Source organism: Kingella sp. SNUBH-2017, from assembly GCF_028680565.1.
GTDB classification, from domain to species: domain Bacteria; phylum Pseudomonadota; class Gammaproteobacteria; order Burkholderiales; family Neisseriaceae; genus Kingella_D; species Kingella_D pumchi.
Genome location: NZ_JAPHVK010000011.1, coordinates 1 through 54,540, shown reverse-complemented (window position 1 = coordinate 54,540; position 54,540 = coordinate 1). Strand labels below are relative to the sequence as shown.

Annotated in this window: 62 protein-coding genes and 5 tRNA genes (1 of these 67 only partly in view); 57 read left to right on the top strand and 10 right to left on the bottom strand. The window is 53.6% G+C overall.

The genetic code is table 11. The features are described 5' to 3' along the window. The 5 genes from leuS to OP500_RS09030 form a co-directional block, all read left to right on the top strand. Positions 1-1,293 carry the final stretch of a leucine--tRNA ligase gene (gene leuS / locus OP500_RS09050; protein WP_274070745.1) on the top strand. 1,338 nt of this gene lie to the left of the window's left edge, so only the last 1,293 of its 2,631 coding nucleotides appear in the window; the start codon falls outside the window, past its left edge; its stop codon occupies positions 1,291-1,293. A 328-nt stretch (positions 1,294-1,621) separates the two neighbouring features. Next, positions 1,622-3,439 carry a protein-disulfide reductase DsbD gene (gene dsbD, locus OP500_RS09045; RefSeq protein ID WP_238746441.1) on the top strand — a complete coding sequence of 606 codons (1,818 nt, stop codon included), beginning with the start codon at positions 1,622-1,624 and terminating at the stop codon, positions 3,437-3,439. A 430-nt stretch (positions 3,440-3,869) separates the two neighbouring features. Then, positions 3,870-4,949, top strand: coding sequence for a porin (locus OP500_RS09040; RefSeq protein WP_238746439.1), 1,080 nt, complete (start codon positions 3,870-3,872; stop codon positions 4,947-4,949). Between the two features lie 179 nt (positions 4,950-5,128). Continuing rightward, positions 5,129-6,355 carry a DNA-processing protein DprA gene (dprA, locus tag OP500_RS09035; RefSeq protein ID WP_238746495.1) on the top strand — a complete coding sequence of 409 codons (1,227 nt, stop codon included), beginning with the start codon at positions 5,129-5,131 and terminating at the stop codon, positions 6,353-6,355. 155 nt (positions 6,356-6,510) lie between these two features. Continuing rightward, positions 6,511-7,197, top strand: coding sequence for a Bax inhibitor-1 family protein (locus OP500_RS09030; protein ID WP_238746437.1), 687 nt, complete (start codon positions 6,511-6,513; stop codon positions 7,195-7,197). Between the two features lie 121 nt (positions 7,198-7,318). Here OP500_RS09030 and serS read toward each other — a convergent pair whose 3' ends face one another. Beyond that, the gene (gene serS / locus OP500_RS09025; protein ID WP_238746436.1) at positions 7,319-8,611 is read right to left on the bottom strand and encodes a serine--tRNA ligase; all 1,293 of its coding nucleotides are present in this window, start codon (positions 8,609-8,611) and stop codon (positions 7,319-7,321) included. A gap of 210 nt (positions 8,612-8,821) precedes the next feature. On the opposite strand from serS, the gene OP500_RS09020 reads away from it, so the two are divergent. The 3 genes from OP500_RS09020 to OP500_RS09010 all read left to right on the top strand — a co-directional run bounded on the left by OP500_RS09020 (position 8,822) and on the right by OP500_RS09010 (position 9,087). Next, positions 8,822-8,899: transfer RNA gene (locus tag OP500_RS09020), tRNA-Pro, on the top strand. A gap of 23 nt (positions 8,900-8,922) precedes the next feature. Next, a tRNA-Arg gene (locus tag OP500_RS09015) sits at positions 8,923-8,999 on the top strand. A gap of 12 nt (positions 9,000-9,011) precedes the next feature. Continuing rightward, positions 9,012-9,087: transfer RNA gene (locus tag OP500_RS09010), tRNA-His, on the top strand. A gap of 84 nt (positions 9,088-9,171) precedes the next feature. Here OP500_RS09010 and OP500_RS09005 read toward each other — a convergent pair. The 3 genes from OP500_RS09005 to OP500_RS08995 are packed head-to-tail and all read right to left on the bottom strand — an operon-like array spanning position 9,172 to position 10,555. Further along, positions 9,172-9,756, bottom strand: a complete 585-nt coding sequence (locus tag OP500_RS09005; protein ID WP_238746435.1) for a 5-formyltetrahydrofolate cyclo-ligase — start codon at positions 9,754-9,756, stop codon at positions 9,172-9,174. Positions 9,757-9,761: 5 nt separating this feature from the next. Beyond that, the gene (gene dut, locus OP500_RS09000) at positions 9,762-10,217 is read right to left on the bottom strand and encodes a dUTP diphosphatase (RefSeq protein WP_238746434.1); all 456 of its coding nucleotides are present in this window, start codon (positions 10,215-10,217) and stop codon (positions 9,762-9,764) included. Positions 10,218-10,243: 26 nt separating this feature from the next. After that, positions 10,244-10,555 (bottom strand): hypothetical protein, encoded by a 312-nt coding sequence (locus OP500_RS08995; protein WP_238746433.1) that lies wholly within the window; start codon positions 10,553-10,555, stop codon positions 10,244-10,246. A 209-nt stretch (positions 10,556-10,764) separates the two neighbouring features. Between OP500_RS08995 and tpiA the strand changes: the two genes are divergently transcribed. The 3 genes from tpiA (at position 10,765) to OP500_RS08980 (ending at position 11,986) form a co-directional block, all read left to right on the top strand. Further along, entirely contained in the window at positions 10,765-11,532 is a 768-nt protein-coding gene (gene tpiA, locus OP500_RS08990; RefSeq protein ID WP_238746432.1) for a triose-phosphate isomerase, read from the top strand. A gap of 7 nt (positions 11,533-11,539) precedes the next feature. Further along, complete coding sequence (gene secG / locus OP500_RS08985) at positions 11,540-11,887, top strand: preprotein translocase subunit SecG (RefSeq protein WP_238746431.1); 348 nt, start codon at positions 11,540-11,542, stop codon at positions 11,885-11,887. A 13-nt stretch (positions 11,888-11,900) separates the two neighbouring features. Then, a tRNA-Leu gene (locus OP500_RS08980) sits at positions 11,901-11,986 on the top strand. A gap of 107 nt (positions 11,987-12,093) precedes the next feature. Here the strand turns inward: OP500_RS08980 and OP500_RS08975 are convergent. After that, positions 12,094-12,178: transfer RNA gene (locus tag OP500_RS08975), tRNA-Leu, on the bottom strand. A gap of 269 nt (positions 12,179-12,447) precedes the next feature. Here OP500_RS08975 and rimP point away from each other — a divergent pair. From rimP to infB, 3 genes are read left to right on the top strand one after another with little or no spacing between them, the layout of a single operon-like run. Beyond that, a complete protein-coding gene (gene rimP / locus OP500_RS08970; RefSeq protein WP_238746429.1) occupies positions 12,448-12,879 on the top strand; it encodes a ribosome maturation factor RimP in 432 nt (143 codons plus the stop codon). 27 nt (positions 12,880-12,906) lie between these two features. After that, positions 12,907-14,439: a transcription termination factor NusA gene (gene nusA, locus OP500_RS08965; RefSeq protein ID WP_274070744.1), complete on the top strand. Its 1,533-nt coding sequence runs from the start codon at positions 12,907-12,909 to the stop codon at positions 14,437-14,439. Positions 14,440-14,454: 15 nt separating this feature from the next. Further along, complete coding sequence (gene infB / locus OP500_RS08960) at positions 14,455-17,349, top strand: translation initiation factor IF-2 (RefSeq protein ID WP_274070743.1); 2,895 nt, start codon at positions 14,455-14,457, stop codon at positions 17,347-17,349. Positions 17,350-17,620: 271 nt separating this feature from the next. On the opposite strand, the gene OP500_RS08955 is transcribed toward infB, so the two are convergent. After that, the gene (locus OP500_RS08955; RefSeq protein WP_238746423.1) at positions 17,621-18,037 is read right to left on the bottom strand and encodes a hypothetical protein; all 417 of its coding nucleotides are present in this window, start codon (positions 18,035-18,037) and stop codon (positions 17,621-17,623) included. 161 nt (positions 18,038-18,198) lie between these two features. Between OP500_RS08955 and guaB the strand changes: the two genes are divergently transcribed. The 3 genes from guaB to grpE all read left to right on the top strand — a co-directional run bounded on the left by guaB (position 18,199) and on the right by grpE (position 21,460). Continuing rightward, positions 18,199-19,665, top strand: coding sequence for an IMP dehydrogenase (guaB, locus tag OP500_RS08950; RefSeq protein ID WP_238746421.1), 1,467 nt, complete (start codon positions 18,199-18,201; stop codon positions 19,663-19,665). Positions 19,666-19,923: 258 nt separating this feature from the next. Then, on the top strand, positions 19,924-20,784 hold the full coding sequence (locus tag OP500_RS08945; RefSeq protein WP_274070742.1) for a cysteine ABC transporter substrate-binding protein: 861 nt from the start codon (positions 19,924-19,926) through the stop codon (positions 20,782-20,784). Positions 20,785-20,926: 142 nt separating this feature from the next. After that, a complete protein-coding gene (gene grpE, locus OP500_RS08940) occupies positions 20,927-21,460 on the top strand; it encodes a nucleotide exchange factor GrpE (protein WP_238746493.1) in 534 nt (177 codons plus the stop codon). A 119-nt stretch (positions 21,461-21,579) separates the two neighbouring features. Here the strand turns inward: grpE and secB are convergent, their stop codons facing one another. Together secB and OP500_RS08930 are read right to left on the bottom strand one after the other, a co-directional pair. Next, a complete protein-coding gene (gene secB / locus OP500_RS08935; RefSeq protein WP_274070741.1) occupies positions 21,580-22,029 on the bottom strand; it encodes a protein-export chaperone SecB in 450 nt (149 codons plus the stop codon). 196 nt (positions 22,030-22,225) lie between these two features. Beyond that, complete coding sequence (locus tag OP500_RS08930; protein ID WP_238746417.1) at positions 22,226-22,900, bottom strand: OmpA family protein; 675 nt, start codon at positions 22,898-22,900, stop codon at positions 22,226-22,228. A gap of 360 nt (positions 22,901-23,260) precedes the next feature. Here OP500_RS08930 and OP500_RS08925 point away from each other — a divergent pair, with 360 nt between their 5' ends. From OP500_RS08925 to OP500_RS08905, 5 genes are all read left to right on the top strand, one after another. Beyond that, on the top strand, positions 23,261-24,205 hold the full coding sequence (locus OP500_RS08925; protein ID WP_238746416.1) for a LysR substrate-binding domain-containing protein: 945 nt from the start codon (positions 23,261-23,263) through the stop codon (positions 24,203-24,205). Further along, a complete protein-coding gene (locus tag OP500_RS08920) occupies positions 24,205-25,434 on the top strand; it encodes a YihY family inner membrane protein (RefSeq protein ID WP_274070740.1) in 1,230 nt (409 codons plus the stop codon). The genes OP500_RS08925 and OP500_RS08920 overlap by 1 nt, the downstream gene beginning before the upstream one ends. A gap of 78 nt (positions 25,435-25,512) precedes the next feature. Continuing rightward, positions 25,513-27,207, top strand: a complete 1,695-nt coding sequence (locus tag OP500_RS08915) for a vWA domain-containing protein (protein ID WP_443135146.1) — start codon at positions 25,513-25,515, stop codon at positions 27,205-27,207. 211 nt (positions 27,208-27,418) lie between these two features. Then, entirely contained in the window at positions 27,419-28,009 is a 591-nt protein-coding gene (locus tag OP500_RS08910) for a hypothetical protein (RefSeq protein ID WP_274070739.1), read from the top strand. 175 nt (positions 28,010-28,184) lie between these two features. Next, a complete protein-coding gene (locus OP500_RS08905) occupies positions 28,185-30,149 on the top strand; it encodes a hypothetical protein (RefSeq protein WP_274070738.1) in 1,965 nt (654 codons plus the stop codon). A gap of 241 nt (positions 30,150-30,390) precedes the next feature. On the opposite strand, the gene OP500_RS08900 is transcribed toward OP500_RS08905, so the two are convergent. Continuing rightward, entirely contained in the window at positions 30,391-31,137 is a 747-nt protein-coding gene (locus OP500_RS08900; RefSeq protein WP_238746411.1) for a tetratricopeptide repeat protein, read from the bottom strand. 94 nt (positions 31,138-31,231) lie between these two features. Further along, on the bottom strand, positions 31,232-32,599 hold the full coding sequence (ffh, locus tag OP500_RS08895) for a signal recognition particle protein (RefSeq protein ID WP_274070737.1): 1,368 nt from the start codon (positions 32,597-32,599) through the stop codon (positions 31,232-31,234). A gap of 273 nt (positions 32,600-32,872) precedes the next feature. Between ffh and rplC the strand changes: the two genes are divergently transcribed. The 35 genes from rplC to OP500_RS08720 all read left to right on the top strand — a co-directional run bounded on the left by rplC (position 32,873) and on the right by OP500_RS08720 (position 54,367). Beyond that, a complete protein-coding gene (rplC, locus tag OP500_RS08890) occupies positions 32,873-33,517 on the top strand; it encodes a 50S ribosomal protein L3 (RefSeq protein WP_238746407.1) in 645 nt (214 codons plus the stop codon). After that, complete coding sequence (rplD, locus tag OP500_RS08885; RefSeq protein ID WP_274070736.1) at positions 33,517-34,137, top strand: 50S ribosomal protein L4; 621 nt, start codon at positions 33,517-33,519, stop codon at positions 34,135-34,137. The genes rplC and rplD overlap by 1 nt, the downstream gene beginning before the upstream one ends. Next, entirely contained in the window at positions 34,134-34,448 is a 315-nt protein-coding gene (gene rplW / locus OP500_RS08880; RefSeq protein ID WP_238746402.1) for a 50S ribosomal protein L23, read from the top strand. Before rplD ends, rplW begins: the two co-directional genes overlap by 4 nt. 4 nt (positions 34,449-34,452) lie before the next feature. Then, positions 34,453-35,286, top strand: coding sequence for a 50S ribosomal protein L2 (gene rplB / locus OP500_RS08875; RefSeq protein WP_238746400.1), 834 nt, complete (start codon positions 34,453-34,455; stop codon positions 35,284-35,286). 5 nt (positions 35,287-35,291) lie between these two features. After that, entirely contained in the window at positions 35,292-35,570 is a 279-nt protein-coding gene (gene rpsS, locus OP500_RS08870) for a 30S ribosomal protein S19 (protein ID WP_009119027.1), read from the top strand. 8 nt (positions 35,571-35,578) lie between these two features. Then, positions 35,579-35,908: a 50S ribosomal protein L22 gene (gene rplV, locus OP500_RS08865; RefSeq protein ID WP_238746398.1), complete on the top strand. Its 330-nt coding sequence runs from the start codon at positions 35,579-35,581 to the stop codon at positions 35,906-35,908. A 9-nt stretch (positions 35,909-35,917) separates the two neighbouring features. After that, entirely contained in the window at positions 35,918-36,616 is a 699-nt protein-coding gene (gene rpsC, locus OP500_RS08860) for a 30S ribosomal protein S3 (RefSeq protein ID WP_238746396.1), read from the top strand. Further along, positions 36,600-37,016, top strand: a complete 417-nt coding sequence (rplP, locus tag OP500_RS08855; RefSeq protein ID WP_238746394.1) for a 50S ribosomal protein L16 — start codon at positions 36,600-36,602, stop codon at positions 37,014-37,016. The genes rpsC and rplP overlap by 17 nt, the downstream gene beginning before the upstream one ends. Further along, positions 37,016-37,201, top strand: coding sequence for a 50S ribosomal protein L29 (gene rpmC / locus OP500_RS08850; protein ID WP_238746392.1), 186 nt, complete (start codon positions 37,016-37,018; stop codon positions 37,199-37,201). Before rplP ends, rpmC begins: the two co-directional genes overlap by 1 nt. 3 nt (positions 37,202-37,204) lie before the next feature. Continuing rightward, positions 37,205-37,453, top strand: coding sequence for a 30S ribosomal protein S17 (gene rpsQ, locus OP500_RS08845; protein WP_238746390.1), 249 nt, complete (start codon positions 37,205-37,207; stop codon positions 37,451-37,453). Positions 37,454-37,631: 178 nt separating this feature from the next. After that, a complete protein-coding gene (rplN, locus tag OP500_RS08840; protein ID WP_238746389.1) occupies positions 37,632-38,000 on the top strand; it encodes a 50S ribosomal protein L14 in 369 nt (122 codons plus the stop codon). A gap of 10 nt (positions 38,001-38,010) precedes the next feature. Then, complete coding sequence (gene rplX / locus OP500_RS08835) at positions 38,011-38,328, top strand: 50S ribosomal protein L24 (protein ID WP_238746388.1); 318 nt, start codon at positions 38,011-38,013, stop codon at positions 38,326-38,328. A gap of 13 nt (positions 38,329-38,341) precedes the next feature. Then, positions 38,342-38,881, top strand: a complete 540-nt coding sequence (rplE, locus tag OP500_RS08830; protein WP_238746387.1) for a 50S ribosomal protein L5 — start codon at positions 38,342-38,344, stop codon at positions 38,879-38,881. 3 nt (positions 38,882-38,884) lie between these two features. Continuing rightward, the gene (gene rpsN, locus OP500_RS08825; RefSeq protein WP_238746386.1) at positions 38,885-39,190 is read left to right on the top strand and encodes a 30S ribosomal protein S14; all 306 of its coding nucleotides are present in this window, start codon (positions 38,885-38,887) and stop codon (positions 39,188-39,190) included. A 12-nt stretch (positions 39,191-39,202) separates the two neighbouring features. Further along, positions 39,203-39,595 (top strand): 30S ribosomal protein S8, encoded by a 393-nt coding sequence (gene rpsH / locus OP500_RS08820; protein WP_238746385.1) that lies wholly within the window; start codon positions 39,203-39,205, stop codon positions 39,593-39,595. A 22-nt stretch (positions 39,596-39,617) separates the two neighbouring features. After that, positions 39,618-40,154 (top strand): 50S ribosomal protein L6, encoded by a 537-nt coding sequence (gene rplF / locus OP500_RS08815; protein WP_238746383.1) that lies wholly within the window; start codon positions 39,618-39,620, stop codon positions 40,152-40,154. Between the two features lie 16 nt (positions 40,155-40,170). Further along, positions 40,171-40,524, top strand: a complete 354-nt coding sequence (gene rplR / locus OP500_RS08810) for a 50S ribosomal protein L18 (RefSeq protein WP_238746489.1) — start codon at positions 40,171-40,173, stop codon at positions 40,522-40,524. A gap of 41 nt (positions 40,525-40,565) precedes the next feature. After that, complete coding sequence (gene rpsE / locus OP500_RS08805; protein ID WP_238746381.1) at positions 40,566-41,084, top strand: 30S ribosomal protein S5; 519 nt, start codon at positions 40,566-40,568, stop codon at positions 41,082-41,084. Further along, on the top strand, positions 41,077-41,271 hold the full coding sequence (rpmD, locus tag OP500_RS08800) for a 50S ribosomal protein L30 (protein ID WP_238746378.1): 195 nt from the start codon (positions 41,077-41,079) through the stop codon (positions 41,269-41,271). The genes rpsE and rpmD overlap by 8 nt, the downstream gene beginning before the upstream one ends. Continuing rightward, a complete protein-coding gene (gene rplO / locus OP500_RS08795) occupies positions 41,272-41,703 on the top strand; it encodes a 50S ribosomal protein L15 (RefSeq protein ID WP_238746376.1) in 432 nt (143 codons plus the stop codon). It begins immediately after the preceding gene. 13 nt (positions 41,704-41,716) lie between these two features. After that, positions 41,717-43,003: a preprotein translocase subunit SecY gene (gene secY / locus OP500_RS08790; protein ID WP_238746374.1), complete on the top strand. Its 1,287-nt coding sequence runs from the start codon at positions 41,717-41,719 to the stop codon at positions 43,001-43,003. A gap of 10 nt (positions 43,004-43,013) precedes the next feature. Beyond that, on the top strand, positions 43,014-43,232 hold the full coding sequence (gene infA / locus OP500_RS08785) for a translation initiation factor IF-1 (protein WP_238746372.1): 219 nt from the start codon (positions 43,014-43,016) through the stop codon (positions 43,230-43,232). A gap of 27 nt (positions 43,233-43,259) precedes the next feature. After that, positions 43,260-43,373, top strand: coding sequence for a 50S ribosomal protein L36 (gene rpmJ / locus OP500_RS08780; RefSeq protein ID WP_238746370.1), 114 nt, complete (start codon positions 43,260-43,262; stop codon positions 43,371-43,373). A gap of 39 nt (positions 43,374-43,412) precedes the next feature. Beyond that, positions 43,413-43,775, top strand: a complete 363-nt coding sequence (gene rpsM, locus OP500_RS08775; RefSeq protein ID WP_238746368.1) for a 30S ribosomal protein S13 — start codon at positions 43,413-43,415, stop codon at positions 43,773-43,775. Positions 43,776-43,794: 19 nt separating this feature from the next. Further along, on the top strand, positions 43,795-44,190 hold the full coding sequence (gene rpsK / locus OP500_RS08770; protein WP_238746367.1) for a 30S ribosomal protein S11: 396 nt from the start codon (positions 43,795-43,797) through the stop codon (positions 44,188-44,190). Between the two features lie 18 nt (positions 44,191-44,208). After that, positions 44,209-44,829 carry a 30S ribosomal protein S4 gene (gene rpsD, locus OP500_RS08765; protein WP_238746364.1) on the top strand — a complete coding sequence of 207 codons (621 nt, stop codon included), beginning with the start codon at positions 44,209-44,211 and terminating at the stop codon, positions 44,827-44,829. A 25-nt stretch (positions 44,830-44,854) separates the two neighbouring features. Beyond that, positions 44,855-45,841: a DNA-directed RNA polymerase subunit alpha gene (locus tag OP500_RS08760; RefSeq protein ID WP_238746362.1), complete on the top strand. Its 987-nt coding sequence runs from the start codon at positions 44,855-44,857 to the stop codon at positions 45,839-45,841. An 18-nt stretch (positions 45,842-45,859) separates the two neighbouring features. Further along, complete coding sequence (gene rplQ / locus OP500_RS08755) at positions 45,860-46,231, top strand: 50S ribosomal protein L17 (RefSeq protein WP_238746361.1); 372 nt, start codon at positions 45,860-45,862, stop codon at positions 46,229-46,231. 201 nt (positions 46,232-46,432) lie between these two features. Continuing rightward, a complete protein-coding gene (locus tag OP500_RS08750; protein WP_238746359.1) occupies positions 46,433-47,614 on the top strand; it encodes a PilT/PilU family type 4a pilus ATPase in 1,182 nt (393 codons plus the stop codon). A 358-nt stretch (positions 47,615-47,972) separates the two neighbouring features. Beyond that, a complete protein-coding gene (locus OP500_RS08745) occupies positions 47,973-49,403 on the top strand; it encodes an alanine/glycine:cation symporter family protein (protein WP_274070735.1) in 1,431 nt (476 codons plus the stop codon). 71 nt (positions 49,404-49,474) lie between these two features. Further along, positions 49,475-49,711, top strand: a complete 237-nt coding sequence (locus OP500_RS08740; protein ID WP_238746357.1) for a hypothetical protein — start codon at positions 49,475-49,477, stop codon at positions 49,709-49,711. After that, positions 49,708-50,838, top strand: a complete 1,131-nt coding sequence (gene zapE, locus OP500_RS08735) for a cell division protein ZapE (RefSeq protein WP_274070734.1) — start codon at positions 49,708-49,710, stop codon at positions 50,836-50,838. The genes OP500_RS08740 and zapE overlap by 4 nt, the downstream gene beginning before the upstream one ends. A 191-nt stretch (positions 50,839-51,029) precedes the next feature. After that, complete coding sequence (locus tag OP500_RS08730; RefSeq protein WP_274070733.1) at positions 51,030-52,952, top strand: ATP-binding cassette domain-containing protein; 1,923 nt, start codon at positions 51,030-51,032, stop codon at positions 52,950-52,952. A gap of 50 nt (positions 52,953-53,002) precedes the next feature. Continuing rightward, positions 53,003-53,563, top strand: coding sequence for a hypothetical protein (locus OP500_RS08725; protein WP_238746354.1), 561 nt, complete (start codon positions 53,003-53,005; stop codon positions 53,561-53,563). Positions 53,564-53,893: 330 nt separating this feature from the next. Next, a complete protein-coding gene (locus OP500_RS08720) occupies positions 53,894-54,367 on the top strand; it encodes an Lrp/AsnC family transcriptional regulator (RefSeq protein WP_238746353.1) in 474 nt (157 codons plus the stop codon). The last annotated feature ends 173 nt before the right edge of the window (positions 54,368-54,540 follow it).

Genomic DNA, 54,540 nt, shown 5'->3' with positions numbered 1-54,540 from the left:
ATCCACTGCGACGCCTGCGGCGACGTCCCTGTACCCGCCGAGCAGCTGCCCGTCGTCCTGCCCGAGGACGTTATCCCCGACGGCAGCGGCTCGCCGCTGACTAAAATGCCCGAGTTCTACGAAACCGCCTGCCCCAAATGCGGCGGCCATGCCAAGCGCGAAACCGATACCATGGACACCTTTATGGAATCGAGCTGGTACCAGTTCCGCTATATGTCGCCGCAAGACGATAGCCAGATGGTCGAACCCGCCGCCGCCGCCTACTGGCAGGCGGCCGACCAATACATCGGCGGCATCGAACACGCCATCCTGCACCTGCTGTACGCCCGCTTCTTCACCAAACTGATGCACGGCGAAGGCATCGTTCCCGTGCGCGAACCCTTCAACCGCCTGCTCACCCAGGGCATGGTGCTGGCGCAAACCTTCTACCGCGTCCGCGAAGACGGCGGCAAAGACTGGTTCAACCCCGCCGACGTCGATCTCACTTTCGACGACAAAGGCCGCCCCGCCGCTGCCGTATTGCGCGCCGACGGGCAGCCGGTGGAAATCGGCGGCATGGAAAAAATGTCCAAATCCAAAAACAACGGCGTCGATCCCCAAGCCATTATCGACACCTACGGCGCCGACACCGCCCGCCTGTTTATGATGTTCGCCGCCCCGCCCGAACAGTCGCTCGAATGGAACGACGCCGCCGTGGAAGGCGCCCACCGCTTCCTGCGCCGCCTGTGGCGTACCGTGTACGAGTTCCAAAAAGACGGCGCCGCTTCCGCCTTTTCCGGCAATCACAACGAACTTTCAGGCAGCCTGAAAGATTTGCGCTTCAAACTGCACAATACCATCGCCAAAGTCTCCGACGACTACGGCCGCCGCCAGCAGTTCAACACCGCCGTTGCCGCCGTAATGGAACTCTTGAACCAGTTTGACAAAACCGACTTCGCCGGCGAATACGGCCGCGCCGTCGCCCAAGAAACGCTCGAAGCCGTGCTGCTGCTGTTGTGGCCGATTGTGCCGCACATCAGCGAAAACCTGTGGGCGGCGCTGCGAGAAGACAGCCCCCTGTGGCAGCAGCGCTGGCCGCAGAGCGACCCGGCCGCGCTGGTGCAGACCGAAATCGAAATGATGGTGCAGGTAAACGGCAAACTGCGCGACAAAATCACCGTCGCCGCCGACGCGCCCAAAGACGCCGTCGAAGCCGCCGCCCTTGCTACCGCCGGCGCCCAAAAATTTATGGAAGGCAAAGCGCCGAAGAAAATCATCGTCGTGCCCAAGCGGCTGGTGAATATCGTTGTTTAAACCAAAGGCAGCCTGAAAAATGCTTTCAGGCAGCTTTGGACTTGATAGCCGGATAACGGCAAAGGCAGCCTGAAAGCGCCGATACAGTTTTCAGGCTGCTTTTGTATTTGCATTTTGCTTATGCGCCCCAAGCAGCCTGAAAACTAGCAGGGCAGGGCGGTGTAAGGTTTTCAGGCTGCCTGCGTCTAAACAGGCAGCCTGAAAACGAAACCCCGTGCGCTTCCCCCATTCGGACGATTGCCGCGCCCGATAGTAAAGCGCTTATAATGCGGGGCATTTTTCCAACCGCTGCCGCCGTTTGGCAGCCTGAAAATACGGAACAACCACCATGAAAAAACTGATTTTTGCGCTTGCGGCCTGTTTGAGCCTGAGCAATCTGGCGCAGGCCGCCGTCAATCCCGAAGACCTGCTCCCGCCCGAAGAAGCCTTCGTGCCTTCGGTAACCGCCGACGACAAAGGCATCAAGGTCGATTTCAAAGTGGCCGACGGCTACTATATGTATCAGAGCAAAATCGTTGCCGAAGCCGAGCCGCAGGGCTTGTTTGCCGCGCCGAAGTTCAGCAGCGGCAAAGAAAAGAACGATGAATTTTTCGGCCGCCAAACCGTGTACTACCACAATGCCCAAGTGGGTTGGGACTACGCCAAAGCCGCCCCCGCGAGCTATCGTTTGGTGCTGAAATACCAGGGCTGCGCCGATGCCGGCGTGTGCTATCCGCCGGTGGAAACCGCGTTTGACATTGCCGGAAGCGGCCGTTATCAGGTGCAGGCAGCTGCAGACGACGCAGCGGCAGCTTTCGTAAAAAAGCCCCAAGGCGCGGCGGTGTCGGCACAGCCTGCAACCCCTTCCGCCGCGCCTGCTGATGCCGCCGATGCCAACAGCCGCTTCAAGCTCTCCCGCGCCACGCTGGCAACCAATCTGCTGTTTTTCTTTTTGGCCGGACTCGGCCTGAGCTTCACCGCCTGCATGTATCCGCTGCTGCCGATTGTGTCGAGCATTGTGGTCGGCGATAAACACAGCGGCAAAGGCCGTGCGTTTGCGCTGTCGTTTATCTATGTGCAGGGCTTGGCGCTCACTTATACCGCCGTCGGCGTGGTGGCGGGGCTGACCGGCTCGCTGCTCACCGTCTGGCTGCAGCAGCCTGCGGTGGTGCTGGCGGCGGCCGGGCTGATGGTGGTGCTGGCGCTGTCGATGTTCGGGCTGTTCAATATCCAGTTGCCCGCCGCGCTGCAGGGTTATTTTCAAAACCAGAGCAGCAAACTGTCCGGCGGCAAAGCGGCGTCGGTGTTTGTGATGGGCATGCTTTCCGCGCTGATTGTCGGCCCCTGCGTTGCCCCGCCGCTGGCGTTTGCCGTCGGCTATATCGGCCAGACCGGCGACGGCGTACTCGGCGGCATGGCGCTTTACGCGCTGGCGCTGGGCACCGGCGTGCCGCTGATACTGATCGGCACTTTCGGCGGCCACATCCTGCCCAAAGCCGGCGCGTGGATGGACGGCATCAAATACGCCTTTGGCGTGATTCTGCTGGCGGTTGCCGTTTACTTGGCCGCGCCCTATCTGCCCTACGCACTCACTGTGTCGCTCTATGCCTTGCTGCTGCTGGTTCCCGCCATGCTGATGCTGGCGAAACTGCGCAAGTTTTCAGGCAGCCTGAAAACCGTATCCGCCGCACTCGGCGCGGTTTTGCTGGCCGGCGGACTGTGGTTCGGCATCGCCAGCCTGCGCGGCCAAACCACCGCGCTGCACAGTTTCCTTACCCTGCATCCGCCGCAGGCTGAAAACAGCGCCCACGGCCGCAAATTCCAAAGCGTTGCCGAGCTGAAGCAGGCCGTTCAGGCTGCCTTTGCCGAAAACCCGAACCAGCCCGTGCTGCTCGACTTTTACGCCGACTGGTGCGTATCGTGCAAAGAGATGGAACACAAAACCTTTAGCGACAGCCGCGTTCAGGCTGCCGTGCCCCTGAGCCGGCTGGTACAGATAGACGTAACCGCCAACAGCCCCGAACATCAGGCGCTGTTGAAAGAATACGGCCTGATCGGCCCGCCCGGACTATTCGTGCTCAAAGCCGACGGCAGCCGCAGCAAAGCCCTGCTCGGCTACGCCGCACCGGAAGAGTTTATCGGCTGGTACCGCCAGCACAGCGAATAAAGCATCCGATTCACCAACTGTTTTCAGGCTGCCTGCAAAACCCGATACACGGTTTCAGGCAGCCTGAAAGCATTTTGGGGCAGGCGGATTGGCAGCGGGAAAATTGTTGGAAATAAGTGTGGTGCAAAAAAACAACACAGCAACAAAATTTGAATGGTGGCGTTTTGTGTTTGGTAAGTGGTTAAAAAATAGAATCTTATTGTGTGTATTCGGAGCGATTTGCGATATTTTCTCTGTGTGGCGTGTGGCGGCTTTGCTTCATTCTTTCCAAGATAAATTTGTTTTTTCGACCCGAAGCCGATATATTAGGCACTGCAAAAGTGCAGACCCGCCGCATCCGCGGTTCTAGGGTTGATACAGAATTAGGGCTGAAACGGTTTTTATGCCTTAAATCTCTTAAATTTTTTACAGCAACATAAGGAATACAGAAATGAAAAAAACTCTGTTAGCTTTGGCACTGGCCGGTTTGTCCACTGCTTCTATGGCTGAAGTAATTCTTTACGGTCAAATCAAAGGTGGTGTGGAAGTAACTAAAGTACGCCATCAAAAAGGTACTGAAACCCAAATCGTTGACTACGGTTCTCGTATCGGTTTCAAAGGTCAAGAACAGCTGAACGGCGATCTGAAAGCCATCTGGCAGTTGGAGCAGCGCGTTGACATCGGCGGTGGTAAAAAATCCAAAGTAGTTGGCGTTGATGCAAACAATAATCCAATTATTGTTACCGAAGGTCGTGGTTTCGGTACTCGTGACTCTTTCATCGGCTTGGAAGGCGGTTTCGGTAAAGTACGCGTAGGTCACCTGTCTACTCCGGTTAAAGAAGTAAACGACAAGCTGGATATTTGGGAATACGCTGATAACCGCGCCGGTTTGGCTGAGTTCGTTCGCGATAACGATGCTGTAGGTCGTCGCACTGCGATTTCTTACCAAACTCCCGATTTCTCTGGCTTCAAAGCAAACGTATACGTTTCTCCTAGCGACAACAACAAATTAAATGATGGTTATAGCGACCACGCTGTTTATGGTTTGGGTGCCGGTTATAACGCTAACAACATCTTTGCTGATGTGGCTGGTGTATATGTTAAAAACGGTGCAAATAACGACGACGTTAAAGCCAATGGTAAACTGAGACATGGTTACCAAGCCGTAGTCCAAGGTGGTTACGACAACGGTAAACTGATGGCTGGTGTAGCTTACCAACGCAGCCAAAACGTTGATGAAGATTCAGCTAAACGTAACGAAGTTGCCGCTTCTGTTGCTTACACCTTTGATGATGCTTTGACTCTGAAAGGTTCAGCAGCTTACGGCTTTGGTGTTAAAGATGTAGCTGGTACCAAAGCTTGGGAAAATGGCAAATACTTCCAAGGTATCGTTGGTGCTGACTACGCTCTGTCTAAACGTACTGTTGTAAACGGTCAAGTTGGTTACCTGCAAAAAGGTAAAAAAGACTACGCCAAACAAAACCTGACCAGCGGTGGTACTCTGAGCGTTGGTATGAAACACAAATTCTAATCTGATTTCAGTTTAGAACGCGTGTCGTAAGACCGGAAAGCCTGCAATAGCAATATTGCAGGCTTTCGTTTTTTTTTTGTCTTTCCAGCAGCCAAGCAGCCTGAAAGGCTTGTTTCGATATTGTTTATCAATTACATTCTGTAAATCGGATTATCGATGAATTGGAGCGGTTTATGGGTATGGATGAAAACGAACGCTATGCTTGGGTGCAGTTGGCGTTAACGCCCTATATCGGCGCGGAAAGTTTTTTGCGGCTGTATCAGCATTACGGCAGCGCGCAAGCGGCATTGCGGGCGCCGGCATCGGAAGTGCGGCGTTTGGCGGTTCACGGCAATCAGGCCGCAACTGCATGGACAGATAAAGACCAAGCCCGTATGGCGGCGGATGAAGCGCTGGAGTGGGAGCGACAAGCGGGCTGCCGTTTGCTGCTGCTGTGCGATGACGATTATCCGATGATGCTGAACGAAGGTTTGACTGCTCCGCCATTGCTGTTTTTACGCGGCAACAGCGAATTGCTGCAACGGCCGGCGGTAGCGATTGTCGGTAGCCGCCATGCCACGCCGCAGGCCATGCGTATTGCCTGTGATTTTGGCCGGGACTTGAGCGGGCGCGGTATTACCGTAGTTTCCGGTATGGCGGCGGGAATTGATACCGCCGCGCACACCGGTGCGCTGCAGGAGCAGGGCGGTACGATTGCGGTGTGGGGCACCGGTATTGACCGTGTTTATCCGCAGTCAAACAAAGCGCTGGCGCACAAAATTGCCGAATCGGGGCTGATTGTTTCCGAATTTCCACTCGGTACACGGCCGCTGGCGGGCAATTTCCCGCGCCGCAACCGCCTAATCGCCGCGCAAAGCCATGCCGTGTTGGTGGTGGAGGCCGCGGTGGGCAGCGGCTCGCTGATTACCGCATCGCAGGCGGCGGAAATGGGGCGCGAAGTGATGGCGGTGCCCGGTTCGATTGATAATCCGCACAGCAAAGGCTGCCATCATCTGATTAAAAACGGCGCCAAGCTGGTGGAATGCAGCGACGACATTCTCAGCGAGTGTCCCGCGCTCGTCCCGCTTTCAGGCAGCCTGAAAACCAAAAAGGCAGACAACAAGCAGCCTGAAAAAGCTTCCGCTGCCAAGCGCCGCCCCCAATCTGCCATCCACCTTCCCGCAACCGCAGCAAAGCAGCCTGAAAACCCAGAAGCCGATATTCCGGAGCAGACGCCGCCCGTTGCCGTTTCGTCGGACGACGAACACCCGCTGCTGCGTGGGATGGGTTACGGCGCGGTGCATCCCGATGTGCTTGCCGAAAGCCTGTCGCTGCCCGCGGCCGACGTATATGCCTGCCTGGTTGAATGGGAGCTGGACGGCATCGTTGCCGCCATGCCCGGCGGGCGTTATCAGCGCATCCGCTAAACCGGATAATGCGTTTTCGCTTTTTTAGGCTGCCTGAAAGCAAAAAAGCAGCCTGAAAAACAGACAAATGCCCCAATATGCTTGCAAAGTGGCCGGTTCTTGTTAGAATCGGCCGCGGACGCAATCCCGCAACACCAATAACCAAGGAAACCTTTATGACGCAAAATCTTTCGCAATTTACCAACAGCCACACCTTATCGGATCCGGAGGTTACGCTGCAGAAAACCTACGGCCTGCTTTCCCTGTCGTTCATTCCCTGCGCCGCCGGCGCTTTGCTGGGCATGGCCTTCAACCCCTTTGCCATGCTCGGCGGCGGTTGGGCAAGCGTGATTGTGATGATGGCGTTTTTCTACGGCATGTGTTTTGCCATTGAGAAAAACCGTTACAACAAAACCGGCGTTACCCTGCTGATGGTGTTTACTTTCGGCATGGGGCTGATGCTCTCGCCCCTGCTGCAATACAGCGCCAATTTCAGCAATGGCGGCGGCTTGGTGGCAACCGCCGCGCTGATGACGGCCGGCATTTTCTTCAGCATGACCACGCTCGCCCGCCGTTTGAACTTCAATACCAACGCGCTCGGCCGTTCGCTATCGATGGGTGTGATTGTGCTGATGATTGGCGTGGTGGCCAATCTGTTTTTCAATATTCCCGCTTTATCGCTGGCCTTGGCTGCCGTTTTTGTGATTGTCAGCTCGCTGATTATCATGTGGCAAGTGCGTACTGTAATTGAAGGTGGCGAAACCAGCCACATCAGCGCTGCGCTTACCATCTTTATTTCCATCTACAACATCTTCAGCAGCCTGCTGCGCCTGCTGCTGGCCTTTGCGGGTAGCGACGATTAAACCCGGTTCCCGTGTTTCAGGCTGCCTGAAACGCGAAATGCAGCACCCAAATTTTCAGGCTGCCTTCGATGATTCGAAGGCAGCCTGAAAAGTTTTGGGCGTTTGGTGTTTGGCAGACCATTTAGGCTTCCAGTTTTTCCAGCCCACCCAAATACGGGCGCAGAGCGGCGGGGATGTTGATGCTGCCGTCGGCGTTTTGGTGGTTTTCCAGCACCGCCACCAAAGCGCGGCCGACGGCCAGACCCGAGCCGTTGAGCGTGTGCACCAGGCGATTTTTGCCGTTTTCGTCTTTAAAGCGCGCCTTCATGCGGCGGGCTTGGAAGTCTTCGCAGTTTGAGCAGCTGGAAATCTCGCGGTAGGTGTTTTGCGCGGGCACCCACACTTCCAAATCGTAGGTTTTGGCCGCGCCGAAGCCCATGTCGCCGGTGCACAGGGTAATCACGCGGTAGGGCAGTTCGAGCGCTTTGAGAATGTTTTCAGCGTGGCCGACCATCTCTTCCAGCGCGGCGTAAGACTGATCGGGGTGCACGATTTGCACCATTTCCACTTTGTCGAACTGGTGCTGGCGGATCAGGCCGCGCGTGTCTTTGCCGTGCGAGCCGGCTTCGCTGCGGAAACAGGGCGAGTGGGCGGTGAGTTTCAGCGGCAGGGCTTTTTCCGGTAGGATTTGGCCGGCTACGGTATTGGTCAGCGTTACTTCGGCGGTGGGAATCAGATACTGGGTGTGCTTGGTTTCATCGCCGCCACGGGTAACGTGAAACAGGTCTTCGCCGAATTTGGGCAGCTGGCCGGTGCCGAACAGCGCCGAATCGTTGACGATATAGGGCGTGTAGCATTCGGTGTAGCCGTGCTGCCGGGTGTGGGTGTCGAGCATAAACTGCGCCAGCGCGCGGTGCAGGCGGGCAATCGGACCTTTCATCAGGCTGAAGCGGGCGCCGGAGAGTGTGGCGGCGGTTTCAAAATCCAAGCCCAGTTTTTCACCCAAATCAACATGGTCGCGAACGGTAAAATCAAATTCGCGCGGCGTGCCGATGCGGCGCACTTCCACATTGTCGTTTTCGTCTTCGCCCACCGGCACGCTTTCGTGCGGCAGGTTGGGAACGGCGGCCAGCCACGCTTCTAATTCCTGCTGGATTTGCGCCAGCGCCGCTTCGTTGGCGATCAGGCTGTCTTTGATGCGGGCGACTTCAGCCATCGCCGCTTCGGCTTCGGCGTGCTTGCCTTGGCCTTTGAGGGCGCCGATTTGCTTGGAGGCGCTGTTGCGCTGCGCCTGCAGCTCTTCGGTGGCGGTTTGCAGCTGTTTGCGCTGCGCTTCCATGTTTTCAAAAGCGGTGCTGTCCAAAGCAAAGCCGCGCTGCGCCAGCTTGGCGGCAACGGCGGCGGGATCGGCGCGGAGCAGTTGGATGTCGAGCATATCGGTTCCCGTATGTAAAGAAATGGCAAAGGCGGTATTCTAATGGAAACGCCGCCGCCGTGCAGCTTTCGAGCGCTGCCGGAGTGTATTCAGGCAGCCTGAAAAGCAGGGTGTGGCGGAGAATCGTTTGTAAAAATAAAATCCTGTAAAAAAACGCCGGCGCGCGTCTTGACGCTCTTTCAGGCTGCCTGTATATTCCGCCCTTTCATGCGGGGCGTAGCGCAGCCTGGTTAGCGCATCTGCTTTGGGAGCAGAGGGTCGTGAGTTCGAATCCCACCGCCCCGACCACATGAATCAGCCCGCAAGCGAATGCGCCCGTAGCTCAACTGGATAGAGCACCGACCTTCTAAGTCGGGGGTTACAGGTTCGATTCCTGTCGGGCGCGCCAAAAAGTTTTATGGTGGCTGTAGCTCAGTTGGTAGAGCCCCGGATTGTGATTCCGGTTGTCGTGGGTTCGAGCCCCATCAGCCACCCCAAATAAAAACCGCACCTGCTTCAGGTGCGGTTTTGCTTTGCCCGACGTTTTCAGGCTGCTTTTCAGACAAAGGCAGCCTGAAAACTTATTTGTGTGAAAAACGGGTAATGCCGCGTTCGCAGACGAAATAATCGGTGCGGATGTCGTGTACTTCGGTGGGGAAGTCGTCGCAAAGCTGGCAGGCAAAGCCGATGCCGATTTTTTTCGGCTGCAGCCGCCCGCGCGTGGCACCGAGGCTGACGTCGTAATAACCGCCGCCCTGGCCGAGCCGGTAGCCGCGCGAGTTGATGCCGACCAGCGGCAGCAGCATGGCGTGCAGCCGTTCGGCACGGATTTTCCGACCGGCAAACTGCGGGATTTTCAGGCTGCTTTTGCCGCGCGGGTGCTCGGTTTTCGCCTTGCCGGCAGGGTAGGGGGTAAACCACAGCCGCAGCGAACGGCTGTCGATATAGGGCAGATAGATTTGCGCGCCGCGGCGGCGGGCGCTGCGGATAAAGTTGTCGAGCCGCATTTCGCTGCCCACCGGCCAATACACGGCGATGCGTTTGCCACGACGGATAAAGCGCTTGAGCAGGCGGTTGGCCTGTATTTCGGCGCGCTGTTTTTCGGCCGGCGACAGGGCGGCACGCCGGCGGCGCAGGGCTTGGCGCAGGGCTTTTTTGCCGTTCATGCGTTTCAGCCGCGGCCGGTGCTGCCGAAGCCGCCTTCGCCGCGCTCGCTGGCAGCAAAGTCGCTAACCACTTCAAAAGCAGCCTGAACCACGGGCACAATCACCATCTGCGCAATCCGCTCGAAAGGTTGGACGGTAAAGGCGCTTTGGCCGCGGTTCCATACCGAAACCATCAGTTCGCCCTGATAGTCGGAGTCGATCAGGCCGACGAGATTGCCGAGAACGATGCCGTGTTTGTGCCCCAAGCCGGAGCGCGGCAGAATCATCGCCGCCAGATTGGCATCGGCCAGATGGATGGCGATGCCGGTGGGGATCAGCTCGGTTTGGCCGGGTTGGAGAATGAGTTCGCGCTCGATGCAGGCGTGCAAATCCAGGCCGGCGGAGCCCTGGGTGGCGTAACGCGGCAGGCGCTCCTGCATTTGCGGGCGGACGATTTTGAGTTGGACGGTTTGTTTGGACATGGCGGGTTTCCGTTGGTTTTGGGCGCTTAACGGCGGCTGCCTTCGCGCCACATATAGTAGTCGCGCAGCGGCGGTACGGGCGGGTTGAGACAGTGCGGACAGATCAGGGTGGTTTCTTCGTCTTCATCTTCGTAGTCGATGTGCGAAGCGTTGGGGTCGAAGCGGCTTTGCTGCATCACCGCTTGCACCAGCGCCTGCTCTTGGACGACATCGAAGTCGAAACGTTCGAGAATTTCGTCAAGCAGCGCCTGCTCAGGTGGAGTGAAGCCGGCGGCATTGCGGCGAATCATGCCGGCGTAGTCGGGATTGCGGATTTTTTGGTCGAGTAACGGATACATGATGTTTTCAGGCTGCCTGAAAGCGCTGCGGCAGCCGGCAAAAAAAGCGCCATGATACCCGAATCTGCCGGCGGACGGCAGCGCGGCGAAGCATGCCGCTTCGCTGCGTTTTCAGGCTGCTTTGCCGGCCGGCGCAGTTGGGCGGTGCGGGGAATTCGAGTACAATGCCCGCCGTTTTGCCGCAAGGCTTGGTAACGAGAGGAATTGGGATGGACGGATCGGTTTGGCAGCAGAAATGGGTAATCGGCAACTGGAAAATGAACGGCCGGCTGCAGGACAATAATGCTTTGGTGCACAATTTGCGGACGCTGCCGGAAATGCCGCGCGTCTGCATCGGCATCGCGCCGCCTACGGTTTATCTGCTGCAGGCTTTCAATGCGGTGCAGATTGTTCTCGACAATCCCATCCGCACTTGCGCCCAAGACGTCAGCCGCTTTGCCGGCAAGGGCGCCTATACCGGTGAAGTGTCCGCCGAAATGCTTGCTGATGTGGGCGTGGACATCGTGCTGATCGGCCATTCCGAACGCAGCCTGTATTTCAATGAAAAAAACGATACCCAGCGCCACAAAATCGAAAACGTGCTGAAAGCCGGCATTACGCCGCTGCTGTGCGTGGGCGAAAGCTTGGAAGAGCGCGAAGACGGGCGCGAAAAAGAAGCTGTGGCTTACCAGTTGTCGGTATTGAAAGGGCTGCCGACCAAGAATTTTGTTGTCGCATACGAGCCGGTTTGGGCGATCGGCACCGGAAAAGTTGCCACAAAAGAGCAGATTGCCGATATGCACGAATTTATTTACCGCGAAGTCTTGTTATTGTGTGGTGAAGGTGTTAATATCCGCGTCCTTTACGGCGGCAGCGTTAATGAAAAGAACGCCGCCGAAATTTTTAGCGTGCCGCATGTCGATGGCGCACTTGTCGGAGGCGCATCGCTGAAATACGAATCTTTCAGCGCTATTATTCGCGCCGCACAAGAAGCTTGAAAACATTATGGTAGCGTTTAAGACCCTGATTTGGATTATTAATATTTTCTCCTCTTTGTCGATTATCGTGCTGGTTTTGATGCAGCAGGGCAAAGGGGCAGATGCCGGAGCCGGTTTAAGCGGTACCGGCAGCGCGCAGGGCGTATTCGGTTCGGGCGGTAACGCCACATTCCTAACCCGGATGACTGCCATCGCCGCCGCAGTATTCTTTGCTTCCGCACTCGCTTTGAGCTACATCCACTCCAATGCCGCCGGCACCACACTGGATTTCAGCAGCGTGAAGCAGAAAAAACAACCGGCCGCAGGCCATACCACTCCCAGCCAGCAGCAGCCGGCATCCGGAGTAAACAACTGAGTTAAAGTCTATTGCCGACATGGTGGAATTGGTAGACACGCTATCTTGAGGGGGTAGTGACCGTAGGTCGTATGAGTTCAAGTCTCATTGTCGGCACCACATTAGAAAAGCCTGCTAAATCAGCAGGCTTTTTCTTGCTTTTCATTTGCGACACATTGTGATAGACGGAAATAAAAAAGACCGCGGTTTGCGGTCTTTTTCTAATTTGGTGCCCGGGGTCGGACTCGAACCGACACGCCTTGCGGCGGGGGATTTTGAGTCCCCTGCGTCTACCAGTTTCGCCACCCGGGCGGCAGCAAAGCGGGCATTATAGTTTTTTTTCGGCGTTTGTCAAAAGAATGTGCGTGAAAACGGGATGGTTTCCGAATAAATATTTGTTGAAATATCGTTTTTAGTTTTATTTTTGGGTCTTTTCAGGCAGCCTGAAAAGGCAAATTAAAGATATTTGCCCGCTTTTCTTTTTGTGATTAAACGGTTATAATCCGCAAAATTTTTCATGTTTACTTTTAACTGAGAAATGGCCCCCGCAGGCCATTTTTTGTTTTTTATAGCAGATGTAAATGGATATTCAGCAAATTTTAGACAAAACCCTGCCGGGTTTGGGTTACGAGCTGGTGGATTCCGAATTGGATGCCCACGGCACCCTGCGCGTATTTATCGACAAAGAAGGCGGCATTACCGTGGAAGACTGCGCTACCGTCAGCAACCACCTGAGCCGTTTGTTTGCGGTGGAAGACATCGACTACCGCAATCTGGAAGTGTCCAGCCCCGGCTTGGACCGCCCTTTGAAGAAAGCAGCCGACTTCGTGCGTTTTTCAGGCAGCCTGATCAAGTTGAAAACCCGCTTGCCGGTGGACGGGCAGAAAAACTTTATCGGCCGCATCGAGGGTTTTGACAACGATGTATTGGCCTTGTCTTTCGACGGCAAGACCGTTGCCATCGAACTTTCCAATATCGACCGCGCCCGAATCAAGCCGGAATTTAAATTTTAACCGCATGGCGGATAAACAGGAGACAACATGAGCCGCGAGATTTTGCAGTTGGCCGAAGCCTTGGCCAGTGAGAAGAACGTTGATGCCGAAATCGTATTCGGTGCTTTGGAATTTGCTTTGGGCATCGCCGCCAAGAAAAAGGCCGAGCGCGAGCATATGGACGTGCGCGTGGAGATCGACCGCGATACCGGCAGCTACCAGACTTTCCGCCGGTGGCTGATTGTGGAAGACGAAGCCTATACCTATCCCGAACTGGAAAAAACCATCGAGCAGATTCAGGAAGAAATTCCCGGCATCGACATTGCCGTGGGCGATTACTACGAAGAAGAGTTGCCCAACGAAAGTTTTGGTCGCCAAGCCGCGCAAACTGCCAAACAAATCATCCTGCAGCGCATCCGCGATGCCGAGCGCGAGCAGATTCTGTCCACTTTCCTGGCAAACCGCTCTGATATCGTGGTCGGTACGGTCAAGCGAGTTGAGCGTCAGGGCATTATCGTCGAGCTGGCACCGAAACTTGATGCGCTGCTGCCGCGTCAGGAAATGCTGCCGCGCGAAAACTACCGCAATGGCGATCGCATCCGCGCCCTGTTTTTGCGGGTGGAAGAATTTAACGGCGGTCGCAAACAAGTCATTCTGAGCCGTACGCAGCCTGAATTTCTGCGCCATCTCTTTGAGCAGGAAGTGCCGGAAATCGGCGACGGCCTGCTCGATATCCGCGAAGTGGCGCGCGATCCTGGCCAGCGTGCCAAAATCGCCGTTAAGGCCAACGACCAGCGCATCGATCCGCAGGGCACCTGCATCGGCGTGCGCGGCGCCCGCGTCAATGCCGTTTCCAACGAATTGGGCGGCGAGCGCATCGATATCGTGCTGTGGTCGATGGATACCGCGCAATTTGTGATTAACGCCCTGTCGCCTGCCCAAGTCAGCCGCATCGTGATTAACGAAAGCGACGACGGCCGCGAATCGGTGGACGTAATCGTTGCCGAAGACCAGCTCGCGCTGGCTATCGGCCGCAGCGGCCAGAACGTGCGTTTGGCCGCCGAGCTGACCGGCAAAGAGCTGAACATTATGACCGTGGAAGAGGCCGAAGAGCGCCATGCCGCGGAAGACGCACAAATCCGCGCCCTGTTTGTCGAGCACCTGAATGCCGACGAAGACACCGCCAATATTCTGGTGCAGGAAGGCTTCACTTCCTTGGAAGAAGTGGCTTATGTGCCGGCTGAAGAGTTGCTGGAAATCGAAGGCTTCGATCAGGAAATCGTCGATACCCTGCGCAGCCGCGCCCGCGACGCCATTCTCACGCTGGCGATTGCTTCTGAGGAAAAACTCGACAATATCGCCGAAGACCTGCGCACACTGGAAGGGGTTGACCAAGATATGCTGCGCGATTTGGCCGATGCCGAAATCACTACCCGCGACGATTTGGCCGAGCTGTCGATTGACGAGCTGATTGAAATCACCGGCATCGAAGAAGAAGAAGCCAAAACCGTCATTATGGCCGCCCGCGCCCACTGGTTTGAAGAAGACAGCGGCAACGGGCAGGCGGAACAACAACAATAAAGGGGGCCGAACACAATGAGTAATACCGTAGAACAATTTGCCGCCGAGCTGAAAAAAAACGTTGCCGATTTGCTGGAACAGTTGAACAACGCCGGCGTGGCCAAGCAGTCCGGCAGCGACAGCATCACCGCCGACGACAAAGCCGCGCTGCTGGCTTATCTGCGCCGCACCAACGATACCCAAAGCAGCACCATCCGCGTTGCGCGCACCAAAACCGAAGTGAAAACCATCGGCTCCGTCGAAGTGGCCACCAAGCGCCGCAGCCGCAAGGTTGTGGTGCCGTCCAGCGAAGAAATTCTGGCGCAGGCGCGTGCCGAGCAAGCGCTTCAGGCTGCCGAACCGCAGCCGGATGCTGCAGAAGAGGCTGCGCGCGCCGAAGCCCGTGCCAAAGCAGAAGCAGAAGCTGCCCGCCTGAAAGCAGCCTCCGACAGCAAACGCAGCGCCGGCAAAGAGCAAAGCGAAGCGGCTGCTGAAGCAAACGCTGCGCCTGAAACGCCTGCCGAAACCGTTGCCCCCGAGCAGCCTGAAACTGATGTAAGCGAGCCTGCTACTGCCGTGGCAGCCGATAAGCAGCCTGAAAAAACCGCAGCTGCAGGTGACGAAGGCGAAGCCAAAGGCCGCCGCAAGAAAAAGGCCAAGGCAGCCGAAGAGTCGCAGCAGCCGGTTGAAGTCGTCAGCGCTGCCGAAGCAGAGCGCCGTGCCGAAGAAGAGCGTCGTGCCGTCGCCCTGCGTGAGCATCAGGAAAAACTGCAGCGCGAAAAACTCGAACGCGCCGAGCGTCAAGCCCGCCGCGAAGCTGCGAAAAAACAGGCGCAGGAAGAAGCCCGTGCCGCGCAGGCCGGCGCCCAGCGCAGCGCCAAGCCCAGTCAGGAAAAACCTGCTGTGGCCGCGTCTGCCCAAAGCGCTCCGTCTGCCGCCAAACTGGTTTCAGGCAGCCTGAATGATTCCGGCAGCGGCAACAGCCGTAAAAAAGACGAACGTCGCAACAGCCGCGACGACGAAGGCCAAGGCCGCAACGCCAAAGGCAAAGGCGGCAAGGGCGGCCGCGACCGCAACGCCGGCCGCGACGACGAGCGCGTGCGCGGCGGCAAAAAAGGTAAGAAACTCAAACTTGAGCCCAATCAGCACAGCTTCCAAGCACCGACCGAGCCGGTGGTGCACGAAGTGCTGGTGCCCGAAACCATCACCGTGGCCGATTTGGCACACAAAATGGCGGTGAAAGGCGTGGAAGTGGTCAAAGCCCTGATGAAGATGGGCATGATGGTCACCATCAACCAATCGCTCGATCAGGACACCGCGCTGATTGTAGTGGAAGAACTCGGCCACATCGGCAAACCGGCCGCCGCCGACGATCCGGAAGCCTTCTTGGAAGACGGAGCAGTACAGAACGATGCCGAAGCCCTGCCGCGTCCGCCCGTCGTTACCGTGATGGGTCACGTCGACCACGGTAAAACCTCGCTGCTCGACTACATCCGCCGCGCCAAAGTGGTGCAGGGCGAAGCGGGCGGCATCACCCAGCACATCGGCGCCTACCACGTGGACACCCCGCGCGGCGTCGTTACCTTCCTCGATACTCCCGGCCACGAAGCCTTTACCGCCATGCGTGCGCGCGGTGCGAAAGCCACCGACATCGTAATTTTGGTGGTGGCCGCCGACGACGGCGTAATGCCGCAAACCATCGAAGCCATCGCCCACGCCAAAGCGGCGGGCGTGCCGATTGTCGTTGCCGTCAACAAAATCGATAAGGACGCCGCCAATCCCGAGCGCATCCGCCAAGAGCTGACCGCGCACGAAGTGATCGACCAGGCTTGGGGCGGCGACGTGCAGTTTGTCGACGTATCTGCCAAAAAAGGCACCAACATCGACGCCCTGCTCGAAGCCGTGCTGCTCGAAGCCGAAGTGCTCGAACTCAAAGCCCCCGTCGCCGCGCCCGCCAAAGGCATCATCGTCGAAGCGCGTCTGGACAAAGGACGCGGCGCCGTCGCCACGCTGCTGGTGCAGAGCGGTACGCTGAAAAAAGGCGATATGCTCTTGGCCGGTACGGCGTTTGGCAAAATCCGCGCCATGACCGACGAAAACGGCAAAGCCATCAGCGAAGCCGGTCCGTCGATTCCCGTGGAAATCCTCGGTTTGTCTGACGTGCCCAACGCAGGCGAAGATGCCATGGTGTTGGCCGACGAGAAAAAAGCCCGCGAAATCGCCCTGTTCCGCCAAGGCAAATACCGCGACGTGCGTCTGGCCAAACAGCAGGCCGCCAAGCTGGAAAACATGTTCAACAACATGGGCGAAAGCCAGGCGCAATCGCTGTCGGTCATCATCAAAGCCGACGTGCAGGGTTCTTACGAAGCGCTTTCGGGCAGCCTGAAAAAACTGTCCACCGACGAAGTGAAAGTCAACGTGCTGCACAGCGGCGTCGGCGGCATCACCGAATCCGACGTCAATCTGGCAATTGCCTCCGGCGCCTTCATCATCGGCTTCAACGTGCGCGCAGACTCCTCCGCCCGCAAGCTGGCCGAAAACGAAGACGTGGAAATCCGCTACTACAACATCATCTACGACGCCATCGACGATGTAAAAGCCGCCATGAGCGGCATGCTGGCGCCGGAAGAGAAAGAGCAGATTACCGGCACGGTGGAAATCCGCCAGGTCATCAGCGTGTCCAAAGTGGGCAACATCGCCGGCTGTATGGTTACCGATGGCGTGGTCAAACGCGATTCGCACATCCGCCTAATCCGCAACAACGTCGTTATCCACACCGGCGAACTCTCCTCGCTCAAACGCTTCAAAGACGACGTCAAAGAAGTACGCATGGGCTTCGAGTGCGGCCTGATGATCAAGGGCTACAACGAAATCATGGAAGGCGACCAGCTCGAATGCTTCGACATCGTCGAAGTGGCGCGTTCGCTGTAAATAAAGCCAAACAAAAGCAGCCTGAAAACCGGAATAAGGTTTTCAGGCTGCTTTTTTGCGTTTGATTCGGCGTTTGGGAAGCAATTGTTGCAGTTGGTTTTCAGGCTGCCTGAAAACACGTTGCGGGTGGGCGGCACGGATAATCAGACCGAGATTCGTATCAGCCTTTTGTAGAGATGGGAAGCTTTTTCAGGCTGCTTTGGATTCGGATAAAACAAACAGGCAGCCTGAAAAAGTTTCAGGCTGCCTGTTGGGTAGGCCGCGTGCGGGCTTATTGGCAGTATTTGGCGATATCGGAGTCGTAACGCTGAACCAAGTCGCCGCGGGATTTGGAGCTGCGGGCGGCGTTGTCGCGGTTCATGCGCGCCATTTTGCAGTTCTCGGCCTTGGTTTCTTGTTCGCGTTTGGCGTTTTCTTCTTCAATTTTTTTGTTTTGCTCAGTGATTTCCTGATTCAGCTGCGCCTGGCGCTCGGCCAGGGTTTGCGGTGCGGCGGCCGGTTTGGTGGGCGGAATCACGGTGTTGGTGCGCACGTTGAGTACGTTGGTACGACCCATCAGCATGTTGCGGGGCGTGTCGGCGTAGGAGTTGCCGCTTTTTCCTTTCCAGTAGAACACTTCGTTGTCGGCGGCGGTGCCGGCGGCGGATACGGCCAGAAGTACGGCGGCGGCGAGCAGTTTTTTCATCATGATAATGTTTCCCTTTGCTGTTTTCAGTAGGATGCAGATAATTCGGGATTGTACTGGGTTGTGCCGTGCCTGTCATGGGAAACCCTTTTCAGGCTGCCTTTAGCGGGGCAAATATGCTACAATCACGTGCATTTTAAGCAAAACCGCCAAAGGTAGATAAAATGCGTATCGTAGAAAAAGCCTACACTTTTGATGATGTTCTTCTGGTGCCGGCACACTCTCAAGTTCTTCCCCGCGATGTCTCGCTCAAAACTCCCCTTACCCGCGAAATTACTTTGAATCTGCCGCTGCTCTCTGCGGCGATGGATACCGTTACCGAAGCGCGTCTGGCCATTTCGATGGCGCAGGAAGGCGGCATCGGCATCATCCATAAAAACATGACGATCGAACAGCAGGCGCTGGCGGTGCGCAAAGTGAAGCGCCACGAAAGCGGCGTGGTTAAAGATCCGGTAACTGTGGCGCCCGATATGCTGATCGGCGATTTGCTGGCGATGCGCGCCGAGCGCAAACGCAAAATGTCCGGCCTGCCGGTGGTGAAAGACGGCAAAGTGGTCGGCTTGGTTACCAACCGTGATTTGCGGTTTGAAACCCGATTTGACCAGCCGGTTTCCGCGATTATGACTGTTCGTGCCGATTTGGTTACCGTGCCGGAAGGCATCGGCATCGACGAAGCGCGCGAGCTGATGCACCGCCACAAGGTTGAGCGCGTGCTGGTGCTGAACGAGCGCGACGAGTTGCGTGGTCTGATTACCGTGAAAGACATCATTAAAAACACCGAATTTCCCAATGCCAATAAAGACAGCGAAGGCCGCTTGCGCGTCGGCGCAGCCGTCGGCACCGGCGGCGAAACCGAAGAGCGCGTGCGCGCGCTGGTAGAAGCGGGTGTGGACGTGATTGTCGTCGATACCGCCCACGGCCACAGTCAGGGCGTGATCGACCGCGTGCGCTGGGTCAAACAGAATTTCCCGCAGGTTCAGGTAATCGGCGGCAACATCGCCACCGCCGCCGCCGCGCTTGATTTGGCCAAAGCCGGTGCCGACGCGGTGAAAGTGGGCATCGGCCCGGGTTCGATCTGCACCACCCGCATCGTCGCCGGTGTCGGCGTGCCGCAGCTGACTGCGGTGCACAATGTGTCCGAAGCGCTCAAAGGCACCGGTATTTCAGTAATTGCCGACGGCGGCATCCGTTTTTCCGGCGACATTGCCAAAGCGCTGGCGGCCGGCGCCCATTGCGTGATGCTCGGCGGCATGTTTGCCGGTACCGAAGAAGCCCCGGGCGAAATCGAGCTCTATCAAGGCCGCTCGTACAAATCCTATCGCGGCATGGGTTCGCTCGGTGCCATGAGCCAGGGTTCGAGCGACCGCTATTTCCAAGACAAACAGGAAAGCGCCGACAAATACGTTCCCGAAGGCATCGAAGGCCGCGTGCCTTATAAAGGGCCGATTGTGCAGATTATCCACCAGCTCGTCGGCGGCCTGCGCTCCAGCATGGGCTATCTCGGCTGCGCCAGCATTGCCGAAATGCACGAAAAAGCCCAGTTCGTCGAAATCACTTCGGCAGGCATGAGCGAATCGCATGTTCACGACGTGCAGATTACCAAAGAAGCGCCGAACTACCAGCTGCGTTAAGCGGTTGGGCATCGTCTAAAAGCAGCCTGAAAACTTTTCAGGCTGCTTTTTCGTTTGGTTTTTGCATTCAGGCAGCCTGAAAGGGCATATCGTATAGAAGCGATTGCTCCTAAGCGCGCTTGCGCAAGCTGTTAGAATGCCCCGCGGTATCGGTTGCCGGCCAAACGGCAGACCGAACCGCCCAAACCGGCGCGGCAGAATTTTTCAGGCTGCCTGAAACGCCGCACATCACGATTATTATCCGACGGAGTAGAAACCATGTACCTGAATCCCAGTTTGAAAAGCATATTGGCTGCCGTAGCGCTCAGCTTCGGGCTAGCCGCCTGCGACGGACAAGGCGGCGAATCGGCCAGCCAACCGCAGCAGGCTGCCGGCGGCGACACGCTGGCCACCATCCGTGCCAACGACAAAATCCGCATCGGCGTTTTCGGCGACAAGCCGCCCTTCGGCTATGTGGACGCCAACGGCCAAAACCAGGGCTTTGATGTCGAAATCGCCAAAGAAATGGCCACCGATCTGCTCGGCAGTCCCGACAAGGTTGAATTCGTGCTGACCGAAGCGGCCAACCGCGTCGAATACCTGAAATCCGGCAAAGTGGATTTGATTCTCGCCAACTTCACGCAAACGCCCGAGCGCTCGGAAGTGGTTGATTTTGCCAGCCCGTATATGAAAGTGGCGCTCGGCGTGGTGTCGCCGGAAAAAGCGAAAATCACCGATGTCGCGCAGTTGAAAGACAAAACACTGCTGGTAAACAAAGGTACGACTGCCGATGCGTTCTTCAGCAAAAACCATCCTGAAGTCAAACTGCTGAAATACGACCAAAATACCGAAACTTTCGACGCGCTGAAAGACGGCCGCGGCGTGGCGCTGGCGCACGACAATGCGCTGCTGTGGGCATGGGCGAAAGAAAACCCCGGCTTTGAAGTGGCCATCGGCAACATCGGCCCGGCCGAGAACATCGCCCCCGCGGTACGCAAAGGCGATAAAGCGCTGCTGGACTGGGTGAACCAAGAAGTGGCAGAATTGAAGAAAAACGGCAAGCTCAAAGCGGCCTACGAGAAAACCCTGAAGCCGGTTTACGGCGACAAGGTCAAACCCGAAGAGCTGCTGGCGGAATAAACGTCCCGCCTTCGGCCTCAAGGCAGCCTGAAAACCGTTTTCAGGCTGCCTATTTTGTTTTCCAACGCTTGAAACCGCAGCATCCAACCTTTATATAGGCGTGCATATGAAATTCACCAATCCGTTCAAAAAAGGCAAAACCATGACCGAACAAAACCAGAATCCCGAAACTGTCGAAACCGCCGAGCAGCAGGCTGCCGAACTCAGCCATGAAGAGCTGCAGGCGCGCGTGGCCGAATTGGAAGGCATGCTGAAAGACGAACAGCTGCGGGGCTTGGCCAACGAGCAAAATCTGCGCCGCCGCCATCAGGAAGAGCTGCAGGCCGCGCATAAATTCGCTGCCCAGCGCTTTGCCGCCGAAATGCTGACGGTTAAAGATTATCTGGAAATGGCTTTGCTCGATCAGAGCGGTAATTTCGATGCTTTGAAAATGGGTGTGAGCATGACTTTGAACGAGCTGAACAAGGCGTTTGAAGCTACCAATATTCAGGAAATCCAAGTAGCGGCAGGCGACAAACTCGACCCGCACCGCCATCAGGCGATGCAGGAAGTGCCGAGCGAACAGGAAGCCGGCACCGTGGTCGGCGTGCTGAAAAAAGGTTATGCGATGAACGACCGCGTACTGCGCCCGACTTTGGTTACCGTGGCCAAAGCGGCCGCGGGAGCGGAGCAGTAGGGTGGTTGCCCAAAAACATTTTCAGGCTGCCTTTTTCGTTTCAGGCAGCCTGAAAAAACCAAACAGCCGAATGCGCTTGGGCATTCGGCTGTTGTTTTTTGCGTGGAAAGCCTGCTTACTTATTGGGCAGCCTGTTCTTCGCTTTGTTGGTACATGGCTTCAAAGTTTACCGGAGCCAGCAGAACCGGCGGGAAACCGGCGCGGCTGATGGTGGAAGAAACCACTTCGCGGGCGTAAGGGTAGAGAATATTCGGGCAGGCTACGCCGAGCAGCAGTTTGATGTCGTCTTCCGGAATGTTGGATAGACGGAAGATGCCGGATTGGGTAACTTCGTTCAGTAAAACCACGCGGCCGTCGGAGAGTTTGGCGGTAACGGTGGCGGTTACGCTGCACTCGTAGAAGCCGTCTTCAACCGGTTTGCTGTCGGTGCTGATGCGCAGATCTACTTCGGGCGTTTCCTGTTCCAAAAAGATTTGCGGTGCGTGCGGCACTTCCAAAGACAAATCTTTTACATACAGTTTTTCAATGGTAAAAACCGATTGTTGTTGCTCTTGGTCTTGTTCGCTCATAAGTCTCTTTCTTTCAAAAATTGGGCTGTTGGCAACAGCGCGGGAGGGAAAAGCGGCATCGGTATTTCCGAGACGGAAAACTGTCGGACATCCGGTTGAACGCGGGCAGATTCTAACATTATTGCCGGCGCTTGGCAGCAAAATAAAAACCGGACTCCTTTGGGAGTCCGGCCGTTTAATCGCGCTTGGAAACGGATTATTGTACTTCGCGGGTAATCAGAGAGCGGATGCGTACGTCTACGCGGCGATCCGGCTCGATACATGCGATAAGGGCAGAGCGTTTTTTCGCTTTGGATACTTTTTTGCCCAGTTTCGCAACTTCGGCTTGGCAGCTCTCGGTCATGCGGGCTTGGCTTTCGCCCAGACCAACTGCAGACACTTTGCCGGCAGGTACGCCGTGGCTGGTCAGGTAGTTGGCCACAACATTAGCACGGCGCTCAGACAGAGCTTGGTTGTACTGCTCGGTACCCATGAAGTCGGTGTTGCCTTCTACGCGTACGGATTCTACGCGGGTGTCAGACAGGCGTTGAACCAGGTTGTCCAGAGTTTGAACGGCTTCAGTGCGCAGAGTGTCTTTGTCAAAGCCGAACAGGAAGTTGCTGGACAGGTTAACCACTTCCTCTTTGTATTGCGGTTCGGGTTGCGGTTCGGGTTGGGGCGGAGCTTCGGGCTGACGGTCGCCACATTCAACCAGGCCGTTTTCGGCTTTGTTCAGGAAGCTGTTTTCCCAGCATTCGTTGTAGCTGTTGCGAACCACTTCGCCGGATTCTTGGCTGGTGGTGTAACCGTAGGCGTTTTGTTCGTGAGCCATAGCGCCTGAAGAAGCCAGCAGGGCAACGATCATTGCGCTTAATTTCAACTGTTTAGTCATTGTTATTCCCTCATCAAAAATGATTTGTGGGGCGGAGGATACAGAACTTCCGCCTAGTATAGGAGGTCTGAGTGCCGTGTTGGCGGCGCTTTGCAAACCTGAATTTAACCGCGTCTACTATAAGAACCTGCATGCGTTCTGTCAATAGAAATGCGGTTTGCCAAAGGGGTTTGGCTGACTTTAATAATGCACAACTGGCTGTTCTTTGTCATATATTTTATGGTGCCGCGGTGGGTTTTGCGGCAAATTGCGTTGCAATAATGCAACAGAAAAGCAGGCGAATTCGAGTTTTTGATTTATTGCGGTGCGCATGCTACATTTGCGCGCTTTATTTACATTTTTGCCAAAATTCAAACCACTATGAAATTACAGCAATTGCGCTATGCGGTGGAGGTTTTCCGCCGCAATCTGAACGTTTCGGAAGCGGCCGAGGCGCTGTTTACTTCCCAGCCCGGTGTGTCCAAGCAGATACGGCTTTTGGAGGAGGAGCTGGGCACGCAGATTTTTATCCGCAGCGGCAAGCGCATTGTATCGGTTACCCAGCCGGGGCAGGCGATTTTGGAAACTGCCGAGCAGATTTTGCGCGAAGTTCAAAACATTAAAAACATCAGCGGCGAATTCACCGGTACGCGCAGCGGCAGCCTGACTTTGGCGGCCAGCGGCACATTGGCGCGTTTCAGGCTGCCTGAAACCGTTGCCCGCTTTACCGCGGATTATCCCGACGTTCATTTAAACATCAAATGCGGCAGTCCGCAGGAAGTGGCCGATATGGTGTACCGCGGCGAAGCCGATTTGGCGCTTTCCGGCGATTTGCCCGACTTGCCGGCCGATGTCGGCAGCCTGCCGTGCGGGCAATGGCATTATGCAGTGTTTGTGCCGCCGTCGCACCGTTTGGCCACGCTGCCTGAAATCACGCTGCGCGATTTGGCCGACGAGCCGCTGCTGGCTTACGGGTTCAGCTTTGACGCCGGTACCGTGCTGGCGCGCGCCTTTGGCCGTGGTCGGGTGGCGGATTATCGCGTGGCGCTGGCGGCGGACGATGACGATTTGCTGAAAACCTATGTCCGTCTCGGTTTGGGCGTCGGCCTGCTCAACCGCGATGCCCACGACGATGCTGATGCCGGTATTGTGATGCGCGACGCCGGCCGCCTGTTCGAGCCGGTGCCGGTGCAGATTCTGCTGCGCGGCGACGCCCTGATCCGCAACTACGTTTACGATTTCATCGCCATGCTGGATGCCGGCCTGACCCGCGATCGCGTCAACCAGCTGCTTTACACTCCCGCCCAAGAAGACTTTTCCATCTGATGATGAACGAGCTGCTGCACCGCATTTCCCGTTTGCCGCCTTTCGGATTCGCCGCCTTTGTTTGGCGGCGTTTTCAAAAAGTGCGGCTGATGCAGGTCGCGTCCAGTCTGACCTTTACCACGCTGCTGGCGCTGGTGCCCCTGCTGACCGTTACGTTGGTGGTGCTGACCGCGCTGCCCGACTTCAGCGGTTTTCAGGCTGCCTTAAACGGTTTTATCACCAGCCTTATCGTTCCCAGCGGCGCAGCGGCGGTGGCCGACTATCTGCAGGGTTTTCGCGAGCAGGCCGGGCAGCTTACCGCCGTGGGCGTGGCGTTTATGGCGTTTTCGTCGCTGCTGCTGGTGCAGACCATCGACGAAACCTTCAACCGCATCTGGAACATCCAAAAGCCGCGCCCGCTGCTGATCGCCCTGCCGATTTATGTGCTGCTGCTGACTTTCGGGCCGGTGCTGGTTGCCGTGAGTTTGTCGGCATCGGCGTATGTGTTCAGTCCCGAATATCTCGATGCCCATCTGCCGTGGCTGGCAGGCAGCCTGAAACAGCTCGGCGCATCCCAGATCCCCGGCCGCTTTTTGCTCGACACGCTGACCCTGTGGCTGCTCTACCGTGTGGTGCCCAACTGCCTGGTTCCCGCCGCCAACGCCCTGATCGGCGCCGCGCTCACTGCCGCGCTGCTGGAAGCCGCCAAATGGGGCTTTGCTTTTTATATCGCCAATTTCAACAGCTACCGGCTGATTTACGGCGCGTTTTCCGTGGTGCCGGTGTTTTTGGTGTGGCTGCATCTGCTGTGGCTGATTGTGCTGTTTGGCGCCCTGATTACCGCCTGCCTGCCCTACTGCCGCCGCCGCGCCTATCTCAAGACCGACGGCGCGCAGGTTTTGTTTGACGACGCCGTCTATGTGCTGCTGGTGCTGTGGCGCGCACAAGAGCAGGGCGGTTTGCGCCAACGCGATTTCAGGCTGTATATCGCCATCGGCTACGACGCACTGGCCAATCTGCTGGACGCCTTAAAACGCCTGGGCTACATTAAAACCGTCCGCGGCCGCTGGCAGCTGAAGCCCGATGCCGGCGAAATCATGCTCGACAGGCTGTTTGCCCAGTTTGTGTACGACCCCAAACACCATCCCGACGGCCGCATCGCCGCCGAAATGGCCGGCCTGCTCGAACCCGCCGTTCGCGCCCTGAACATCAGCCTGCGCGAATGGGGCGAGCGCAATCCGCCGCAATAAACCGCCGGCGAACCAGTTTTCAGGCAGCCTGAAACGGCTGCCACCCGTTTGTTCATCCCCAACCATAAAGGAAGTGCTATGAAACCCGTTTTATACCGTCCGCTTGCCGCGTTTACCCTGCTGGCGCTTGCCGCCTGCGGCAACCAGCGCGCCCCCGAATCCCAAGTTGCCGAAGTATCCGGCGTGCCGGCCGAAGCGATGGACAGAGCGGAAGTGATGTACAAAGCCGAACCCTCAAGCGCCAGCAGCAAACGCTCGGGCGTAACCCTGTATGGCCAAATCATGCCCTTCGCCATGATGGTCAACCAACGCAGTCGCACCGCCGCCGAAGCACGCCCCCTGCGCACCGACACCGAGCGCTACCAAAAGCAGCCTGAAAACCCCGTCAAAGCCGTTGCCCAAGAGCCCGTTTCCACCTTCAGCATCGACGTCGATACCGGCAGTTACGCCAACGTGCGCCGCTTTCTCAACAACGGCCGCCTGCCGCCCAAAGACGCCGTGCGCATCGAAGAAATCGTCAACTACTTCCCCTATTCCTACCCCCTGCCGCAAGACGGCCGCCCTTTCGCCGTCCACACCCAAACCGTCGATTCCCCGTGGCAGCCTGAAGCCAAACTCGTCAAAATCGGCATCCAGGCGCAGGACACCGCCAAGAAAAACCTGCCGCCTGCCAACCTTGTCTTTTTGGTGGACGTCTCCGGCAGCATGAATTCGCCCGACAAACTGCCGCTGGTGAAAAAAGCCCTGCGCCTGCTCACCCAGCAGCTTCGAGCGCAGGACAAAGTTACCATCATCACCTACGCATCCGGCGAAAAACTCGTGCTGCCGCCCACTTCCGGCAAAGACAAAGACACCATCCTACGCGCCGTCAACAGCCTGGAAGCCGGCGGCGCAACATCGGGCGAGCGCGCCCTGCGCATGGCCTATGACGAAGCGCAAAAAGCCTTCGTTAAAAACGGCATCAACCGCATCCTGCTAGCCACCGATGGCGACTTCAACGTCGGCGTGGCCGATACCGAAACCCTCAAATCCATGGTGGCCGAAAAACGCAAAAGCGGCATCTCGCTCAGCACCCTCGGTTTCGGTACCGACAACTACAACGAAGAGATGATGGAACAAATCGCCGATGCCGGCGACGGCAACTACAGCTACATCGACAGCGAAAAAGAAGCGAAAAAAGTGCTGCAACACCAGCTCACCTCCACCCTCGCCACCGTCGCCCAAGACGTCAAAATCCAAGTCGAATTCAACCCCGCCGCCGTCAAAGAATACCGCCTGGTCGGCTACACCAACCGCACCCTGCGCAACGAAGACTTCAACAACGACAAAGTCGACGCCGGCGACATCGGCTCCGGCCACAGCGTCACCGCCCTTTACGAAATCATCCCGCAGGGCAAAACCGGCTGGCTCGCCGATTCCCGCTACCAAAAAGCCCCCGCCGCAGACGGCAGCAAAAACGAATACGCCTACGTCAAAGTGCGCTACAAACTGCCCGGCCAAAGCGCAAGCAAACTGATCGAACAACCCGTTCCCGCCCGCAGCATCCCGCTGGCGCAGGCCGACGCCGACACCCGCCTCGCGCTGGCCGCCGCCTCCTACGCCCAACAACTGCGCGGCGGCGAATACAACGGCAAACTCGACTGGAATACCATCGAAAAAATGGCCGCCAACACCCGCGCCCGCGACCCCTTCGGCCTGATTGCCGAGTTCCGAGAACTCGTCGGCATCGCCAAAAGCCTGAGCAGCAAGCAGCCTGAAAAACAGGGCGAGTAACGCGGCCAAAGGCAGCCTGAAAAACGGAAAACCGGTTTTCAGGCTGCCTGTCCTTTCAGACGACCTCAAAGTACCCGCACTCTCTTACCGCCTGCGCGGGAATGACGGCGCTTATAATCGGTTACAATCGTTTTTCAGGCTGCCCGAAACCGTTTCATGCGTCCTTAAAAGCAGCCTGAAACCCATCCCCAACAACGGAGCCATTCCATCCATGAAGAAAATCCTAAGCGCAGTTTTTGTTTTGACCTTTTCTCTCGCAGCGACAGCCGGTGGCGGACAGCCGCAGCCAACGGTTCAGGGGCTGCTGCGTACCGTTTTGCAAGAGTGTGACGGCGCAACCGATGCCGCGCAGTTGACGCCCGGCTGCCGCGCCGCGGTCGCCGAATACAAAGCGCGGATACCTGCCGAAACCGCCAAAATCAGGCAAATGGATCTGGCGCAGATCGACCGCGCGCTGCCTGTGTACTGCGGCGGCGACCCTTGGGGCACCAGCCCGCTGTGCCGCGAGCTGATCTGGCGTTACCAAACGCTCGAAGAAGCCGAAGTGGGCAGCCTGCTGAAGGACAAAACCCGTCTGCGGCGCGAATACCAGGCCTGCACCGACAAAATCCTGCCACTGCGCGCCCAAGCCGAAGCCGCGCGAAAGCGTTATTTCGAACAAGGGGAAAAAGATGCGGATCAGCAGGAATGGTTTGCCCGCAGCGATCAAGCCCGGCAAATCGCCGCCACCTATCCCTGCCGCGAAGTGAAAAAAGCCCGCCAGCATGCGGGCGGCAGCGAAAATGCCGGCAGCGAATGGTAGAGTCTTGCCAAGCTGCCGGTAAAAAAGCAGCCTGAAAAGCCTTCAGGCTGCTTTTTCTGTTGCCAAACTGCTGCGGCGCGCCGGCTTTTTGCATGCGGCGGCGCATGGCGTGGGCGGGGCGCGGTTATAATGCGCCGCCTGTTTTTTCCGTCGGATTCCGTCTGCCCAAGCCCTTATGAATACCAACGACCGCAACCAACAGTACCTGCTCGAGTGCCTGCTCAAAAGCCGCCTGCCTACCGGCGGCATGGCGTTTACCGGGCTGTGGAAAATCCGCCCCGACTTCACGCCGGTGAGCCTGACGCTGCTCTCGTCGCTGCTGCGCCATATCCACCAGAACGCCGGCACCGATTACGACACGCTGGCGCAAAGTCACGAGGGGCGCAATTTTCTGCGGACGGTTGCCGCCTATCTGGCCGAATATGTAGCGCGCCACAGCGGCGCGTCTTATTCGTGGGACGAAGAGGGCGGGGCGCGTTTCGGCCGCTGGACGTTCCGGCCGTTGGCGATGGTCAAGGCGCGGCTGGAGGGCGACGAGCGTCCGGTAGCGCTGGACGGGGCGCTGTGGCAGGCTTTCCGCATGAGCGACGATGCCGACTGCGGGCGGATGTCTGCTTTTGCGCTGGAATGTTACGCCCAGCGCCGCAACCTGCCGGGCGGCCTGGCCTATGGCGAAGATCTGGCGGCGCTGGAACTGCCGGGCGGCGAAGGCAGCCTGAAAAATATCGACGAATTGGTTATCCTGATCCGCGAGCGCGAAAACATCGGCGAAGACAATTACACCCGGCATTTCAGCGGCGTGGAAGCCGGCAATTTTCTCTATCTGCTGGCGTTTTTCGCCGTCCGTGCTTTGGGCGAAACGCAGAATGCGGCGCCCGAATGGTTCAACCGCAGCCAGCTGGCGCGCATGGGCGGGCGCCGCATCCGCGCCGAAGGTTTGGAAGACAGCATGTTCGCCCGCATCGCCCGCCGGCCGGTGCCGGTGTTCCACCTGCTGCGCGACGCCTTCTGCGGCGGCCTGTCGCTGGCCGATTGGGCGCAGCACGGTTTTCAGGCTGCCCAGCCGGCAGCGGCGGGCGAAATCGTGCCGGACAATCCCAACCAGCTTGCCCGCCGGCTGATCGACATCGTGCTCGAAGGCGCGCCGCGCGACGGCAGCCGTTTGCCCGAGCCGGCCTATCTGGACGCGCTGCGCAGCGTGGTGCGCCCCGATTATTCGCTGCGCAGCCTGGTGCAGCTCGACAAACTGCTGGCGGAAATCCATGCCGGCGGGCCGGATATGGACGAATTTCTGGCGCGGCCGGACAACCAGGCTTTCGTGTATTTTTGCGCCTGCTATCTGGCGCGCACCGCTGCAGAGCTGTCGGCCAATACGCTGAAACTTTTAACCTACCAAGAAGCGCAGGCGCAGCTTCCCGAGCTGCCGCCCGAGTGGTACACCCGCCTGTGCGCGCAAATCGGCAGCGGCGTGTTTTTCCCGCTCGGCCGCATTATCGAGCAGCTGTTTTATCCCGCATCGTCCGCCGGCTGCGTGAATTTCGCCAAAGAGCTGCAGCGTAACCACCGCGGCACGGTCAGTATCCGCACCGCGCTGGCCGAGCCTTCCGAAGCCGTACTGCCCGACTTGTGGCGCAAACCGCTGCTGCAGGCCGGCTTTGCCGCCGCTTTCGCCCTGCACGAACGCCTGCCGCTTGCCGGCGCAGGCAGCCTGAAACTGCTGACGCCCGCGCTGTTTACCCCCGCCGGCATCCAATGGCGCATGAGTAGGCTGTCTGCCGGCAGCGTGCAAGAGAGCGTGCAAAATGGCTATCGGCAGCTGCAGGACAATCCGCAGCAGCTGCCGCATCAGGTTTTGAGCTTTGAAGGCCATGCCAACCTGCCGCGCGGCCGCTTCCATGCGGTGATGGTCGAAGTGCGCAGCTACCGCGGCCGCACGCTGAATTTAAGCGCGGTGGTGCCGTTTATCGCCGACGAAAACGGCCGCCCGTTTATCGGCAGCCTGGCCGTGAGCAGCACCGATTTCCGCACACCCGGCGAAGCCGCCGCCGCCGCCGACGTAATCTACAAAGGCATGGACGACTTCCAAGCCCCCGAATTGGGCAAACGCTGGTGGCGCGGCTTTTACCGCAAGAATCTGTGAAACGCCCTTGTCCGGTAGTTTGGCAACAATAAAAGCAGCCTGAAAAGCGGAAAAACCGTTTTCAGGCTGCTTTTTTCAGGCTGCCTTGGGCGTTTGGGATGGCTTGAATTGGTGCACGGCTTTGCCGCACGGTGGCGACGGACGGGCGGCGGACGGTGTTTGCTGTGCCGTCCGCTAGAAAAGCAGCCTGAAAACCGTCGTGGGGTTTTCAGGCTGCTTTTGTTGTGTTGTGAGAAAGAGCTTAGCGGCGGCTGTGCCGGATAAAGTCGATTTCGGCTTTGGCTTTGTCGTCGTTGGGGTTGAGTTTCAGCGCTTCGTTGTAGAAGCCGAGGGCTTTGTCCCATTGTTTGCGCTCGACGGCGATATAGCCCAAGCCGCGCAGGGCGAAGCCTTGGTAGCCGATGGCATCGGCGGGGTTGGCGGACATTTTGCCGTATTCGCGCATTTTGTTCAGGTCGACTTCGGCGGCGGCGAAGTCTTTGCGGTGCATGGAGATTTGGGCGCGCTCGCCCAGGGCGCGGGGGGTGTAGGGGGAAATGGCCAGTACGCGGTCGAGATCGGCGCGGGCGCGGTCAAGTTGGCCAAGTTCGATCAGGGCATAGGCGCGGGCGTACAGCGGGGCGATCCAGTCGGTGGAAACGACAACGGCAGACTGCTTGCGCTTGGCGGCTTCCAGCAGGGAGGCAATCACGAAGTTGCGGTCGTCGGCGGCATAGACGCGGTTTTGGGTATCGCGCTTGAGCGTGGCTTCGGCTTCGGCGACCAGTTTGTCGAGCTGCGGCAGGGCTTGGGCAGCCTGCCCGCGTTGCAGCAGCGCCATGGCGGCTTCCACCCGGCGGCGCATATCATCGGGCATGTGGTTGGGGACGGGGCTTTCCGCCTGCGCAGGCGCGTTTGATGTGGCTTGGGGCGCAGACTTGGGTGCGGCATAGACGGCGGGGACGCAAACGGCTGCTGCCAGCAGCAGGGCGGTGAGACGAGGATACATGGCTTTCCTTTAACGTTGCTTGGTTGATGGAGACAAAAAGCAGCCTGAAAACGGATTTGCTGCTTTCAGGCTGCTTTTCGGGCTTTCAGGCTGCCTATTTCATGCCGGGGAAAATCCCCTTCATGCCTTTGGCCATTTTCATCAGCTTCATCATGTTGCGGCCGCTGAACATTTTCATCATCTGCTGCGATTGCTCAAACTGCTTGAGCATTTTGTTCACTTCCTGCACGGTGGTGCCGGCGCCGGCGGCGATGCGCTTTTTGCGGCTGGCTTTGAGCAGGGCGGGATTGGCGCGCTCTTTGGGTGTCATTGAATTGATGATGGCTTCAACGTGTCCCATCGCTTTTTCCGCCGTGCCTTCGGGAATCTGCTTGGACATCTGGCTCAGCTCGCCGGGCATTTTCGAGAGCAGGTTTTCCAGTCCGCCCATATTGCGCATCTGTTGGATTTGCGCTTTGAAGTCGTTGAGATCGAAGCCTTTGCCGCGATGCAGTTTTTTCGCCATTTCGGCGGCGGTTTCTTCGTCGATGCCTTTTTGAACGTCTTCGATTAAAGTCATCACGTCGCCCATGCCGAGTATGCGGCTGGCGATGCGGTCGGGATGGAAGGGCTCAAGGCCGCTGATTTTCTCGCCGATACCGATAAACTTAATCGGCTTGCCGGTAATCTGGCGCACGGAAAGCGCTGCGCCGCCGCGCGAATCGCCGTCCATTTTGGTCAGCACCACGCCGGTGAGCGGCAGGGCTTCGTTAAACGCCTGGGCGGTATTGACGGCATCCTGGCCGAGCATGGCATCGACCACAAACAAGGTCTCAACGGGATTGACGGCGGCATGGATGGCCTGGATTTCGTCCATCATTTCCTGATCGATGGCCAGGCGGCCGGCGGTATCGACCATCAGCACGTCGTAAAAATGCTTTTTAGCGTAGTCCTGCGCGGCAAGGGCGATTTCAACGGGCTTTTGCGAAGTGTCGGACGGAAAAAAGTCGGCCTTGACCTGCTCGGACAGCAGGCGCAGCTGCTCGATGGCGGCAGGGCGGTAAACGTCGGCGGAAACCAGCAGGATTTTCTTTTTCTTGTCCTGCTCGTTGATCAAACGGGCAAGCTTGCCGACGGTGGTGGTTTTGCCCGCACCCTGCAAGCCGGCCATCAAAACCACGGCCGGCGGCTGGCTGCTGAGGTTCAGGGCACTGTTTTCTTTGCCCATCAGCTCGACCAATGCTTCGTTCACAATGCCGAAAAAGGCTTGGTCGGGCGTGAGATGGTCGGCAATTTCGCTGCCGAGGGCGCGTTCTTTTACTTGGTTGACGAAGTCTTTGACAATCGGCAGCGCTACGTCCGCTTCCAACAGCGCCAGCCGCACTTCGCGCAGGGCGTCTTTGATATTGTCTTCGCTCAGGTGCGTTTGGCCGCGGATGTTTTTGAAAATCTTGCCAAAGCGTTGGGTAAGGTTGTCTAACATATATGGATTCCTTGATTTCCAGGTTTTCAGGCTGCCTTTCAAAGCGTAAGGCAGCCTGAAAACGAAACGACGCATTCTAGCATATCCGACACCGCGCCCGCGGAGCTGCAGGTGTCGGCGGTATGCCGAAAAATGCCGCTTGGTTTGTAATTGTTGTTGAAGATTTTGCCGTATCTGTAGTATCATCGCCGACTTGGCATTCTGTGCCAAGTGTTTGTTTTTATCTAATTGATTGGCCAATCGCAGCCAATCCCTTGTTAATAAGGAAAAATCATGACTTTAGGTCTGGTTGGACGCAAGGTGGGCATGACCCGCGTGTTTACCGAGCAGGGTGTATCCGTGCCGGTAACCGTGCTGGAACTCTCTCCGAATCGCGTTACACAGGTAAAATCCAAAGATACCGACGGCTATGCGGCTGTTCAGGTTACCTTTGGTCAGAAAAAAGCCAACCATGTAAACAAAGCTGCTGCAGGACATTTTGCGAAAGCAGGTGTTGAAGCCGGCCGCGGTTTGCTGGAATTTGCTTTGACTGAAGAAAAACTGGCCGAAGTGAAAGTGGGTGACGAAATTGCCGTTTCCATTTTCGAAGCCGGCCAGTTGGTTGATGTAACCGGCACCTCTAAAGGTAAAGGTTTCTCAGGTACCATCAAGCGCCACAACTTTGGTGCGCAACGCACCTCTCACGGTAACTCCCGTTCCCACCGCGTTCCCGGTTCTATCGGTATGGCGCAGGATCCGGGTCGTGTGTTCCCTGGTAAGCGCATGGCAGGCCAATACGGCAATACCAAATCTACCGTTCAGAATTTGGAAGTTGTCCGCGTGGATGCCGAGCGTAATCTGCTGCTGGTAAAAGGTGCTGTTCCCGGTGCGGTTAACAGCGATGTGGTTGTGCGTCCCAGCGTGAAAGTAGGTGCATAATGGAATTGAAAGTAATCGACGCAAAAGGCCAGGTTTCAGGCAGCCATGCGGCTTCCGATGTTCTGTTTGCCCGCGAATACAATGAATCACTGGTTCACCAGCTGATCGTTGCCTATTTGGCAAATGCCCGCTCCGGCAATCGCGCGCAGCTGACCCGTGCTGAAGTAAAACACTCCACCAAAAAACCCTGGCGCCAAAAAGGTACCGGTCGTGCCCGCTCCGGTATGACTTCTTCTCCGTTGTGGCGCAGTGGTGGTCGTGCGTTCCCGAATAAACCCGATGAAAACTTCACTCGGAAAGTGAACCGCAAAATGTATCGTGCCGGTATGGCCACCATTTTGTCTCAGTTGGTTCGCGACGAGCGTTTGTATGTAATCGACGAGTTGTCTGCAGCTACTCCCAAAACCAAAGCCTTTGCCGAGCAGGTAAAAAATCTTGGTTTGGAACAGGTACTGTTTGTAACCAAGCAATTGGACGAAAACGTCTACCTGTCTTCACGCAACCTGCCGAATGTGCTGGTTTTGGAAGCTCAGCAGGTTGATCCGTACAGCTTGCTTCGTTACAAAAAAGTAGTCATCACTAAAGAAGCTGTTGCACAGCTTGAGGAGCAATGGGTATGAATCAACAACGTTTGATGAATGTAATTCTGGCTCCGGTTGTTTCCGAAAAAAGCAATCTGCTGGCTGAAAAACGCAACCAAATGACTTTTAAAGTTTTGCGTGATGCAACTAAGCCTGAAATTAAGGCTGCTGTTGAATTGCTGTTTGGTGTTGAAGTGGCTTCTGTTACTACCGTAACCACCAAAGGCAAAGTTAAGCGTTTTGGCCGAACTCTGGGTCGCCGCAGCGATGTGAAAAAAGCTTACGTGAACTTGGCTGCCGGACAGGAGCTGAATCTGGATGCAGCCGCTGCAGCTGCTGATAAGGAGTAATGTAATGGCTATTGTAAAAATGAAGCCTACTTCTGCAGGTCGTCGCGGCATGGTTCGCGTGGTTGCAGAAGGTCTGCACAAAGGCGCGCCTTATGCTCCTTTGGTGGAAAAAAAGAATTCGACAGCCGGTCGCAACAATAACGGTCATATCACAACCCGTCATAAAGGTGGCGGTCACAAGCATCATTATCGCGTTGTTGATTTTAAACGTGATAAAGACGGCATTCCTGCCAAAGTGGAAAGAATTGAGTACGATCCTAACCGTACTGCGTTTATTGCGCTGCTTTGCTATGCTGATGGCGAGCGTCGCTATATTATTGCCCCGCGTGGTGTTCAGGCCGGTGCTGTTTTGCTATCTGGTTCTGAAGCAGCCATTAAAGTTGGCAATACTCTGCCCATCCGCAATATTCCGGTTGGTACTACCATTCACTGTATTGAGATGAAGCCGGGTAAAGGTGCTCAGATTGCTCGCTCTGCCGGTGCTTCTGCTGTCCTGCTGGCTAAAGAAGGTATTTACGCCCAAGTACGCTTGCGCTCTGGTGAAGTTCGTAAAATCCATATTGATTGCCGAGCAACTGTTGGCGAAGTGGGTAATGAAGAGCAAAGTCTGCGAAAAATTGGTAAGGCTGGCGCCAATCGTTGGCGCGGTATTCGTCCTACCGTTCGTGGTGTGGTAATGAACCCTGTTGATCACCCGCATGGTGGTGGTGAGGGTCGTACTGGCGAAGCTCGTGAACCCGTTAGCCCATGGGGAACTCCTGCTAAAGGCTATCGCACTCGCAATAACAAACGCACGGATAATATGATTGTTCGTCGCCGCTACTCCAATAAAGGCTAATTGATATGGCTCGTTCATTAAAAAAAGGTCCGTATGTGGATCTCCATCTGCTGAAAAAAGTAGATGCTGCTCGTGCAAATAACGACAAACGCCCGATTAAAACTTGGTCGCGTCGTTCTACAATTCTCCCCGATTTTATCGGCTTGACTATTGCTGTTCATAATGGCCGTACTCACGTGCCAGTGTTTATCAGCGATAATATGGTTGGTCATAAATTGGGTGAGTTTTCTCTGACTCGTACTTTTAAAGGTCACTTGGCCGATAAAAAGGCTAAGAAGAAATAAGGTGGATCATGAGAGTAAATGCACAGCATAAAAATGCCCGTATTTCTGCGCAAAAAGCGCGATTGGTTGCTGATTTGATTCGTGGTAAAACAGTATCTCAAGCTTTAAACATCTTGGCATTCAGTCCTAAAAAAGGTGCTCTTTTGCTTAAGAAAGTTCTGGATTCTGCTATTGCGAATGCAGAGCATAATGAAGGTGCTGATATCGACGACTTGAAAGTTGTAACTGTGTTTGTTGATAAGGGTCCTAGTCTCAAACGGTTTCAGGCTCGCGCCAAAGGTCGAGGAAACCGGATTGAAAAGCAAACCTGCCATATCAATCTGACAGTCGGTAACTAAGGAATAATTATGGGACAAAAGATTAACCCGACCGGTTTTCGGTTGGCTGTAAATAAGGACTGGTCATCTAAATGGTTTGCCAAGACTTCGGATTTTTCCGCTGTTTTGAAGCAAGATATTGATGCTAGAAATTATCTGAATAAAAAATTAGCTAATGCATCTGTTAGCCGTATTGTAATTGAGCGGCCCGCAAAATCTGCGCGTATTACCATCTTTACAGCTCGCCCTGGAGTTGTAATTGGTAAAAAAGGTGAAGATATTGAGCTGTTGAAAATTGATTTGCAAAAGCTGATGGGTGTTCCGGTTCATGTGAATATTGAAGAAATTCGTAAACCTGAATTGGATGCTCAGATTATTGCGGATGGTATTGCCCAGCAGTTGGAAAAAAGGGTTCAGTTCCGTCGCGCTATGAAGCGTGCTATGCAAAATGCAATGCGTGCTGGTGCACAAGGCATTAAAATTATGACTTCTGGTCGGCTTAATGGTGCCGATATCGCGCGTAGTGAATGGTACCGAGAAGGTCGTGTTCCCTTGCATACCTTGAGAGCTGATGTAGATTACGCAACTAGTGAAGCTCATACAACGTATGGTGTAATTGGTTTGAAAGTTTGGGTGTATAAAGGCGAATTTGGCCAAGTTCAGACGGGTGCTGAAAAAGAGCATGGTAAACGTAGGAAGGTAGGGGGTAGAAATGCTTCAACCAACTAGACTGAAATATCGTAAGCAGCATAAAGGTAGAAATACCGGTTTGGCTACTCGTGGCAATACGGTTAGCTTTGGTGATTTTGGGCTTAAAGCTGTAGGTCGTGGTAGATTAACCGCTCGTCAGATTGAGTCTGCCAGGAGGGCAATGACTCGCCATATTAAACGCGGCGGTCGCATTTGGATTCGAGTTTTCCCTGATAAACCTATTACAGAAAAGCCAATCCAAGTGCGTATGGGTGGAGGAAAAGGCTCTGTTGAGTATTATGTAGCTGAAATTCAACCAGGTAAGATACTTTATGAAATGGATGGAGTTTCAGAGACTCTTGCTAGAGAGGCGTTTACTTTGGCTGCTGCCAAATTACCTATTGCCACTACATTTGTATTAAGACAGGTAGGTAAATAATGAAATTAGATGAATTAAGAAATAAGTCGGCAGTTGAGCTGGAGGCCGATCTGGTCGAGTTGCTTAAGACGCGTTTTGGTTTGCGCATGCAACACGCGGCAGGGCAGTTGGGTGATGTTAGTCAATTAAAAAAACTTCGTCGTGATATTGCCCGGATCAAGACAATCATGAGCCAGAAGGTGTAAGAGATGAGCCAGACTAAAAATGTACGAACTTTACAAGGTCGAGTAGTCAGTGATAAGTCAGATAAAACGGTCACTGTTTATGTTGAAAGAAAAGTTCGTCATCCTTTGTACGGAAAAATCATACGGAAATCTACAAAAATTCATGCGCACGATGAAAATAACCAATACAAAATTGGTGATGTTGTTGTGATAGCTGAATCTCGCCCCTTATCTAAGACTAAATCGTGGGTTGTTTTGAAGTTGGTTGAGTAGGCGGTTTCCGTTATTTAATAAGTGGTTAGTAAATTCACTTCTTGGGGGTCTTGCTTTCGGATGATTTAAAGTGTAGACTCCCTATTTTCGTCTTGCCATCTTGTGGTGGATCTTCCCTTTGGGGCCAAAACTGACCTAAGCGTATATTAGGTTAAGTTGGATATTGAAAGAGTTAAAAATGATTCAAATGCAGACTATCTTAGATGTCGCAGATAATTCTGGTGCGCGTCGAGTAATGTGTATTAAAGTGTTGGGTGGTTCGAAGCGGCGTTATGCTAGCGTTGGTGATGTTATTAAAGTTGCCATTAAGGACGCGGCTCCGCGTGGTCGAGTAAAGAAGGGTGATGTTTATAATGCGGTTGTTGTAAGAACCGCTAAGGGTATTCGCCGTGCGGATGGTGCTTTGATTAAATTTGATAACAATGCTGCTGTATTGTTGAATAATAAATTGGAGCCCATGGGGACTCGTATTTTTGGTCCGGTAACTAGGGAGTTGAGAACTGAGCAATTTATGAAAATTGTATCGTTGGCTCCGGAAGTTCTGTAAGGAGAGTAGTGTGAAAAAAATTATTAAAGGCGATTTGGTTGTCGTATTGTCTGGTAAGGATAAGGGTAAGCAAGGACGTGTCTTGAGTGTTCTCGGTGATAAAGTAACTGTGGAAGGTGTTAACGTTGTTAGGCGTCACCAAAAGCCCAGCCAGGTTAGAGGGATTGAGGGCGGTATTGTAGAGAAAAATATGCCTATTTATGTATCTAAAGTTGCTTTCTTGAATCCTGAGACCCGTAAGGTAGAGCGAATTGGTATTAAAGTTGTTGAAAAAAACGGCAAACTTACTCGGGTTCGAGTTTTGAAATCAACTGGTGTTGAAGTATAAATTGAGGTTTCCAATGTCACGGTTAAAAGAATTTTATAACGCAGTTGTTGTTCCTGAGTTGATGAAGCAATTTGCATATAAGTCAATTATGGAAGTTCCCAGGATTGAGAAAATAACTTTAAATATGGGAGTTGGCGAAGCGGTTGCAGATAAGAAGGTTATGGAGCACGCCGTTTCTGATCTTGAAAAGATATCCGGGCAAAAGGCTGTCGTTACGGTGGCAAGAAAGTCTATTGCAGGATTTAAGATTCGTGACAATTATCCAGTTGGGTGTAAGGTTACCCTGCGTAGAGATAAGATGTTTGAATTTTTGGATCGTTTAATTTCTATTGCGTTGCCTCGGGTTCGAGATTTTCGGGGTGTTAATGGCAAATCTTTTGATGGTAGCGGAAATTATAATATGGGTGTGAGAGAGCAGATTATATTTCCTGAAATTGAGTATGACAAAATAGATGCTATCCGCGGTTTGAATATAACCATCACCACGACAGCAAAGACTGATGAAGAGGCAAAAGCGTTGTTGTCATTGTTTAAATTCCCGTTTAAAGGTTGATTTATGGCTAAGAAGGCTCTTATTAATCGAGAATTGAAGCGTGTTCGCTTGGCAAAAAAATATGCAAGTAAGCGATCAGAAATTTTTTCGGTTATTAATGATTTTAGTAAGAGTGATGAGGAAAAGTTTGAGGCTCGTCTAAGATTGCAATCTATTCCTAGGAATGCTTCACCTGTTCGGCAAAGACGACGCTGCGCTTTAACTGGACGTCCCAGAGGAACTTTTAGAAAATTTGGCCTTGGTAGAATTAAAATCAGGGAGATTGCAATGCGTGGTGAAATTCCAGGTGTTGTTAAAGCTAGTTGGTAATGGAGTTATCTAATGAGTATGCATGATCCTGTTGCAGATATGTTGACCCGAATTCGTAATGCTCAACAATCTAGCAAATCTTTTGTATCCATGCCGTCATCAAAAATTAAATGCGCAATAGCAAATGTTTTAAAGGATGAAGGTTATATTGAAAGCTTTTCTGTATCTAATGAGAGTAAGCCTGAATTAAGCATAGAGTTAAAATACTATGCTGGTCAGCCAGTTATTGAGCAGATTAAGCGAGTATCTCGTCCTGGTTTGCGCGTTTATAAAGGAGTAAATGAGATTGCTCCCGTAATGAATGGTTTAGGTATTGCCATTTTGAGTACCTCTAAAGGTGTAATGACTGACATTAAAGCAAGAAAAGCCGGAATCGGTGGTGAATTGCTTTGTATCGTGGCGTAAATTTTAAAAGAGGTATTTTGAGATGTCTCGTGTAGCAAAAAATCCAGTGGTGCTTCCATCTGGTGTTGAAGTGACGGTTCAGAATGGTCAGGTTTGTGTGAAGGGTAAAAATGGCAACTTATCTCTTTCACTGCCTTCTTGTGTTTCGGTTGATATTCGTGACAATAAAGAACTAGTTTTCAAGCCAGCCAATCAAGATAAGCATTCTCTTTCTATGTCAGGAACAATTAGGGCACTATGCGCTAATATGGTAAAGGGTGTTTCTGAAGGCTTTGAGAAAAAATTGCAACTTATTGGTGTGGGATATAGGGCCCAAGCTCAGGGTTCTGTATTGAATCTCTCGCTGGGTTATTCGCATCCGATTGTTTATCAGATGCCTGAAGGTGTCTCAGTTCAGACGCCTAGTCAAACCGAAATTATAATATCTGGTGCAGATAAGCAGAAGATTGGTCAAGTTTCTGCAGAAATTCGCGCTTTCCGCGCCCCTGAGCCCTATAAAGGTAAAGGTGTTCGTTACGCTGACGAAGTTGTTGTGATGAAAGAAGCGAAGAAAAAATAAGGATAGTATTACTATGTTGAATAAACGAATTTCAAGACTTCGTCGAGCTCAGAAAACTAGAGCCAAAATAGCTGGTAAGTCTGCTGTTAGGTTATGTGTTTTTAGAAGTAATAGTCACATTTATGCTCAAATAATTTCTGCTGATTCTTCTAGTGTTTTAGCACACGCTTCAACTGTTGAGTCTGATGTGAAATTAAAGCTTGCTAATGGAGGCAATATTTCAGCAGCTAAGCTTGTTGGGGAGAGAATTGCTAGTAAAGCTAAAGAATTGGGGATTAAAAAGGTCTCATTTGACAGATCTGGATTCCAATATCATGGTCGCGTGAAAGCCTTGGCAGATGCTGCACGAGATGGTGGTCTAGAGTTTTAGTTATTGTCTTGCATATTTATACTTTGATTGGAATTTAAATAATGGCGAAGCATGAGATTGAAGAGCGCGGTGACGGCCTAATTGAAAAAATGGTGGCTGTTAACAGAGTTACAAAAGTAGTTAAAGGCGGGCGTATTATGGCCTTTTCCGCTTTAACAGTTGTCGGTGATGGCTCTGGGCGCATAGGTATGGGAAAAGGAAAGTCTAAAGAGGTTCCAGTTGCAGTTCAGAAAGCTATGGATCAAGCCCGTAAAAATATGATTTATGTCGCTTTAAAAAATGGAACTATTCATCATCGTGTAATAGGCAAACATGGTGCGACTAGAGTCCTTATGCAGCCTGCTAAAGAGGGTAATGGTATTAAGGCTGGGGGACCTATGCGTTTGGTATTTGACGCAATGGGGGTTCGGAATATTTCGGCCAAGGTTCATGGATCTACAAATCCATATAATATTGTTCGTGCGACATTGGATGGATTGTCTCGGCTCCATACTCCCTCAGATATTGCTGCTAAACGGGGGATTAATTTAGAAAGTTTGCTTGGAGAGAATAATGACTAGTCTAAAAATAAATAAGATTAAAGTTACTTTGATCAAGAGCCTTATTGGTACTGTTAGCTCTCATAGAGCTTGTGTCTATGGTTTGGGATTGAGGCGTAGAGAAAATACCGTTATTGTTGCAGATACACCTGAAAATCGTGGAATGATTAAAAAAGTGAGCTATTTATTGAAAGTGGAGTATAACTAAATGTTTATTAATTCTATTACTTCTGGTTGTGGGGCTCGACATTCGCAAAGACGAGTCGGTAGAGGTATTGGTTCAGGCTTAGGTAAGACCTGTGGCAGAGGTCATAAAGGGCAAAAAAGTAGATCTGGCGGTTTTCATAAGGTAGGCTTTGAGGGTGGGCAAATGCCTTTGCAGAGACGCTTGCCTAAAAGAGGATTTAATTCTTATCTTAAAAAAGATGCTGCTGAAATTACTGTAACCCAGCTGAATCTCATTAATACAACTGAAGTTGATGTTTTGCTTCTAAAGCAGCTGGGGGTGATTTCTAAAAAAACTAGTATTGTTAAGGTTATTGGTAATGGTGAAATTTTAAAACCTTATGTACTTAGGGGAATAAGGGTTAGTAAAAGTGTTGACGCCGCGATTCAACGTGCCGGCGGAAAAGTAGAATAACGAGAGTGATAACGTGCCTAATAATTTATCTCTATCAAATAAGCCCACCTTATGGAATAACTTGGATTTTAGGCGACGTGTCGTTTTCTTGCTGTGTGCTTTAATTGTTTTTAGGATTGGAGTGCATGTTCCTGTTCCTGGGGTAGATGCGGCTGGTCTTGCTCGATCCTATTCAAATAGTTCTGGTAGTGGGATACTTGGTCTTCTTAATATGTTCTCTGGGGGGGCATTAGAAAGATTTAGTATCTTCGCTATCGGTATAATGCCCTATATTTCAGCATCAATTATCATGCAACTTGCAGTTGAGGTTATTCCAAAACTTAAAGAGCTAAAGAAAGAGGGGGATGTTGGTAGGAAAGCTATTACGAAATATACTAGAATAGGGACAGTCATATTGGCAACAGTGCAGAGTTTGTTTGCCGCTAGCGTGGTTATCCAGCAGGGGGTTGTCGTAATAGATAGAATTGAGTTTTATATTTCTGCTATTTCTTGTTTGGTTGGTGGAACTTTGTTTCTCATGTGGCTGGGGGAGCAGATAACCGAGAGAGGTATTGGGAATGGGATATCTCTACTTATTACTGCAGGTATTGTATCAACTTTTCCTGTTAGTGCTATCCAGATTGTAGAGGCTATAAGTAGGGGAGATGTCGTTAAGTCATTGCTTATAGTTCTATCTATATTGGCATTGATAGTAGCGATAGTTTTTTTTGAAAGTGCTTTGCGTAAAATTCCCGTTAACTATGCTCGGGGGCAGAATTTAAATTATGGTAATAGTAGTACCCATATTCCGCTCAAGCTAAATATGTCTGGGGTGATTCCTCCAATTTTTGCTTCAAGTTTAATCGCCTTTCCTGCTTTAGTTTCCAGCTGGGCGGAGGGTTTTAATAGTAGGTTAATTACTAGATTTTTGTCACTTTTTCAGCATGGCACCTTAAGTTACATGCTGCTATTCTCAATATTAGTGGTATTTTTCTGTTTTTTCTATACTGCGTTGGTTTTTAGCCCAAAAGAAATGGCAGATAATTTAAAAAAAAGTGGCGCCTTTATTCCTAGTATAAGGCCTGGCGAAAAGACTGCGTATTATTTAGAGCAAGTTGTTTTAAAATTAACATTTTGGGGTGCTATATATATAACGTTAGTGTGTTTGATTCCTGAGGTTTTTACCTATTTTAGTAATATTCAGGTTTATATAGGCGGTACTTCTCTGTTAATTTTAGTGGTTGTTACAATGGACTTTATGGTGCAAATTTCGTCTTATAGGATGACGCAACAGTATGAGGTTCTGACTACTAAGAAGTAGGATTTTAAGCATGGCTAAAGAAGATACAATACAAATGCAGGGTGAAATTTTAGAAACTTTACCCAATGCTACTTTCAAAGTTAAGTTGGAAAATGAGCATGTTGTGCTTGGTTATATTTCGGGAAAGATGAGGATGCATTATATTCGTATTTCTCCCGGTGACAAGGTAACTGTAGAGCTTACTCCTTATGATTTATCACGTGCTCGTATTGTGTTCAGGGCTCGTTAATTTTGTTCAATATTTGAAGGAATTTATATGCGTGTACAACCGTCCGTAAAGAAAATTTGTCGTAATTGTAAAATTATACGACGTAATCGAGTTGTTCGTGTGATCTGCACAGACGCTCGTCATAAGCAGCGTCAAGGTTAAAACTTGGCGGTTGGTTTTTAATTTTAAGGAAATAATAGTATGGCTCGTATAGCTGGGGTAAATATCCCCAATAATGCCCATATTGTCATTGGATTGCAGGCAATCTATGGTATAGGGAGCACTCGCGCTAAACAAATCTGTGAATTGGCTAATGTTGAGATGTCAACAAAAGTTAAGGATCTCACAGAAAGTCAATTAGAAGCTTTGCGTGAACAAGTTTCTCGTTATGAGGTAGAGGGTGATCTTCGACGAGAGGTCACGATGAGTATCAAACGACTGATTGATATGGGTTGCTATAGAGGATTTAGGCATCGTAGAGGACTTCCTTGTCGCGGGCAAAGAACTCGAACTAACGCTCGCACTCGTAAGGGACCCCGCAAGGCAATTGCAGGTAAAAAATAATTTTGAAGGATTAAATTGAATGGCTAAAGCAAACACAGCTTCGCGTGTACGTAAAAAAATACGTAAGACAGTTAGTGAGGGTATCGTGCATGTTCATGCATCTTTTAACAATACCATCATAACAATCACAGACCGCCAAGGAAATGCATTATCTTGGGCTACTTCAGGCGGCGCGGGCTTTAAAGGCTCCCGTAAAAGTACACCATTTGCGGCACAAGTTGCTGCAGAGTCAGCTGGCAAAGTTGCCCAAGAATATGGCGTAAAAAATTTAGAAGTTCGTATTAAGGGTCCGGGTCCGGGTCGTGAATCTTCTGTACGTGCGTTAAATGCATTGGGATTTAAAATTACTAGTATTACTGACGTAACGCCATTGCCCCATAATGGTTGCCGTCCGCCTAAGAAACGTCGTATTTAATTTGGAAGGTTAAGAATAATGGCTCGTTATATTGGACCAAAATGTAAACTGGCTCGTCGTGAGGGGACTGACTTATTTTTAAAAAGTGCCCGTCGCTCATTGGATTCAAAGTGTAAGTTAGATTCTGTTCCTGGTCAGCATGGTAATAGACGCACTCGCCTGTCTGATTATGGATTGCAGTTGCGTGAAAAGCAGAAAATTCGTCGCATTTATGGTGTTCTTGAACGTCAGTTCCGACGTTATTTTGAAGAAGCTTCTCGTAGAAAAGGCTCTACAGGTGAGTTGTTGCTCCAATTGCTGGAATCTCGTTTGGATAACGTGGTTTATCGTATGGGGTTTGGCTCTACCCGTGCAGAGGCTCGCCAATTAGTAGCTCATAAAGCGATTACTGTTAATGGGCAAGTAGTTAATATCCCGTCTTTTTCAGTTAGGGCAGGGGATGTTGTTGCAATTCGTGAAAAGGCTAAAAAGCAGACCCGCATCCAAGAAGCTTTGAATTTAGCAACTCAGATTGGCCTGCCTAGCTGGGTATCGGTTGATGCTAATAAAATGGAAGGTACATATAAAAATGTACCTGATCGTGTAGAATTGTATAGCGATATTAATGAGCAGCTGGTAGTTGAGTTCTATTCAAAATAATATTGCGAAGGGGAAGGACAGTTAAATGCAAAACAGTGCCTTGGAGTTCTTGAAGCCCCGTCAAATCAACGTAGACACTCTTTCTTCTACTTATGCAAGAGTGTCTATGCAGCCTTTCGAACGTGGTTTTGGCTATACTTTAGGTAATGCCTTGCGTCGTATCTTATTGTCCTCTATGGATGGTTTTGCTGCTACTGAAGTAACCATCTCAGGTGTTCTTCATGAATACTCGACAATGGATGGCGTTAAAGAAGATGTTGTAGATATTCTTTTGAATATTAAAAATGTAGTGTTTAAACTTCATGGTAATCGAACAGAGGCTACAGTTTCGCTGAAAAAATCTGGTGCTGGTGCAGTTGTAGCTGGTGATTTTGAATTGCCTCATGATGTGGAAGTTGTTAATCCTGATCAGTTAATTTGCAATTTGGCAACAAATGGCAGTATTGAGATGGAAATTAAAGTAGAGCGTGGGCATGGCTATCAGTCTGCATCGAGCCGACGCAATACTAAAGATGGAAATAAGATTGGCGTTATTCAATTGGATGCCAGTTTTTCTCCCATTAGCAGAGTTAGTGTTGATGTTGAAGCTGCCCGTGTTGAACAGCGTACCGATTTGGATAGCCTGATCTTGGGAGTGGAGACCAACGGCTCTATCGATCCGGAAGAAGCTGTTCGTACTGCGGCAAAGATTTTGATTGATCAAATGTCGATTTTTGCTGATTTACAAGGTACTCCGGCTGAAGTTGAAGAAGAGAAGGCTCCTCCGGTTGATCCGGTTCTGCTGCGCCCGGTTGATGATTTGGAATTGACAGTTCGTTCGGCAAATTGTTTGAAAGCTGAAGATATTTACTACATTGGTGATTTAATTCAGCGTACCGAGACCGAATTGTTGAAAACGCCTAATTTAGGTCGTAAATCATTGAATGAGATTAAAGAGGTGCTGGCATCCAAAGGTTTGACTCTGGGTTCCAAATTAGACTCTTGGCCTCCTGCAGGTTTGGAAAAACCCTAGTTTTAAAGGATATTCGAAATGCGTCATCGTAATGGCAACCGTAAATTAAACCGCACGAGCAGCCACCGCGCTGCAATGCTGCGTAACATGGCTAATTCTTTGCTGACCCATGAAACCATCGTTACTACTCTGCCGAAAGCTAAAGAGCTGCGCCGCGTAGTAGAACCGCTGATTACTTTGGGTAAAAAGCCGTCTCTTGCTAACCGTCGTCTGGCATTCGATCGCACACGCGACCGTGATGTTGTTGTGAAACTGTTTGATGATTTGGGTAACCGTTTTGCTTCCCGCAACGGCGGCTATATCCGTATTCTGAAATATGGTTTCCGCAATGGCGACAATGCTCCGTTGGCATTGGTTGAGTTGGTGGAAAAGGTTGAAGCTGCAGAATAAATCTGTAGTTGATAAGTTTAAAGAGCCGAACCATTAAATTGGTTCGGCTCTTTCTATGGGATAACAACTAGTGTGCTTGGCCCCCCTTCTTTCTGAGTGCGTCTTTTTTGCCGTTTATCGCCTTATTTGGTAGCCTGAAACACGACAACTATTAGTGTGCAGGCTACAATTCCCAGTTTTCAAATTTTGCAGAAAGATCCCATGTCTATTCAGCCCGTAAACGAAGAGATGAAAAAATTCATCCATAATTTGCTTAACCACATGGTTCAGAATAAAGGCTCTGACCTGTTTATTACCGCCGGTTATCCGCCGGCAATGAAGCTCGACGGCAAACTTACCAAAATCACCGATAAGCCGCTTACGGCAGAGCATACTGCCCAAATCGCCCGTTCGATTATGGATGAAAAACAGGCGCAGGAATTTGCCGATACCAACGAATGCAATTTTGCCATTAGCTTGGCCGGCGTATCCCGTTTCCGTGTGAACGCCATGATTCAGCGTGGTGCGGCGGCATTGGTTTGCCGTGTGATTACCAGCGATATTCCGCAATTTGATAATCTCAACCTGCCGTCGATTTTGAAACAAGTAGTGATGGAAAAACGTGGCTTGGTGATTTTTGTCGGCGGTACCGGCTCGGGCAAGTCCACTTCATTGGCGGCAATGATTGATTACCGCAATGCAAACAGCTATGGCCATATTATTACCATTGAAGATCCCATCGAATTTGTTCATCCGCATAAAAACTGCATCATCACCCAGCGCGAAGTGGGCGTGGATACTGAAAACTGGTTTGCCGCGCTGAAAAATACTTTGCGTCAAGCGCCGGACGTTATTTTGATTGGCGAAATTCGCGACCGCGAAACCATGGATTACGCACTGGCCTTTGCCGAAACCGGCCACCTGTGTATGGCAACGCTGCATGCCAACAATTCCAACCAAGCGCTTGACCGCATTATCAACTTCTTCCCTGAAGAGCGTCGTGCCCAGCTGTTGAACGATCTTTCGCTCAATCTCAAAGGCTTTATCTCGCAGCGCCTTGTTCCCAAGGCCGGTGCGAAAGGCCGCGTGGCGGCGGTGGAAGTGCTGCTCAACTCCCCCTTGATTTCTGAATTGATTTTGCGCGGCGACATTCACGGTGTGAAAGAAATCATGGCCAAATCGCGCGATATCGGCATGCAAACATTCGACCAGTCGCTGTTTGATTTGTATGAGGCTGACTTGATTACCTATGACGACGCCCTGAAAAACGCCGATTCGGTGAACGACTTACGCCTGCAAATCCAGCTCAACAGCAAAAAAACCGGCACCGCCGGCAGCGGAGGCAGCATCGACGGCCTGGCGATTGTCGATTTTGCCGACGAAGAGCAGAAAGAAGAGCAATAACCCGTATGCTATATTTCAGGCTGCCTGAATGCAAGGCAGCCTGAAAAAACCAATCCCGTTTGTTTTCGCTTGCCCACCCCGAATCTCGATTCGGGGTTTTGTTTTGCCTGTGGCTACGGGTTTCTATTTGCGTGATGAGACGTTTTTCAGGCAGCCTGAAAGCCGCTTTGTCTTTTGGGCGCGATATTTTATCCGTTTGTCCGGCTGCTTTTGTGCTGAAGTTCTATGATGCGTATCAATTGCAAATTCTTGCAAAGAAAAAGCGCTTGTGTTGAAATGCAGACGCGCAGATGCGGTTTTCTGCGTATAACCATCAGTAAAACAATCGATTGTGCTTACAATCAGAAAAGAGGAAATCATGAACGACGCAAATTGGATCCAAGTGCTCAACGAGCTGGTCGATAAAATCAGCACCCGGGTATGGGGGCCGTATATGCTCACGCTGCTGGTCGGCACCGGCATTTTGTTTACTTTCAGGCTGGCTTTTCTCCAGTTCCGCCTGCTGCCTTATGCGCTCAAGCAGGCTTTTGTGCCGCATAAATCGTCGGCCGACCACGAGGGCGACGTTTCTCATTTTGGTGCCCTGATGACCGCGCTTTCGGCCACCATCGGCACCGGTAATATCGCCGGCGTTGCCACCGCCGTTGCACTGGGCGGGCCGGGCGCGGTGTTTTGGATGTGGATGACCGCGCTGGCGGGCATGGCCACCAAATATGCCGAAGGCGTGCTGGCGGTGAAATACCGTGAGACCAACAGCCGCGGCGAAATGTCCGGCGGGCCGATGTACTACATTGAAAAGGGCATGAGGCAAAAATGGCTGGCAGTGCTGTTTGCCCTGTTTGCCGTGCTCGCGTCTTTCGGCATCGGCAGCTCGGTGCAGTCCAACTCCGTGGCCGATGCCGTTTACCACAGCTTCAACATCGACCCGCTGTGGACGGGCGTTTTCCTAACCGTCTTTACCGGCGTCGTCGTGCTCGGCGGCATCCGCTGGATTGCCACCGCATCGTCTTTCATCGTGCCGCTGATGGCTGTCGGCTATGTGCTGGGCGGACTGGCGGTGCTGGCCTACAACGTCGAACTCTTCATTCCCGCCGTCAAAATCATCCTGAACGACGCCTTTAGCGCATCGGCCATCGGCGGCGGCGCCATCGGCACCATGATCCGTTACGGCGTGGCGCGCGGTGTGTTTTCCAACGAAGCCGGTATGGGTTCCGCGCCGATTGCCGCCGCCGCCGCCCGTACCGACCACCCCGTGCGCCAAGCACTGGTTTCGATGACCGGCACCTTTCTCGACACCATCGTCGTGTGCAGCATCACCGGCATCGTTTTGGTGATGGGTCTGATCAAAATGAAGGTTATTGCCATCAGCGGCGGCGCTTTCCTGCAGCCGATATCCGGCGGTGCATCACTCACCGTTACCACCTTCGATCAAATGCTGCCGGGGCAGGGCGGACTGCTGGTCAGCGTCGGCCTGATGTTCTTTGCCTATTCCACCATTCTCGGCTGGTGCTACTACGGCGAAAAATGCGCCGCCTACCTGCTGGGTGACCGCTTCGTGCCGGTGTACCGCATCATTTATGTCGCCACCGTTATGCTCGGCTGCATGGTGGTGCAAACCGGTAACGAAGCCGGCGATCAGGCCGGCGTGAAGCTGGTATGGAATATCGCCGACACCTTCAACGGCCTGATGGCCGCCCCCAACCTGATTGCCCTAATCTGGCTCTCCAGCGTGGTTGTGGCCGAAACCAAAGACTTTCTCGCCAAACGCAAGTCCGGCGAACTCGAATAGCTTTGCGTTTTAGCTTTTCAGGCTGTTTTCAGGCAGCCTGAAAACTTTTCCGAAGCGTGTGGCACTGAACATTGAAACCCATCCCCAAGCAGCCGCTGCATCGCGCCAACAGGCAGCCTGAAATCCTTTCAGGCTGCCTGTTGTTCCAAACGTCCCAATCCGCCCAAAGCAGCCTGAAAAGCACGGCAGCCGGCACGGGCGCGGTTTCCAAAACCGTCAAAATTTGTTATCTTGCCTCCCTGTTTTCCAACCCGTATCCGCCGCGGGGCGCCGAATTGCGGCCGCCGCGCAGCCTGAAGATTCTATGACAGAGTCCCGCTTTATTCCGCCGCCGTTTCACAACCACAGCCCGCTCACCTGGTATCAGGCCGCCGCCCAGCAGCCCGGCTTTATCAGCGATCCCGCCCAGGCGCGCGCCATCGAATATCTCGACCAGCTGTGGACGGAACTGATGATGTTCAAGCGCAAGCGCAACCGATTTCTCGGTCGCAGCCTGCGCTCGCCGCAAGTGCCCACCGGCCTGTATTTCTACGGCGGCGTCGGCCGCGGCAAAAGTTTCCTGATGGACGCCTTCTACGGCTGCCTGCCGTACCAGCGCAAACGCCGCGTCCACTTTCACGCCTTTATGCAGGAAATCCACCAGCGCATGCGCGAAAAACGCAATACGCCCGACCCGCTCAAAGCCGTTGCCCAAGACATTGCCGTCGAGCTGCGCGTACTCTGTTTCGACGAATTTCACGTCAGCGACATCGCCGATGCCATGATACTCGGCCGCCTGCTGGAAAACCTGTTTGCCGAAGGCGTGGTACTGGTGGCCACATCCAACTACGCCCCGTCCGAACTCTACCCGCAAGGCCAGAACCGCAGCAGCTTTCTGCCCACCATCGCCCTGTTGGAAAAAAAACTCACCGTACTCAATGTGGACAGCGGCGAAGATTACCGCATGCGCACGCTCACGCCCGCCGAAGTGTTTTACGTGCCGGACAACGCCGAAAACGAAGCCAAGCTGGCCGCCCTGTTTGAACGCTTTACCGGCGGCGAAGAAAAGCAGCCTGAAAAACTGGAAATCCACGGCCGCGAACTGACGGCGAAAAAACGCACCGAGCGCGTCGCCTGGTTTGATTTCCGCACCCTGTGCTTCGGCCCGCGCTCGCAGGCCGACTATCTGTGGCTGGCGCAAAACTGCCACACCGTGCTGATTTCCGGCTTTGAAAAAATGACGCCCAACGAAAAAAACGAAGCCCGCCGTCTCACGCTGCTGGTGGACGTGTTTTACGACTACCGCGTCAAAATGTGCATCACCAGCGCCGTGCCGGTGGAAGAACTCTATACCGAAGGCGATTTCGCCCACGAATTCGTGCGCACCGTCAGCCGGCTGGTGGAAATGCAGTCGCAAGACTATCTGGCGCAGCCGCATCTGACGCTGGCGCTTTAAGGCTTTTGCATGGGTGGGCGGCATCTGCCGTTTCCCCCGATACCGAACCCGATTCAAAAGCCGGATAAGCGCAAACCCCAAACCCCAAACCCCAAACACCAAACCCTAAACCCTAAACCCTAAACCCTAAATTTTCAGGCTGCCTGAAACCGCCATCCCGTGTTTCAGGCTGCCTTTTTTGCGAAAACCCCATGATCGAAATCCAATCCCTTACCCTGCAGCGCGGCAGCAAAGTGCTGCTCGAACAAGCTACCGCCACCGTCGCCCCGGGGCGGCGCGTCGGCCTGATCGGCCGCAACGGCACCGGCAAGTCCAGTCTCTTCGCCCTAATCAAAGGCGAAATTTCCGCCGACGGCGGCGAAGTGCGCATTCCCAAACATTGGAAAACCGCCGCCGTGGCGCAGGAAACGCCCGCGCTCGATATCTGCGCGCTCGACTACGTTTTGCAGGGCGATGCCGAGCTGCAGGCTTTTCAGGCTGCCCTGGCCGAAGCCGAAGCGCAGAACGACGGCATCCGCATCGCCGAAATACACGCCAAGCTCGAAGAAATCGACGCCTACACCGCCCCCGCCCGCGCCGCCAAACTGCTGAGCGGACTCGGCTTCGCGCAGGAAGAACACGGTAAGCCGGTCAAAGCCTTTTCCGGCGGCTGGCGGATGCGCCTCAATCTCGCCCAAGCCCTGATGTGCCGCGCCGATTTGTTGCTGCTGGACGAGCCCACCAACCACTTGGATTTGGAAACCGTGCTGTGGCTGGAAAGCCATCTGGCCGCGCTGCCGTGCACCCAAATCATCATTTCGCACGACCGCGATTTTCTCAACGCCGCCACCAACCACACCGTCGAGCTGTCCGGCCGCAAGTTGCACAGCTACGGCGGCAACTACGACTTCTACCTAAAAGAGCGCGCCGCGCGGCTGGCCAACCAGCAGGCCGCCTATGTGAAGCAGCAGGCGCACATCAAACATTTGCAGTCCTTTATCGATCGCTTCAAAGCCAAAGCCACCAAAGCCACGCAGGCGCAGAGCCGCATCAAGGCGCTGGCCAAACTGGAAAAAATCGCCCCCGCCCATCTGGACAGCGAGTTTTCCTTTGAATTTTCCACGCCCGACCATCTGCCCAATCCGCTGTTGAAGCTGGATAAAGTCGATTTGGGCTACGGCGGCGAACCCGTTTTGCGCGGCGTCAGCCTTTCGCTGGAAAACGGCGCCCGCTACGGCCTGCTCGGCGTAAACGGCAGCGGCAAGTCCACCTTTATCAAAGCCCTTTCAGGCAGCCTGAAACCGCTGTGCGGCGAGATTATCCGTTCCGACAAACTCCATATCGGCTATTTCGCCCAACACCAACTCGACACCCTGCGCGGCGACAAAAGCCCGCTGTGGCACATCCAAAAACTCTCGCCCGAAGCCAAAGAGCAGGACATCCGCAATTTTCTCGGCGGTTTCAATTTCGTCGGCGACGCCGCCCTGCAAGCCGTCGCCCCCTTTTCCGGCGGCGAAAAAGCGCGATTGGCACTGGCGATGCTGGTATGGCAGAAACCCAATCTGCTGCTGTTGGACGAACCGACCAACCATCTCGATTTGGACATGCGCCACGCGCTCACCCTTGCGCTGCAGAGTTTTCAAGGCGCGCTGATCCTGGTATCGCACGACCGCAGCCTGATCGAAGCCACCACCGACCAGTTTCTGCTGATCGACGCAGGCAGTCTGAAACCCTTCGACGGCGATTTGAACGACTACCGTCAATGGCGGCTCGAGCGCGAAAACGCCGCATCCACCCCCGCCGCATCCGCACAGACCCAAAGCCGTAAAGATGCCAAACGGCAGGAAGCGCAAATGCGCCAAGAGCGCGCACGGCGCAGCAAGCCGCTGTTGCAAAAAATCGAAAAAGCCGAAAAAGAAATGGCGGCGCTGCAAAGCCAACAGGCCGCCGCCGAAGCATTTTTGTCGCAAGAAAGTGCCTATTTGCCGGAAAACAAGGCAAAATTGCAGCAAACACTCGCCGATGTGGCGGAAATCAAAGTAAAATTAAGTGAACTGGAAGAAAGCTGGCTGCAATGGCAGCAGGATTTGGAAACGCTGGAAGCCGCGCTGGCGGCAGAATTCGATAATTTCTAAACACTTTCAGGCAGCCTGAAAAAATGTAAAAAAGATAAGGAAGTCAGTCTATGAACAGGAAAACAAGCAGCCTTTTAATCGCTTTGGCGCTGCTGGCCGGCGCCGCCCATGCCGATGTGCGCAGCTGCGGCCCGGGCTGTTATACCGACAGCCCCAAACGCGGCGGCGGCAAAGTCAAACTGGCCAAAATCGGCAGTTATACCGCAGTTGAAGTAAGACGCGAACGCGCGCCCGAAGCTGCTCCCGAAGTTGCCGCCGCACCGGCCGCCCAGCCGGCTACCCGCCAGGTTGCCGCCAGAGTGCCGGTAGCGCCGCGCCGCAGCGTGCCGGTGGCAGCCGCCAATCCGGTTCCGGCCGTGGCTGCCGCACCGGCAACCGTGCCTCAGCGTCTGAACCCGCAACGTGCCAATACCCGCCGCACCATTCTGGAGCAGGAATTGAACAACGAGCGCAATGCCTTGGCCGCCGCGCAAAAAGCGCTGGCTGAAGGCCGCGCGGTCAATAAGCAGTCCGATGCCGGCCATCAGGCGCGCGTACGCCAACTGCAAAGCGCGGTGTTCGACCGCGAGCAGAATATCCAGGCTTTGCAGCGCGAACTCGGCCGGATGTAGGCAGCCTGAAAAGCTCAAACAAGCTGCAAACTGCATCTTTCAGGCTGCCTGAAGATTCAGTTTGCGGCTTTTTTGCGGCAGTTTTCAGGCAGCCTGAAAAGTTTTTCGAGGCAGGATAGGCAGCAGTTGCCGCCGTTTGCGGCAGATTGTGGCAAAAAATGCCGGATTGCCGCACAAATGTCTAACGAGCGGCATCGCTAAAGCGGCGGGCGATTGTGCTTTAATTAACGTTAGATTATGATAAGAAAGCGTTGTTTGCCGTTTTCAGGCTGCCTGAAATGGTCTGAAAGGTGCGATAAAAACAGCTAAATAAAGGAGGAGCAAATCATTATGGCGCAAGTCAATCTGGATAAAACCGATTTGAAAATCCTGCAGGTTTTGCAGGAAAACGGCCGCTTAAGCAATGTCGAATTATCCGAGCGGGTGGCCTTGTCGCCCTCACCGTGCCTACGGCGCTTAAAGCAGCTGGAAGACCAGGGCGTGATCCAAAGCTATGCCGCACTGCTAAAGCCCGCGCGGCTGGGGCTGAATCTGCAGGTTTTTATCCGTGTCAGCATTGAAAAAACGCAAGAAGCGCGCGAAAAATTTTCCGAAGCGATGCAGTCTTGGCAGGAAGTGCTCGGCTGCTACGCGCTCACCGGCGAGTCCGACTATATGCTGCACGCTTTTTTTACCGATATGGACGCATTTTCCCATTTTGTTTTGGATGTGCTGCTGTCTCACTCTTATGTGCAGGAAGCCCGTTCCAGCTTTGTGCTGAAAGAGATCAAAAACACCACTGCCCTGCCTTTGGGGCATCTTTAAAAAAGAGACTTGCAGTCTCTTTTTTATTTTTTCAGTCTGCCATATAAAAAACATTTCCTTTTTCGATATGGATTTGTGCTTTGGCGGGTAGTTTTATTGTTGAGTAGTAGTTGACCGGATTGGTTTGGGTGGGTATGATTGCGGTCTTTCGCTGCTTCTGTGGCGACGTTCTT

What these genes read in the sequence shown, in the direction of transcription:
- dsbD (WP_238746441.1), top strand. Translation starts at nt 1,622, where the DNA reads ATGAAAAAACTGATTTTTGCGCTTGCGGCCTGTTTGAGCCTGAGCAAT.
- OP500_RS09040 (WP_238746439.1), top strand. Translation starts at nt 3,870, where the DNA reads ATGAAAAAAACTCTGTTAGCTTTGGCACTGGCCGGTTTGTCCACTGCT.
- dprA (WP_238746495.1), top strand. Translation starts at nt 5,129, where the DNA reads ATGGATGAAAACGAACGCTATGCTTGGGTGCAGTTGGCGTTAACGCCC.
- OP500_RS09030 (WP_238746437.1), top strand. Translation starts at nt 6,511, where the DNA reads ATGACGCAAAATCTTTCGCAATTTACCAACAGCCACACCTTATCGGAT.
- serS (WP_238746436.1), bottom strand. Translation starts at nt 8,611, where the DNA reads ATGCTCGACATCCAACTGCTCCGCGCCGATCCCGCCGCCGTTGCCGCC.
- OP500_RS09005 (WP_238746435.1), bottom strand. Translation starts at nt 9,756, where the DNA reads ATGAACGGCAAAAAAGCCCTGCGCCAAGCCCTGCGCCGCCGGCGTGCC.
- dut (WP_238746434.1), bottom strand. Translation starts at nt 10,217, where the DNA reads ATGTCCAAACAAACCGTCCAACTCAAAATCGTCCGCCCGCAAATGCAG.
- OP500_RS08995 (WP_238746433.1), bottom strand. Translation starts at nt 10,555, where the DNA reads ATGTATCCGTTACTCGACCAAAAAATCCGCAATCCCGACTACGCCGGC.
- tpiA (WP_238746432.1), top strand. Translation starts at nt 10,765, where the DNA reads ATGGACGGATCGGTTTGGCAGCAGAAATGGGTAATCGGCAACTGGAAA.
- secG (WP_238746431.1), top strand. Translation starts at nt 11,540, where the DNA reads ATGGTAGCGTTTAAGACCCTGATTTGGATTATTAATATTTTCTCCTCT.
- rimP (WP_238746429.1), top strand. Translation starts at nt 12,448, where the DNA reads ATGGATATTCAGCAAATTTTAGACAAAACCCTGCCGGGTTTGGGTTAC.
- nusA (WP_274070744.1), top strand. Translation starts at nt 12,907, where the DNA reads ATGAGCCGCGAGATTTTGCAGTTGGCCGAAGCCTTGGCCAGTGAGAAG.
- infB (WP_274070743.1), top strand. Translation starts at nt 14,455, where the DNA reads ATGAGTAATACCGTAGAACAATTTGCCGCCGAGCTGAAAAAAAACGTT.
- OP500_RS08955 (WP_238746423.1), bottom strand. Translation starts at nt 18,037, where the DNA reads ATGATGAAAAAACTGCTCGCCGCCGCCGTACTTCTGGCCGTATCCGCC.
- guaB (WP_238746421.1), top strand. Translation starts at nt 18,199, where the DNA reads ATGCGTATCGTAGAAAAAGCCTACACTTTTGATGATGTTCTTCTGGTG.
- OP500_RS08945 (WP_274070742.1), top strand. Translation starts at nt 19,924, where the DNA reads ATGTACCTGAATCCCAGTTTGAAAAGCATATTGGCTGCCGTAGCGCTC.
- grpE (WP_238746493.1), top strand. Translation starts at nt 20,927, where the DNA reads ATGACCGAACAAAACCAGAATCCCGAAACTGTCGAAACCGCCGAGCAG.
- secB (WP_274070741.1), bottom strand. Translation starts at nt 22,029, where the DNA reads ATGAGCGAACAAGACCAAGAGCAACAACAATCGGTTTTTACCATTGAA.
- OP500_RS08930 (WP_238746417.1), bottom strand. Translation starts at nt 22,900, where the DNA reads ATGACTAAACAGTTGAAATTAAGCGCAATGATCGTTGCCCTGCTGGCT.
- OP500_RS08925 (WP_238746416.1), top strand. Translation starts at nt 23,261, where the DNA reads ATGAAATTACAGCAATTGCGCTATGCGGTGGAGGTTTTCCGCCGCAAT.
- OP500_RS08920 (WP_274070740.1), top strand. Translation starts at nt 24,205, where the DNA reads ATGATGAACGAGCTGCTGCACCGCATTTCCCGTTTGCCGCCTTTCGGA.
- OP500_RS08915 (WP_443135146.1), top strand. Translation starts at nt 25,513, where the DNA reads ATGAAACCCGTTTTATACCGTCCGCTTGCCGCGTTTACCCTGCTGGCG.
- OP500_RS08910 (WP_274070739.1), top strand. Translation starts at nt 27,419, where the DNA reads ATGAAGAAAATCCTAAGCGCAGTTTTTGTTTTGACCTTTTCTCTCGCA.
- OP500_RS08905 (WP_274070738.1), top strand. Translation starts at nt 28,185, where the DNA reads ATGAATACCAACGACCGCAACCAACAGTACCTGCTCGAGTGCCTGCTC.
- OP500_RS08900 (WP_238746411.1), bottom strand. Translation starts at nt 31,137, where the DNA reads ATGTATCCTCGTCTCACCGCCCTGCTGCTGGCAGCAGCCGTTTGCGTC.
- ffh (WP_274070737.1), bottom strand. Translation starts at nt 32,599, where the DNA reads ATGTTAGACAACCTTACCCAACGCTTTGGCAAGATTTTCAAAAACATC.
- rplC (WP_238746407.1), top strand. Translation starts at nt 32,873, where the DNA reads ATGACTTTAGGTCTGGTTGGACGCAAGGTGGGCATGACCCGCGTGTTT.
- rplD (WP_274070736.1), top strand. Translation starts at nt 33,517, where the DNA reads ATGGAATTGAAAGTAATCGACGCAAAAGGCCAGGTTTCAGGCAGCCAT.
- rplW (WP_238746402.1), top strand. Translation starts at nt 34,134, where the DNA reads ATGAATCAACAACGTTTGATGAATGTAATTCTGGCTCCGGTTGTTTCC.
- rplB (WP_238746400.1), top strand. Translation starts at nt 34,453, where the DNA reads ATGGCTATTGTAAAAATGAAGCCTACTTCTGCAGGTCGTCGCGGCATG.
- rpsS (WP_009119027.1), top strand. Translation starts at nt 35,292, where the DNA reads ATGGCTCGTTCATTAAAAAAAGGTCCGTATGTGGATCTCCATCTGCTG.
- rplV (WP_238746398.1), top strand. Translation starts at nt 35,579, where the DNA reads ATGAGAGTAAATGCACAGCATAAAAATGCCCGTATTTCTGCGCAAAAA.
- rpsC (WP_238746396.1), top strand. Translation starts at nt 35,918, where the DNA reads ATGGGACAAAAGATTAACCCGACCGGTTTTCGGTTGGCTGTAAATAAG.
- rplP (WP_238746394.1), top strand. Translation starts at nt 36,600, where the DNA reads ATGCTTCAACCAACTAGACTGAAATATCGTAAGCAGCATAAAGGTAGA.
- rpmC (WP_238746392.1), top strand. Translation starts at nt 37,016, where the DNA reads ATGAAATTAGATGAATTAAGAAATAAGTCGGCAGTTGAGCTGGAGGCC.
- rpsQ (WP_238746390.1), top strand. Translation starts at nt 37,205, where the DNA reads ATGAGCCAGACTAAAAATGTACGAACTTTACAAGGTCGAGTAGTCAGT.
- rplN (WP_238746389.1), top strand. Translation starts at nt 37,632, where the DNA reads ATGATTCAAATGCAGACTATCTTAGATGTCGCAGATAATTCTGGTGCG.
- rplE (WP_238746387.1), top strand. Translation starts at nt 38,342, where the DNA reads ATGTCACGGTTAAAAGAATTTTATAACGCAGTTGTTGTTCCTGAGTTG.
- rpsN (WP_238746386.1), top strand. Translation starts at nt 38,885, where the DNA reads ATGGCTAAGAAGGCTCTTATTAATCGAGAATTGAAGCGTGTTCGCTTG.
- rpsH (WP_238746385.1), top strand. Translation starts at nt 39,203, where the DNA reads ATGAGTATGCATGATCCTGTTGCAGATATGTTGACCCGAATTCGTAAT.
- rplF (WP_238746383.1), top strand. Translation starts at nt 39,618, where the DNA reads ATGTCTCGTGTAGCAAAAAATCCAGTGGTGCTTCCATCTGGTGTTGAA.
- rpsE (WP_238746381.1), top strand. Translation starts at nt 40,566, where the DNA reads ATGGCGAAGCATGAGATTGAAGAGCGCGGTGACGGCCTAATTGAAAAA.
- rpmD (WP_238746378.1), top strand. Translation starts at nt 41,077, where the DNA reads ATGACTAGTCTAAAAATAAATAAGATTAAAGTTACTTTGATCAAGAGC.
- rplO (WP_238746376.1), top strand. Translation starts at nt 41,272, where the DNA reads ATGTTTATTAATTCTATTACTTCTGGTTGTGGGGCTCGACATTCGCAA.
- infA (WP_238746372.1), top strand. Translation starts at nt 43,014, where the DNA reads ATGGCTAAAGAAGATACAATACAAATGCAGGGTGAAATTTTAGAAACT.
- rpmJ (WP_238746370.1), top strand. Translation starts at nt 43,260, where the DNA reads ATGCGTGTACAACCGTCCGTAAAGAAAATTTGTCGTAATTGTAAAATT.
- rpsM (WP_238746368.1), top strand. Translation starts at nt 43,413, where the DNA reads ATGGCTCGTATAGCTGGGGTAAATATCCCCAATAATGCCCATATTGTC.
- rpsK (WP_238746367.1), top strand. Translation starts at nt 43,795, where the DNA reads ATGGCTAAAGCAAACACAGCTTCGCGTGTACGTAAAAAAATACGTAAG.
- rpsD (WP_238746364.1), top strand. Translation starts at nt 44,209, where the DNA reads ATGGCTCGTTATATTGGACCAAAATGTAAACTGGCTCGTCGTGAGGGG.
- OP500_RS08760 (WP_238746362.1), top strand. Translation starts at nt 44,855, where the DNA reads ATGCAAAACAGTGCCTTGGAGTTCTTGAAGCCCCGTCAAATCAACGTA.
- rplQ (WP_238746361.1), top strand. Translation starts at nt 45,860, where the DNA reads ATGCGTCATCGTAATGGCAACCGTAAATTAAACCGCACGAGCAGCCAC.
- OP500_RS08750 (WP_238746359.1), top strand. Translation starts at nt 46,433, where the DNA reads ATGTCTATTCAGCCCGTAAACGAAGAGATGAAAAAATTCATCCATAAT.
- OP500_RS08745 (WP_274070735.1), top strand. Translation starts at nt 47,973, where the DNA reads ATGAACGACGCAAATTGGATCCAAGTGCTCAACGAGCTGGTCGATAAA.
- zapE (WP_274070734.1), top strand. Translation starts at nt 49,708, where the DNA reads ATGACAGAGTCCCGCTTTATTCCGCCGCCGTTTCACAACCACAGCCCG.
- OP500_RS08730 (WP_274070733.1), top strand. Translation starts at nt 51,030, where the DNA reads ATGATCGAAATCCAATCCCTTACCCTGCAGCGCGGCAGCAAAGTGCTG.
- OP500_RS08725 (WP_238746354.1), top strand. Translation starts at nt 53,003, where the DNA reads ATGAACAGGAAAACAAGCAGCCTTTTAATCGCTTTGGCGCTGCTGGCC.
- OP500_RS08720 (WP_238746353.1), top strand. Translation starts at nt 53,894, where the DNA reads ATGGCGCAAGTCAATCTGGATAAAACCGATTTGAAAATCCTGCAGGTT.